43 protein-coding genes, 1 tRNA gene and 1 pseudogene (1 of these 45 only partly in view) are annotated in these 57,671 nt (G+C 72.8%); 17 read left to right on the top strand and 28 right to left on the bottom strand.

Annotated features, from left to right (window positions below):
* The 4 genes from ACH4D3_RS38325 to hasP form a co-directional block, all read left to right on the top strand.
* Positions 1-7,383: part of an amino acid adenylation domain-containing protein coding region (locus ACH4D3_RS38325; RefSeq protein WP_398332386.1), annotated on the top strand (this coding region is incomplete at its 5' end). 855 nt of the annotated region lie to the left of the window's left edge; the window shows 7,383 of its 8,238 annotated nt.
* The gene (locus tag ACH4D3_RS38320; protein WP_398332384.1) at positions 7,383-14,711 is read left to right on the top strand and encodes an amino acid adenylation domain-containing protein; all 7,329 of its coding nucleotides are present in this window, start codon (positions 7,383-7,385) and stop codon (positions 14,709-14,711) included. The genes ACH4D3_RS38325 and ACH4D3_RS38320, both read left to right, overlap by 1 nt.
* Positions 14,712-14,715: 4 nt before the next feature.
* Complete coding sequence (locus ACH4D3_RS38315; RefSeq protein ID WP_398332382.1) at positions 14,716-15,534, top strand: alpha/beta fold hydrolase; 819 nt, start codon at positions 14,716-14,718, stop codon at positions 15,532-15,534.
* An 11-nt stretch (positions 15,535-15,545) separates the two neighbouring features.
* On the top strand, positions 15,546-16,448 hold the full coding sequence (hasP, locus tag ACH4D3_RS38310) for a 3-hydroxyasparagine phosphotransferase (protein ID WP_398332380.1): 903 nt from the start codon (positions 15,546-15,548) through the stop codon (positions 16,446-16,448).
* Positions 16,449-16,538: 90 nt separating this feature from the next.
* Here the strand turns inward: hasP and ACH4D3_RS38305 are convergent, their stop codons facing one another.
* The 15 genes from ACH4D3_RS38305 to ACH4D3_RS38235 are packed head-to-tail and all read right to left on the bottom strand — an operon-like array spanning position 16,539 to position 32,992.
* Positions 16,539-18,386 carry an ABC transporter ATP-binding protein gene (locus ACH4D3_RS38305; protein WP_398332378.1) on the bottom strand — a complete coding sequence of 616 codons (1,848 nt, stop codon included), beginning with the start codon at positions 18,384-18,386 and terminating at the stop codon, positions 16,539-16,541.
* Positions 18,387-18,425: 39 nt separating this feature from the next.
* On the bottom strand, positions 18,426-19,427 hold the full coding sequence (gene asnO / locus ACH4D3_RS38300) for an L-asparagine oxygenase (protein WP_398332376.1): 1,002 nt from the start codon (positions 19,425-19,427) through the stop codon (positions 18,426-18,428).
* A gap of 44 nt (positions 19,428-19,471) precedes the next feature.
* Positions 19,472-20,899 (bottom strand): alkaline phosphatase family protein, encoded by a 1,428-nt coding sequence (locus tag ACH4D3_RS38295; protein ID WP_398332374.1) that lies wholly within the window; start codon positions 20,897-20,899, stop codon positions 19,472-19,474.
* On the bottom strand, positions 20,896-22,056 hold the full coding sequence (gene eboE / locus ACH4D3_RS38290) for a metabolite traffic protein EboE (RefSeq protein WP_398332372.1): 1,161 nt from the start codon (positions 22,054-22,056) through the stop codon (positions 20,896-20,898). The genes ACH4D3_RS38295 and eboE overlap by 4 nt, the downstream gene beginning before the upstream one ends.
* Positions 22,057-22,062: 6 nt before the next feature.
* A complete protein-coding gene (locus ACH4D3_RS38285; RefSeq protein ID WP_398332370.1) occupies positions 22,063-22,941 on the bottom strand; it encodes a TatD family hydrolase in 879 nt (292 codons plus the stop codon).
* Positions 22,938-23,684 (bottom strand): EboA domain-containing protein, encoded by a 747-nt coding sequence (locus tag ACH4D3_RS38280; RefSeq protein WP_398332368.1) that lies wholly within the window; start codon positions 23,682-23,684, stop codon positions 22,938-22,940. Before ACH4D3_RS38280 ends, ACH4D3_RS38285 begins: the two co-directional genes overlap by 4 nt.
* Positions 23,681-24,553 (bottom strand): sugar phosphate isomerase/epimerase family protein, encoded by an 873-nt coding sequence (locus ACH4D3_RS38275; RefSeq protein ID WP_398332366.1) that lies wholly within the window; start codon positions 24,551-24,553, stop codon positions 23,681-23,683. The genes ACH4D3_RS38280 and ACH4D3_RS38275 overlap by 4 nt, the downstream gene beginning before the upstream one ends.
* Positions 24,550-25,425 (bottom strand): SCO3242 family prenyltransferase, encoded by an 876-nt coding sequence (locus ACH4D3_RS38270; protein WP_398332364.1) that lies wholly within the window; start codon positions 25,423-25,425, stop codon positions 24,550-24,552. Before ACH4D3_RS38270 ends, ACH4D3_RS38275 begins: the two co-directional genes overlap by 4 nt.
* Positions 25,422-26,588: an inositol-3-phosphate synthase gene (locus ACH4D3_RS38265; RefSeq protein ID WP_398332362.1), complete on the bottom strand. Its 1,167-nt coding sequence runs from the start codon at positions 26,586-26,588 to the stop codon at positions 25,422-25,424. Before ACH4D3_RS38265 ends, ACH4D3_RS38270 begins: the two co-directional genes overlap by 4 nt.
* 49 nt (positions 26,589-26,637) lie before the next feature.
* On the bottom strand, positions 26,638-27,435 hold the full coding sequence (locus tag ACH4D3_RS38260; protein WP_398332361.1) for a hypothetical protein: 798 nt from the start codon (positions 27,433-27,435) through the stop codon (positions 26,638-26,640).
* A 44-nt stretch (positions 27,436-27,479) separates the two neighbouring features.
* Complete coding sequence (locus ACH4D3_RS38255; protein WP_398332359.1) at positions 27,480-28,712, bottom strand: FAD-dependent monooxygenase; 1,233 nt, start codon at positions 28,710-28,712, stop codon at positions 27,480-27,482.
* A 43-nt stretch (positions 28,713-28,755) separates the two neighbouring features.
* Positions 28,756-29,748, bottom strand: coding sequence for a beta-ketoacyl-ACP synthase III (locus ACH4D3_RS38250; RefSeq protein ID WP_398332357.1), 993 nt, complete (start codon positions 29,746-29,748; stop codon positions 28,756-28,758).
* On the bottom strand, positions 29,745-31,472 hold the full coding sequence (locus ACH4D3_RS38245; protein ID WP_398332356.1) for an acyl-CoA dehydrogenase family protein: 1,728 nt from the start codon (positions 31,470-31,472) through the stop codon (positions 29,745-29,747). The genes ACH4D3_RS38250 and ACH4D3_RS38245 overlap by 4 nt, the downstream gene beginning before the upstream one ends.
* A 57-nt stretch (positions 31,473-31,529) precedes the next feature.
* Positions 31,530-32,750, bottom strand: coding sequence for a beta-ketoacyl-[acyl-carrier-protein] synthase family protein (locus tag ACH4D3_RS38240; protein WP_398332355.1), 1,221 nt, complete (start codon positions 32,748-32,750; stop codon positions 31,530-31,532).
* On the bottom strand, positions 32,747-32,992 hold the full coding sequence (locus ACH4D3_RS38235) for an acyl carrier protein (RefSeq protein WP_398332353.1): 246 nt from the start codon (positions 32,990-32,992) through the stop codon (positions 32,747-32,749). The genes ACH4D3_RS38240 and ACH4D3_RS38235 overlap by 4 nt, the downstream gene beginning before the upstream one ends.
* Before the next feature lie 406 nt (positions 32,993-33,398).
* Here ACH4D3_RS38235 and ACH4D3_RS38230 point away from each other — a divergent pair.
* Positions 33,399-33,471, top strand: a tRNA-Arg gene (locus ACH4D3_RS38230).
* Positions 33,472-33,561: 90 nt separating this feature from the next.
* Here the strand turns inward: ACH4D3_RS38230 and ACH4D3_RS38225 are convergent.
* The 4 genes from ACH4D3_RS38225 to ACH4D3_RS38210 form a co-directional block, all read right to left on the bottom strand.
* The gene (locus ACH4D3_RS38225) at positions 33,562-34,398 is read right to left on the bottom strand and encodes a tyrosine-type recombinase/integrase (protein WP_398332351.1); all 837 of its coding nucleotides are present in this window, start codon (positions 34,396-34,398) and stop codon (positions 33,562-33,564) included.
* A gap of 1,294 nt (positions 34,399-35,692) precedes the next feature.
* Positions 35,693-36,016, bottom strand: a complete 324-nt coding sequence (locus ACH4D3_RS38220) for a helix-turn-helix domain-containing protein (protein WP_398332350.1) — start codon at positions 36,014-36,016, stop codon at positions 35,693-35,695.
* Positions 36,016-36,384 carry a type II toxin-antitoxin system RelE/ParE family toxin gene (locus ACH4D3_RS38215; protein ID WP_398332348.1) on the bottom strand — a complete coding sequence of 123 codons (369 nt, stop codon included), beginning with the start codon at positions 36,382-36,384 and terminating at the stop codon, positions 36,016-36,018. Before ACH4D3_RS38215 ends, ACH4D3_RS38220 begins: the two co-directional genes overlap by 1 nt.
* A gap of 116 nt (positions 36,385-36,500) precedes the next feature.
* On the bottom strand, positions 36,501-37,034 hold the full coding sequence (locus ACH4D3_RS38210; protein WP_398332346.1) for a CbrC family protein: 534 nt from the start codon (positions 37,032-37,034) through the stop codon (positions 36,501-36,503).
* Between the two features lie 384 nt (positions 37,035-37,418).
* Between ACH4D3_RS38210 and ACH4D3_RS38205 the strand changes: the two genes are divergently transcribed.
* A complete protein-coding gene (locus ACH4D3_RS38205; RefSeq protein WP_398332344.1) occupies positions 37,419-38,174 on the top strand; it encodes a GntR family transcriptional regulator in 756 nt (251 codons plus the stop codon).
* Positions 38,175-39,539: 1,365 nt separating this feature from the next.
* A complete protein-coding gene (locus tag ACH4D3_RS38200; protein ID WP_398332342.1) occupies positions 39,540-40,529 on the top strand; it encodes a hypothetical protein in 990 nt (329 codons plus the stop codon).
* Between the two features lie 134 nt (positions 40,530-40,663).
* Here the strand turns inward: ACH4D3_RS38200 and ACH4D3_RS38195 are convergent, their stop codons facing one another.
* From ACH4D3_RS38195 to ACH4D3_RS38185, 3 genes and pseudogenes are all read right to left on the bottom strand, one after another.
* Entirely contained in the window at positions 40,664-41,095 is a 432-nt protein-coding gene (locus ACH4D3_RS38195) for a type II toxin-antitoxin system VapC family toxin (protein ID WP_398332340.1), read from the bottom strand.
* The gene (locus ACH4D3_RS38190; protein WP_398332338.1) at positions 41,092-41,367 is read right to left on the bottom strand and encodes a hypothetical protein; all 276 of its coding nucleotides are present in this window, start codon (positions 41,365-41,367) and stop codon (positions 41,092-41,094) included. Before ACH4D3_RS38190 ends, ACH4D3_RS38195 begins: the two co-directional genes overlap by 4 nt.
* Positions 41,368-41,786: 419 nt before the next feature.
* A pseudogene (locus ACH4D3_RS38185) lies at positions 41,787-42,065 on the bottom strand (type II toxin-antitoxin system RelE/ParE family toxin); the annotation flags it as partial.
* Positions 42,066-42,124: 59 nt separating this feature from the next.
* Between ACH4D3_RS38185 and ACH4D3_RS38180 the strand changes: the two are divergent.
* Together ACH4D3_RS38180 and ACH4D3_RS38175 are read left to right on the top strand one after the other, a co-directional pair.
* Complete coding sequence (locus tag ACH4D3_RS38180; protein ID WP_398332336.1) at positions 42,125-42,391, top strand: hypothetical protein; 267 nt, start codon at positions 42,125-42,127, stop codon at positions 42,389-42,391.
* Entirely contained in the window at positions 42,388-42,834 is a 447-nt protein-coding gene (locus tag ACH4D3_RS38175; protein ID WP_398332334.1) for a hypothetical protein, read from the top strand. The genes ACH4D3_RS38180 and ACH4D3_RS38175 overlap by 4 nt, the downstream gene beginning before the upstream one ends.
* Before the next feature lie 32 nt (positions 42,835-42,866).
* Here the strand turns inward: ACH4D3_RS38175 and ACH4D3_RS38170 are convergent, their stop codons facing one another.
* Entirely contained in the window at positions 42,867-43,283 is a 417-nt protein-coding gene (locus ACH4D3_RS38170) for a MerR family transcriptional regulator (protein WP_398332392.1), read from the bottom strand.
* Between the two features lie 421 nt (positions 43,284-43,704).
* Between ACH4D3_RS38170 and ACH4D3_RS38165 the strand changes: the two genes are divergently transcribed.
* Positions 43,705-45,204, top strand: coding sequence for a SulP family inorganic anion transporter (locus tag ACH4D3_RS38165; RefSeq protein WP_398332332.1), 1,500 nt, complete (start codon positions 43,705-43,707; stop codon positions 45,202-45,204).
* 92 nt (positions 45,205-45,296) lie between these two features.
* Here the strand turns inward: ACH4D3_RS38165 and ACH4D3_RS38160 are convergent, their stop codons facing one another.
* Positions 45,297-47,900 (bottom strand): ATP-binding protein, encoded by a 2,604-nt coding sequence (locus ACH4D3_RS38160; protein ID WP_398332330.1) that lies wholly within the window; start codon positions 47,898-47,900, stop codon positions 45,297-45,299.
* Positions 47,901-48,106: 206 nt separating this feature from the next.
* Here ACH4D3_RS38160 and ACH4D3_RS38155 point away from each other — a divergent pair, with 206 nt between their 5' ends.
* Both ACH4D3_RS38155 and ACH4D3_RS38150 read left to right on the top strand, forming a co-directional pair.
* Complete coding sequence (locus ACH4D3_RS38155; protein ID WP_398332328.1) at positions 48,107-49,360, top strand: hypothetical protein; 1,254 nt, start codon at positions 48,107-48,109, stop codon at positions 49,358-49,360.
* Positions 49,357-49,899, top strand: coding sequence for a hypothetical protein (locus ACH4D3_RS38150; RefSeq protein ID WP_398332326.1), 543 nt, complete (start codon positions 49,357-49,359; stop codon positions 49,897-49,899). Before ACH4D3_RS38155 ends, ACH4D3_RS38150 begins: the two co-directional genes overlap by 4 nt.
* A 34-nt stretch (positions 49,900-49,933) precedes the next feature.
* Here the strand turns inward: ACH4D3_RS38150 and ACH4D3_RS38145 are convergent, their stop codons facing one another.
* On the bottom strand, positions 49,934-50,860 hold the full coding sequence (locus tag ACH4D3_RS38145) for a phosphotransferase (RefSeq protein WP_398332324.1): 927 nt from the start codon (positions 50,858-50,860) through the stop codon (positions 49,934-49,936).
* Between the two features lie 228 nt (positions 50,861-51,088).
* Between ACH4D3_RS38145 and ACH4D3_RS38140 the strand changes: the two genes are divergently transcribed.
* Positions 51,089-52,300 (top strand): cation:proton antiporter, encoded by a 1,212-nt coding sequence (locus tag ACH4D3_RS38140; RefSeq protein ID WP_398332322.1) that lies wholly within the window; start codon positions 51,089-51,091, stop codon positions 52,298-52,300.
* Positions 52,301-52,381: 81 nt separating this feature from the next.
* Positions 52,382-52,906 (top strand): DUF4396 domain-containing protein, encoded by a 525-nt coding sequence (locus tag ACH4D3_RS38135; protein WP_398332390.1) that lies wholly within the window; start codon positions 52,382-52,384, stop codon positions 52,904-52,906.
* A gap of 36 nt (positions 52,907-52,942) precedes the next feature.
* Here ACH4D3_RS38135 and ACH4D3_RS38130 read toward each other — a convergent pair whose 3' ends face one another.
* Entirely contained in the window at positions 52,943-53,353 is a 411-nt protein-coding gene (locus ACH4D3_RS38130) for a four-helix bundle copper-binding protein (protein WP_398332320.1), read from the bottom strand.
* 122 nt (positions 53,354-53,475) lie between these two features.
* Positions 53,476-53,823, bottom strand: a complete 348-nt coding sequence (locus tag ACH4D3_RS38125; protein ID WP_398332318.1) for a DUF6223 family protein — start codon at positions 53,821-53,823, stop codon at positions 53,476-53,478.
* Between the two features lie 348 nt (positions 53,824-54,171).
* On the opposite strand from ACH4D3_RS38125, the gene ACH4D3_RS38120 reads away from it, so the two are divergent.
* From ACH4D3_RS38120 to ACH4D3_RS38110, 3 genes are all read left to right on the top strand, one after another.
* On the top strand, positions 54,172-55,323 hold the full coding sequence (locus tag ACH4D3_RS38120; protein WP_398332388.1) for a sensor histidine kinase: 1,152 nt from the start codon (positions 54,172-54,174) through the stop codon (positions 55,321-55,323).
* Entirely contained in the window at positions 55,320-55,982 is a 663-nt protein-coding gene (locus ACH4D3_RS38115; RefSeq protein WP_398332316.1) for a response regulator, read from the top strand. The genes ACH4D3_RS38120 and ACH4D3_RS38115 overlap by 4 nt, the downstream gene beginning before the upstream one ends.
* Before the next feature lie 80 nt (positions 55,983-56,062).
* Positions 56,063-56,737 (top strand): precorrin-8X methylmutase, encoded by a 675-nt coding sequence (locus ACH4D3_RS38110; protein WP_398332314.1) that lies wholly within the window; start codon positions 56,063-56,065, stop codon positions 56,735-56,737.
* A 27-nt stretch (positions 56,738-56,764) separates the two neighbouring features.
* Here the strand turns inward: ACH4D3_RS38110 and ACH4D3_RS38105 are convergent, their stop codons facing one another.
* The gene (locus ACH4D3_RS38105; RefSeq protein ID WP_398332312.1) at positions 56,765-57,559 is read right to left on the bottom strand and encodes a cobalt-precorrin-6A reductase; all 795 of its coding nucleotides are present in this window, start codon (positions 57,557-57,559) and stop codon (positions 56,765-56,767) included.
* Between the last annotated feature and the right edge of the window lie 112 nt (positions 57,560-57,671).

Raw genomic sequence — 57,671 nt, 5'->3', positions numbered from 1 at the left:
CTCGGCGACGACACCGACCCCGACACCCTCGCCGGCAAGCAACTCGGCTACTGGAAACAGCAGCTCGCCCACCTGCCCGAACAGCTCGACCTCCCCACCGACCGCCCCCGGCCCGCCACCGCCGACCACACCGGCGACCGCGTCACCTTCACGGTCCCCGCCGACCTCCACACCCGCGTGACCGAACTCGCCCGGGAGACCAACACCACGGCGTTCATGGTGCTCCAGGCCGCCCTCGCGACCCTGCTCACCCGGCACGGCGCCGGTGAGGACATCCCCATCGGCACCCCCGTCGCCGGACGCACCGACGACGCCACCGACCACCTCATCGGCTTCTTCGTCAACACCCTCGTCCTACGCACCGACACCAGCGGCAACCCCACCTTCCGCGAACTCCTCACCCGAGTCCGCGACACCGACCTCACCGCCTACACCCACCAGGACCTCCCCTTCGAACGCCTCGTAGAAGCCCTCAACCCCACCCGCTCCCTCACCCACCACCCCCTCTTCCAGACGATGCTCACCCTGCACAACACACAGGGCACGAAGACGGACCGGTTCGCCGGGCTGGCGGCCGAGGTGGTGGCGTCGGAGTCGGTCTCGGCGCGCTTCGACCTGTCGTTCGCGCTGGCCGAGCACTTCGGCGCCGACCACTCCTGCGAGGGCATGAGCGGCGGCGTCACGTACAGCACGGCGCTCTTCGACCGTGCCACGGTGCGGGACCTCGCCGACCGGCTGGTGCGGCTGCTGGCGGCGGCGGTGGCGCATCCGGGGCGGCCCGTGGGGCAGTTGGAGATCATGGACGCGGCCGAGCGGCGGCTAGTCCTCCAGGAGTGGAACGACACGGCGGCCGAGCCGCCCGCCGCACCGGTGACCGGGCTCTTCGAGCGGCAGGCACGGCGGTCGCCGGACGCGACGGCCGTGGAGTTCGGCGAGGTGCGGCTGACCTACGCGGAGCTGAACGCGCGCGCCAACCGGCTCGCCCGGCACCTCGTCGCGAGCGGAGCCGTGCCGGGCCGGTTCGTCGCCGTGGCGCTGCCCCGCTCGGCGGAGCTGGTCGTGACGCTGCTGGCGGTCCTCAAGTCGGGGGCCGCGTACCTGCCGATCGACCCGCACTACCCGGCCGAGCGGGTGGAGTACATGCTCGCCGACGCGGGACCCGCGCTGACGGTGAGCGAACCGGTGGCGGAGGCCGGGCTGTCGGGGTACGGGGACGGGGACCTCGGGGCGGACGAGGTGCGGGGTCCGGTCCACGGGGCGCATCCGGCGTACACGATCTACACCTCGGGTTCCACGGGGCGGCCCAAGGGCGTGGTGGTGCCGCGCGGGGCGCTGGACAACTTCCTGGCCGACATGGGCCGGCGGTTCACGCCGGGGGCCGGTGACCGGCTGCTCGCCGTGACCACGGTGGGCTTCGACATCGCGGGCCTGGAGATCTTCCTCCCGCTGCTGCACGGCGCGGCGCTGGTGCTCGCCGACGAGGAGACCGCCCGCGACCCGCACGCGCTGCTGCACCGGGTGTCGGCGTCGGGGATCACCATGGTCCAGGCGACGCCGAGCCTGTGGCAGGGGGTCGCGGCCGTGGCCGGGGACGAGCTGGCCGGGGTGCGGGTGCTGGTGGGCGGGGAGGCGTTGCCGTCCGAGCTGGCGCGGGCGCTGACGGACCGCGCCCGCGGCGTGACGAACCTGTACGGTCCGACGGAGGCGACGATCTGGGCGACGGCCGCCGACGTCACCGAGTCCGGGCCGGTCATCGGCCGGCCGCTCGCCAACACCTCGGCGTACGTGCTGGACTCGGCGCTGCGGCCGGTCCCGGTCGGCGTGCCCGGCGAGTTGTACCTGGCCGGGGAGCAGCTCGCGCAGGGCTATCACCTGCGTCCCTCGCTGACCTCGGAGCGGTTCACCGCCGACCCGTACGGCCCGGCCGGTACCCGGATGTACCGCACGGGCGACCTGGTGTGCCGCCGCCGGGACGGTGCGCTGCGCTATCTGAGCCGTGTTGACCAGCAGGTCAAGCTGCGGGGCTTCCGTATCGAACTCGGCGAGATCGAGGCGGAGCTGTCCCGGCACCCGGCGGTCGCCGAGGCCGCGGTGACGGTGCGCGAGGACCGGCCGGGCGACCGGCGACTGGTCGGGTACGTCGTCCCGAAGGGACCGGCGCCGAGCGCCCCGGAGCTGCGGGAGCGGCTGCGCGGACGGCTGCCGGAGTTCATGGTGCCGACGGCGTTCGTGGTGCTCGACGCGCTGCCGCTGACGCCGAACCGGAAGCTGGACCGCAAGGCGCTGCCCGCTCCGGAGTACGACGGCGAGCCGGCGGGCCGGGGGCCGCGGGATCCGCGCGAGGAGATCCTGTGCGCGCTGTTCGCCGAGGTGCTGGGCGTCGCCCGGGTCGGCATCGACGACGGCTTCTTCGACCTGGGCGGGCACTCGCTGCTCGCGACCCGGCTGGTCAGCCGCATCAGGACGGCGCTGGGCGTCGAGCTGTCCGTGCGCCAGTTCTTCGAGACGCCGACGATCGCCGGGCTCTCCGGCGCGCTGGACCGGGCGGCGGGCGCGCGGGCGCCGCTGGCGGCCCGGCCGCGTCCGGGGCGGGTCCCGTTGTCGCCGGCGCAGCAGCGCCTGTGGTTCCTGCACCAGTTCGAGGGGCCGTCGGCGACGTACAACATGCCGACGGCGCTCCGGCTGTCCGGTCCGGTGGACCGGGCGGCGCTGGAGCGGGCGATCGGTGACGTGCTGGTCCGGCACGAGAGCCTGCGGACCGTGTTCGCGGCGGACGACGGGGGTTCGTGGCAGGTCGTGCTGCCCGCCGACCGGGCCGCCCGCCGCCTGGACGTGGTCGAGGTGGCCGCCGGGGAGGTGGCGGAGCGGGTCGGCGAGGCGGCCCGGCACGCCTTCGACCTGACGGCCGACATCCCGTTCCTGGCCCGGCTGTTCCGCGTCTCGGACACCGATCACGTCCTGCTGCTGCTCATCCACCACATCGCGGGCGACGGCTGGTCGATGGCGCCGCTGGCCCGTGACCTCACGGCCGCGTACGCGGCGCGCTGCGCGGGCGCGGCACCGGACTGGGAGCCGCTGCCGGTGCAGTACGCCGACTACGCGCTGTGGCAGCGGGAGGTCCTCGGCGACGAGTCCGACCCCGACAGCGTGGCGGCGCGGCAGCTGGCGTACTGGAAGGACGCCCTGGCGGGGCTGCCCGAGCAGTTGGAGCTGCCCACCGACCGGCCCCGCCCGGCGACCGCCGGATACACCGGCGACCGCATCGCGTTCACGGTGCCGACGGCGCTGCACGCGCGGCTGACGGAGCTGGCGCGGTCCACGCACTCCAGCCTGTTCATGGTGGTCCAGGCGGCGTTCGCGACGCTGCTGACGCGGCTGGGGGCGGGCGAGGACATTCCCGTCGGCACGGCGGTCGCGGGGCGCAACGACGCCGCCACCGAGGATCTCGTCGGGTTCTTCGTGAACACGCTGGTGCTGCGCACCGACACCGGCGGCAACCCGACCTTCCGTGAGCTGCTGGGCCGGGTGCGCGAGCGCGACCTGGCCGCGTACGCGCACCAGGACGTGCCGTTCGAGCGGCTGGTGGAGGCGCTGAACCCGGCGCGCAGTCTGGCCCACCACCCGCTGTACCAGGTGATGATCACCTTCAACAACACGGCCGGTGCGGGCGACCGCACCGGCCCGGACACCCCGGACACCCCCGACGCCCCGACCACCCCGGACGCGTCCGCGGAGGCGGGCGCGCTCCTGAACGCGACCCGGATGGCGGCCGGTACCGGGGTGGCCAAGTTCGACCTGGCGCTGACCTTCGGGGAGCGGCACGACCCGTCGGGCGGCCCTGCGGGCATGCGCGGTTCGCTGGAGTACCGCACGGAGCTGTTCGACCGGGAGACGGCGGAGTCGGTGATCTCGCGGCTGCTCGGGGTGCTGGGCTCGGTCACCGCCGACCCGGACCGGCCGATCGGCGGGATCGGCCTGCTGGACCCGGCCGAGCGGCGGCAGGTGCTGCGGGAGTGGAACGACACCGCGCGCCCGCAGCGCGAAGGGACCCTGCCGGAGCTGTTCGAGGAGCAGGTCGCCAGGACTCCGCGCCGCCCGGCGTTCTCGGCCGGCGGGACGACGCTCACGTACGCCGAGCTGAACTCCCGCGCCAACCGGCTCGCCCACCTCCTCGCGGAGTCCGGGGCGGGACCGGAGCAGGTGGTGGCGATCTCGTTGCCGCCGTCGGTGGAGACCGGCGTGGCGGTGCTCGCGGTGCTGAAGACGGGGGCCGCGTACCTGCCGGTCGACCCGGGCGCTCCGCGCGAGCGGATCGCCACTATGGCCGAGGACGCGGCGCCGGTGTGCGCGCTGACGACGTCGGCGGTCCCGGCCGGGGTGTTCCCGGCGGAGCTGCCCCGGCTGCTGCTCGACGACCCGGACGTCACCGCCCGGCTGGCCGCGCAGCCCGCGCACGACCTGACGGACGAGGACCGCACGCAGCCGCTGTCGCCGTGGAACGCGGCGTACATCATCTACACGTCGGGCTCCACGGGCCGTCCCAAGGGCGTGCTCGTCGAGCACCAGCCGGTGCTGAACTACCTGGCGGTGTCGGCGGAGCTGTACCCGGGAGTGGCGGGCAACGCGCTGCTGCACTCGCCGCTCTCCTTCGACCTGACGGTGACGGGCCTGTTCGCGCCGCTGCTGAACGGCGGCCGCGTGCACCTCGCGGACCTGGAGGAGCTGCACGAGCGCGCGCTGGACGGCGAGGTGCCCGACCTGCCGCAGACGACGTTCCTGAAGGCGACGCCGAGCCATCTGCCGCTGATCACCGGGCTGCCCGGGGTGTGCGTGCCGGACGGGGAGCTGGTCCTGGGCGGCGAGTCGCTGACCGGCCGCGCGGTGCGGACGCTGCTCGCGGCGCATCCGGGGGCGCGGGTCCTCAACGAGTACGGTCCGACCGAGACGATCGTGGGCTGCACGACCTGGCGGGTCGAGGCGCCGGACGATCTCGCGGACGGCGTGCTGACCATCGGCCGCCCGTTCCCCAACACGCGCATGCTGGTCCTCGACCCGTATCTGCAGCCCGTGCCGGCCGGGGTGCCGGGCGAGTTGTACGTGTCCGGGGTGCAGTTGGCGCGCGGCTATCTGAACCGGCCCGGGCAGAGCGCGTCCCGGTTCGTCGCCAACCCCTTCGAGGGGCCGGGCGAGCGGATGTACCGCACCGGCGACATCGTGCGCTGGAACCGGCGGGGCGACCTGGAGTTCATCAGCCGGGTCGACGACCAGGTGAAGATCCGCGGTTTCCGGGTGGAGCTGGGCGAGGTCGAGTCGGCCCTGTCGCGGCACCCGGGGGTGCCGGAGGCGGTGGCGGTGGTGCGCGAGGACCGGCCGGGCGACCGGCGGCTGGTGGCGTACCTGGTGACCGGGGCCGGGCCGGTGCCGGTGCCGTCGGACGAGGAGTTGCGGGAGCGGCTGCGCGAGACGCTGCCCGACTACATGGTGCCGTCGGCGTTCGTGCGGCTGGCGGAGCTGCCGCTGACCGGGAACGGCAAGCTGGACCGGGGGCGGCTGCCCGCGCCGGACTACGCGGCCGCCGGCACGGGCCGGGCCCCGGCCACGGCGCGCGAGGATCTGCTGTGCGCGCTGTTCGCCGAGGCGCTGGGCCTGGAGTCGGTCGGTGTCGACGACGGCTTCTTCGACCTGGGCGGCGACAGCATCCTGTCCATCCAGCTGGTCAGCCGGGCCCGTGCGAAGGGCCTCGCGCTCTCCGTGCGGGACGTCTTCGAGCACCAGAGCGTCGCCCGTGTCGCCGAGGCGCTCGATCTCGCCGAGGCGCAGGCCGCCGACGGCGCGGCGGGGGCGTCGGCGGGAGCCGGCCCGGAAGGGCGGGACGGGCCGGACGAGAAGGAAGCGGCGAGCGGGCCGGTTCCCGCGACGCCGATCATGGGGTGGTTCGCCGCGCTGGGCGGGCCGGTCGCGCCGTTCAACCAGTCGGTGGCGGTGTCCGTGCCCGCGGACCTGGACGCGGAGCGGCTGGTGGCCGCCCTCGGGGCGCTGCTTGACCGGCACGACTCGCTGCGGCTGCGGGTCGCCGCCGACTGGTCCATGTCCGTGCCCGAGCCCGAGCCCGGCGGCACGGACGCCGCCGGTCTCCTCACGCGCCGCGCGGCCGGGGACGTCGACGACGCCGGGCTGCACGCGGTGGTGGCCGAGGCGGCCGCCGCCGAGCGCGACCGGCTGTCCCCGGCGGACGGGCGGATGCTGCGGGCCTGCCACGTCGACCGGGGTCCGGACCGGCCGGGGCTGCTGGTCCTGGTCGCCCACCACCTGGCCGTGGACGCGGTCAGCTGGCGGCTGCTCGTGCCGGACCTGGCCGCCGCCTACGAGGGCCGCCCGCTCAGCCCGGCGGGCACCGGCTGGCGCCGGTGGGCCTCGGCGCTGCGGGACCTGGCCGGCTCCCCCGCCACCGAGGCCGAGACGGACCACTGGCTGGAAGCGGCCCGCCCGGCGGCCGAACCGGCGGACCCGGTACTGGATCCGGCGCGCGACACCCACGCCCGCTCCGGGCAGGTCGTCCTCGACCTCGACCCGGACACCACCGACGCCCTGCTCACCTGGGTGCCCGGGGTGTTCCGGGCGGAGATCAACGACCTGCTGCTCACCGCGTTCGGGCTGGCCGTCGCCGACTGGCGGCGCGACCGGGGCGCCCGGGGTACGGCGCCCGTCACGGTGGACCTGGAGAGCCACGGCCGCCACGAGCACCTGGTGCCGGGCGCCGACCTCACCCGCACCACCGGATGGTTCACCTCGATGCACCCGGTGCCGCTGCACCCCGAGGTCGACGACCCGGACTGGGCCGAGGTGTGGGACGGCGGGGCCGCGGCCGGGCGGGCCCTGAAGCGGGTCAAGGAGCAACTGCGCGCCGTCCCGCGCGACGGCGTGGGACACGGCCTGCTCCGTCACCTCAACCCGCGCACCCGGGACCGTTTCGCCGCCCTGCCCGCACCGGCGTACGGCTTCAACTACCTGGGCCGCCACACCGGCGGCCGGGGCGGCGGCGCACCGGGCGGCGGCGCCGGGCCCGAGCCGTGGAGCGTGCTCGGGCGGGGGGTGGCGGGCCAGCACCCCGACACCCCGCTGGCGCACCCGGTGGAACTGGTCGCGGGCGCCCACGACACCGCCGAGGGGCCCAGGCTGCACAGCGTGTGGACGTACGCGGACGCCGTGCTGTCCGAGGCCGAGGTGCGGCGCCTGGGCGAGGGCTGGTTCAGGGCCCTGAAGGCGCTGGTCGAGCACGCCGGCCGGCCCGGGGCGAGCGGTCTGACCCCCTCGGACGTCTCCCTCACCTCGCTCAGCGAGGACGACATCTCCCGACTCGAGAGCGAATGGGGTTCCCTCTGATGGCCAAGTCCGGCTTGGAAGACATCCTGCCGCTGTCCCCGCTCCAGGAGGGGATGCTGTTCCACAACCTCTTCGACGACGAGGAACTGGACGCCTACAACGTCCAGGTCTTCATCGACCTGGAGGGCGGCACGGACCCGGAGCGGCTGCGCCGGGCCGGGCAGGCGCTGCTGGAGCGGCACGCCAACCTGCGGGCCGCGTTCCGGCACGAGGGGCTCAAGCGCCCGGTGCAGCTCATCCCCCGCCGGGTCGTACTGCCCTGGGGCGAGGAGGACCTGGCGGGCCTCGCCGAACAGGAGCGGGAGGCGGCGGCGGAGCGGGTCGCCGAGCGGGACCACTGGACGCGCTTCGACCTGTCCCGGCCGCCGCTGATCCGCTTCACCCTGGTCCGGCTCGGCCCGGCCCGCCACCGGCTGCTGCTGACGCTCCACCACATCCTCGCGGACGGCTGGTCCATGCCGATCCTGCTGCGCGAGCTGATGACCCTGTACACGGTCCACGGCGACGGCACGGCGCTGCCCCGGGTGCGCCCCTACCGGGACTACCTGGGCTGGCTCGGCGGCCGGGACCGGGACGCCGCCAGGCAGGCGTGGACGGAGGCGTTCGCCGGGCTCGACACCCCGAGCATCGTCGCCCCCGGCCGGGGCGCGCTCACCGCGGCGCCCGAGCGGATCGACTTCGCCGAGGACGAGGCGGCGAGCGCCGCGCTGACCCGGTTCGCCCGGTCCAACGGGCTGACGGTGAACACCGTGATCCAGGGCTGCTGGGGACTGGTCCTGTCCCACCTCACCGGCCGGGACGACGTGGTGTTCGGCGTGACCGTCAGCGGCCGCCCGCCGGAGCTGCCCGGCGTCGACACCATGGTCGGCCTGTTCATGAACACCCTGCCGCTGCGGGTGCGGCTGCGGCCCGCCGAGACGCTGACCGGGTTCCTGCGCCGGCTCCAGGGCGAGCAGGCGCGGCTCATCGACCACCAGTGGGTGGGCCTCGCGGAGATCCAGCGCTGGGCGGGCTCCGGCGAACTCTTCGACACCGCCATGGTGTTCGAGAACTATCCGCTCAACTCCAGCCGCGGCCGCCCCCCGGGTGCCGCGCCGGACGCGGACCTCCCGACCGTCCTCGGGGTCCGTTCCAAGGACCAGATGCACTACCCGCTGGGTCTGCTGGCCCTGCCCCGCGAGACCCTGCGGTTCTCGCTGGGCTATCTGCCGCAGGTCTTCGACCCGGCGCGGGTCGAGGCGGTGATCGCCGCGTTCCGCCGGGCGCTGCGCACCGTCCTGGACGCCCCGGACACCCGGGTGGGCGCGGTCGCGCTGCTCGACCCGGAGGTACGGGCCACCGTCCTGGAGAAGTGGAGCGGCTCGGACGACGTACGGCCCGCCGAGCGGTTCACCGACCTGTTCGAGGAGCAGGTGGCCCGCACCCCCGGCAAGACGGCGCTGATCGCCCCCGACGGGCGGCTGACCTACGCCGAACTCGACGCCGCCGCCAACCGGCTGGCCCGGCGCCTGGTCGAGCTGGGCGTCGGCCCGGAACGGCACGTGGCGGTCGCGGTGGGGCGCCGCACCGAACTGGTGGTCGGCATGCTGGCGGTGCTCAAGGCGGGCGGCGCCTACGTGCCGGTCGACCCGGAGTACCCGCCGGACCGCATCCGCCACATGATCCAGGACGCGGACCCCGCGCTGGTCCTCACCACCTCCGACGTGAACGACCGGATCGGCGAGGAGTGCTGCGGGCCGCTGACGTTCGTCATGGACGACCCCGGCACCGGAACGTCGCTGAGCAGGCACTCCGGGACCGTCCTCACCGACGCCGACCGCGCGGCGCCGCTGCTGCCGGGCCATCCGGCGTACGTCATCTACACCTCGGGCACGACGGGCCGCCCCAAGGGCGTCGTCGTCGAGCACCGGGCCCTGTCGGCGTTCGTACGGCACTGCCGGTCCTCCCAGGCACCGGACATCTCGGGGCTGTCCGTGATGCAGGCGTCCGCGTCCTTCGACCAGAGCGTCGGCTCGCTGCACGCCCCGCTGATCAGCGGCGGCTGCGTCCGGCTGACGGATCTGCGCGCCCTCGCCGAGACCGCCGGGTCCGAACCCGGCTTCCACCGTGCCACCTTCATGAAGGGCACCCCGTCCCACCTGGCGCTGCTGGCCACCATGCCGCCGGAGGTCGCGCCCTCGGGCACCCTGACCCTGGGCGGCGAGGAGCTGCGCGGGGAGATCCTGGCCCCCTGGCGCGAGACCGCGCCGGACGTGACGGTGGTGAACGTCTACGGGCCCACCGAGGCCACCGGCCACTGCCTGGAGCACTGGATCGCCCCGGACCGCTTGGTGGAGCCGGGCCCGGTGCCGATCGGCACCCCGCACGAGGGGGTGCGGGTGTACGTCCTGGACTCCGCGCTGCGCCCGGTCGCACCGGGTCTGGACGGCGAGGTGTACCTGGCGGGCGGGCAGCTGGCCCGCGGCTACCTGGGCCGCGGCGGGCTGACCGCCGTGCGGTTCACGGCCGACCCGTTCGGCGCGCCGGGCAGCCGCATGTACCGCACGGGCGACGTCGCGCACTGGAACGCAGCGGGGGAGCTGGTCTTCGCCGGGCGCGCGGACCGGCAGGTCAAGCTGCGCGGGTACCGCATCGAGCTGGGCGAGATCGAGGCCGCCGTCGCGGGCGGGCCGGGGGTGCGCCAGGCCGCGGTCGTCCTGCGCGAGGACCAGCCGGGCGACCAGCGCCTGGTGGCCTACGTCGTCCCGGACCCCGGCCACTGGGACGAGGCCGCCGCCCGCGCCCGGCTGGCCCTGTCCCTGCCGGACTTCATGATGCCCTCGGCCTTCGTCGCCCTGGACGCCCTGCCGCTCAGCCCGAACGGCAAGCTGGACCGGGCGGCGCTGCCCGCCCCGACGTACACCGGCCGGACCGCGGGCCGGGCGCCGCGCACCCCCGCCGAGGAGATCCTCTGCGACCTGTACGCGGAGGTCCTGTCGCTGCCGGGCGTCACCGTCGACGACGACTTCTTCGACCTCGGCGGGCACTCCCTGCTCGCCACCCGGCTCGTCAGCCGGGTCCGCACCACGCTGGGGGCCGAGCTGTCCATCCGGCAGTTCTTCGAGGCGCCGACCCCGGCCGCGCTCGCCGTGGTGCTCGCCGGGGCGGGCCGGGCGCGGGCCGCGCTCACCGCACGGCTCCGTCCCGAACGGCTCCCGCTCTCCTACGCGCAACAGCGCCTGTGGTTCCTCCACCTGCTCGAAGGGCCGAGTCCCACCTACAACATCCCGACCGTGCTCCGGCTGAGCGGACCGCTGCGCCCGGACGCGCTGCGCGCGGCGCTGCTGGACGTGGTCGGGCGGCACGAGAGCCTGCGGACGACGTTCACCGAGGACGGGCTGGGGGCCCGCCAGGTGGTGCACCCCGCCGACGGGGTCCGGCCGGTCTTCGAGACGGCCGAGTCCACGGAGGCCGACTACGAGGCCGACCTCGCCCGGGCCGCCCGGCACCCCTTCGACCTGGGCGCGGAGATCCCGGTACGGGCGCGGCTGCTGCGGCTGTCGGAGCGGGAGCACGTGCTGCTGCTGCTCGTGCACCACATTGCCAGCGACGCCTGGTCCCGCGCCCCTCTCGCCCAGGACCTCACCACCGCCTACACCGCCCGCTGCGCCGGCGACGCACCCACCTGGCAACCCCTCCCCGTCCAGTACGCCGACTACGCCCTGTGGCAACAGGAGATCCTCGGCGACGACACCGACCCCGACACCCTCGCCGGCAAGCAACTCGACTACTGGAAGCAGCAGCTCGCCGACCTGCCCGAACGGCTCGACCTCCCCACCGACCGGCCCCGGCCCGCCACCGCCGACCACACCGGCGACCGCGTCGAATTCACCCTCCCCGCCGACCTCCACACCCGCCTGGCCGAACTCGCCCGGGCCACGGACACGACCCTGTACATGGTGCTCCAGGCCGCCCTCGCGACCCTGCTCACCCGGCACGGCGCCGGTGAGGACATCCCCATCGGCACCCCCGTCGCCGGACGCACCGACGACGCCACCGACCACCTCATCGGCTTCTTCGTCAACACCCTCGTCCTACGCACCGACACCAGCGGCAACCCCACCTTCCGCGAACTCCTCACCCGAGTCCGCGACACCGACCTCACCGCCTACACCCACCAAGACCTCCCCTTCGAACGCCTCGTAGAAGCCCTCAACCCCACCCGCTCCCTCACCCACCACCCCCTCTTCCAGGTGGTGCTGTCGCTGCGCAGCACCGCCCCGCGGCGGGCGGACGGGCAGGGCGCTCCGGCGCTGCCGGGCGGGCTGACGGTGAGCGGCACGGGCGGTGCGGCGGCGACGGCGGCCAAGGTCGACCTCGGGTTCTCGGTGACCGAGCGCCGGGCCGCCGACCACACCCCCGACGGGGTGGCGGGCGTCCTCGACTTCCGCACCGACCTCTTCGACCGGGGCACCGCGCAGGGCCTGGTGGACCGGCTGGTGCGGGTGCTCGCCGACGCGGCCGACCACCCCGACCGGCGGCTGAACCGCATCGACGTGCTCGGACCGCGGGAGCGGCACCGGGTCGTCGAGGAGTGGAACGCGACGGCTAAGGGGCTCGCCCCGGCCACCCTGCCCGAGCTGTTCGAGCGGCACGTGCGGGAGCGCCCCGACGCCGAGGCGGTGGTCGTCGGCGACACGTCGCTGAGCTACGCGGAGCTGAACGCGCGCGCCAACCGGCTGGCCCGGCTGCTGGTGGCGCGGGGGGCGGGTCCCGAGCGGCTGGTGGCGCTGGCGCTGCCCCGCTCGGCCGAACTGCCCGTCGCCGTCCTCGCGGTGGCCAAGGCGGGCGCCGCCTACCTGCCGCTGGACCCGGCCCACCCGGCGGAGCGGATCGCGGGCACCCTCGACGACGCGGCGCCGGTCGCGCTGCTGACCACGGCCGCGGTGGCGGCAGGTCTCCCGGACACGGACGTGCCCAGGCTGCTGCTGGACGAGGCGGACGCAGAAGACTCGGACGGCGTGCACGCCGGTGCCCCGGAGGGCACCGCCCGCGCCGGAGCCGACCTCAGCAGCGCCGACCTCACCGACGCCGACCGGCTCGCGCCGCTGCTGCCGGGGCATCCCGCGTACGTCATCTACACCTCCGGCACCACCGGCCGCCCCAAGGGCGTCACCGTGACGCACTCGGGCCTGCCCGCGCTGCTGGACATCTTCACCTCGCAGCTGGACGTCCTACCCGGCAGCCGAGTCCTGCACCACCTCTCCCCCGCCTTCGACGGCGGGTTCTGGGAGCTGGCGATGGGGCTGCTGACCGGTGCGACCCTCGTCGTCGTGGAGCCCGGCACCGTGCCGGGGCCCGCCCTGGCCGCGCTGGCGGTCCGCCACCGGGTCACCCACGCGGCGATCACCCCCGCGGTGCTCCAGCTGATCCCCGAGGGCGCGCTGCCCGCCGCCACGACGCTGGTCGTCGCCGCCGAGACCTGCCCGCCCGAACTGGTCGCCCGCTGGTCCGCGGGACGCCTGATGCGCAATTCCTACGGGCCGACCGAGACCACGGTCTGCGCCACCATGAGCGCCCCGCTGGCGGGCGCGGCCGTCCCGCCGATCGGCGCGCCGATCGCCGACACCGCCGGGTACGTCCTGGACGACGCCCTCCAGCCGGTGCCGCCGGGCGTGCCCGGGGAGCTGTACGTGCGCGGGCCCGGACTCGCCCGCGGCTACCTGGGCCGCCCGTCGCTGACCGCGGGCCGCTTCGTGGCGTGCCCGTTCGGCCCCGCGGGCGGCGTGATGTACCGCACCGGCGACCTGGTCCGCCACCGCGCGGACGGCGACCTGGAGTACCTGGGCCGCACCGACACCCAGGTCAAGCTGCGCGGCATGCGGGTCGAACCGGCCGAGATCGAGGCGGTGACGGCGGGCCTGCCCGGCGTGGCGCAGGCGGCCGTGCTGGTCCGCGAGGATGCGCCCGGCGACCGCCGCCTGGTCGGCTACGTCGTGCCGGACGCCGGAGCGGTGGTGGACCCCGGCGCGTTGCGGCAGGCGCTGCGCGGCTCGCTGCCCGAGTACATGGTGCCCGCCGCCCTCGTGGTCCTGGACGCGCTGCCGCTCACCACCAACGGCAAGCTGGACCACCGCGCGCTGCCCGCGCCCGAGTACCGCACCGTCGAGGGCCGCTCGCCGCGTACCCCGCGCGAGGAGGCCCTGTGCCGGCTCTTCGCCGAGGTCCTCGGTCTGGAGCTGGTCGGTCTCGACGACGGCTTCTTCGACCTGGGCGGCCACTCGCTGCTGGCGATCCGGCTGGTGGAGCGGGTCCGTGCCGAGCTGGGCGAGGAACTGGGCGTGCGCGACCTGTTCGCCGCTCCCACGGTCGCCGACCTGGCGGTGCGGCTCGCGGCGCGCGGCGGCCGGGAGCCGATGGAGCGGCTGCTCCCGCTGCGCGCCGCCGGTGCCGCCCGGCCGGTGTTCTGCGTCCACCCCGGTTCCGGCATGAGCTGGTGCTACTCCGGCCTGGTGCGCCACCTGCCACCGGGCATCCCGGTGTACGGCGTCCAGGCCGCCGGACTCGACGGCGACGGGCCGCTGCCCGCGACGCTTCAGGAGATGGCCGCCGAGTACGCGGACCTGGTGCAGGAGACGCAGCCCGAGGGCCCGTACCGGCTGCTGGGCTGGTCGCTCGGCGGCAACGTGGCCTTCGCCATGGCCCGCGAGCTGCGCGCCCGCGGGCAGGAGGTGGAGCTGCTGGCCTTCCTGGACGCCTATCCGCGGCAGGCGAGTGCGGGCCCGGAGGCCCCGCTGGCCGAGGTGTTCGCGCACAACCTGCGCGACGCCGGGTTCGACGTCGCCGAGGAGGAACTCACCGGCGGCCGCTTCCCCACGGCCCGCTACCGCGCGTTCCTGAACGCCGCCGGGGACCCGATGGGCCGCCTGGACGAGGCCGAACTGGCCGCCGTCCTGAAGGTGTTCATGAACAACGCGGCCCTGATGCGCGGCCACACCCCCGGCACCTACGACGGCGACGTGCTGGTGCTGGCGGCCGAGCGGGCGGACGGCGACAAGCTGGCCCGCCGCGGCGCCGAGTCGTGGCGCCCGCACGTGAGCGGCCGGATCGAACGGGTCGGTGTCGACGCCGACCACCTCGGGCTCGTGCAGTCCGACGCCGCCCTCGCCGTCATCGGCCGCGCGCTGGCCGACCGCCTGGACCCGGCGACGGGCCCCGCGGCTTCCGCAGCAGTCCCCGAGACCGAAGGAGTCACCGCCATGAACCCCTCGCCCGAGCCGGTCCCGTCGCCCGCGGCGCCCCCGTCGCCCGATTCGGCCGCGTCGCCCGATTCGACCGAGGTGGCCTGACGCCATGCCCGTCCGCACCGTCAACGGCATCAGGATCAACTACTACGACGACGCGCCCCCGGCGGGTGCGCAGGCCGCGCCCGCCGTGCTGCTCGTCATGGGCTCGGGCGGCAGCGGCCGGGCCTGGCACCTGCACCAGGTGCCCGCGCTGGTCGCCGCCGGATTCCGGGTGATCAGCTTCGACAACCGGGGCATCGCGCCGAGCGAGGAGTGCCCCGGGGGCTTCGGCATCGACGACCTGGTCGCCGACACGGCGGCCCTGGTGGAGGAACTGCGGCTGGGGCCCTGCCGGGTGGCCGGCATCTCGATGGGCGCGCACATCGCCCAGGAGCTGGCCCTGTCCCGGCCCGACCTGGTGGACCGCATGGTCCTGATGGCGACCCGGGCCCGCCCGGACGCGCTGCGCGAGGCGCTGTGCCGAGCGGAGATGGAGCTGTACGACCAGGAGATCCGGCTGCCCGCCGCCTACGAGGCGGTCGTCCAGGCCATGCAGAACCTCTCGCCGCGCACCCTCGACAACGACGCGCAGGCCCGCGACTGGCTGGACGTGCTGGAACTGACCCGGCGCTCCGGTGCGGGCCACCGGGCCCAGCTCGGGGTGCGGGTGGACGGCGACCGGCGGGAGGCCTACCGCGGCATCCGGGCCGCCACCCGCGTCGTCGCCTTCCAGGACGACCTGATCGCCCCGCCCCACCTGGGCCGGGAGGTGGCCGACGCGATCCCCGGCGCCGAGTACGAGCTGGTGCCCGACTGCGGGCACTACGGCTACCTGGAGTCGCCGGACGCGGTGAACAAGAGCCTCGTCGAATTCCTGCGCCGGTGAAGGAGAACCCGTTGAAGACCGAGCCCGATGTCCAGACCGGTGCGCCGACGCCCGCCGACGGCCCGCTGATCGCGCTGGCCCGTGAGGTGTGCCCCGGCTTCACCCCCGGGGAGGTCGTCTACCGCAGCCGCACCTCGCTGGTGGTGGGCGGCTCGCTGGACGGCGTCGAGGCGCTGGCCAAGGTGCGCACGCCCGACTGGCGGCGCCAGTGCCTGCGCGAGATCGACACCTACGACCTGTTCGACGCGGTGCCCCCGCCGGTGTTGGTGCCGCGCCGGTTCGCCTCCGACCGGGAGCGGGCCGTGCTGGTCATGGAGCGGCTCACCGGGGAGGTGCTCGCGCCGGACCGGTTCCCGGTCACTCCGGTGTCCCGGGAGGACCTGGCCGGGGTGCTGGAGGCCGTGGAGCGGCTGCGGCACTGGCGGCCCGCGGCGGCCGACGGGTGGGCGGTGGACTACCGGGGGATGCTGGAGGGGGTGCACGCCCAGGGCGTCTTCGACGACGCGCACTGGGCGGACCTGCTCAGGCTCCTCGAACTGTCCGGCCCGCCGCGCGAGTTCGGTCACGGCGACCTGGTGCTGGCCAACGTGGTCCGCAGCCGGGGCCGGCAGGTCCTGATCGACTGGGCGAGCAGCGCCCTGTACCTGCCCGGACTCGACCTGGCCCAGCTCTGGATGCTGCTCGGCGACGTCCCCGGGGCCCGGGCCCGGGTCGAGGTGGAGGTGGCCGAACGCGCCGACGAGCGGGACGGGATGATGCCGTTCCTGGTCAACCTGACGCTGCTGCTGTACCGCGAGCGCCGCGCCCACCGCCGGTTCACCGACGACGCCTCGCGGGCCCGGGCGGTGGGTCTCGACGCCGCCTGGGAGCTGACCCGGCACCGGGTCCGGCAGACCCTGGCGACGGCCGGCTGACCGGCCCGGAGCGCACGAAGGGGCCTCCCGGCGAAGTGCGCCGGGAGGCCCCTTCGTATGGGGCCCCTTCGTGTGGGGGGGGAAGGCGGTCTACTGGATGAGCAGTTGGTGGCTGGCCAGCTCCCGGTAGAGGGGGCTGGTGCCGGTCAGCTCCTCGTGCCGGCCCGCGGCGACGACCCGGCCGTGCTCCAGGACGACGATCTGGTCGCTGTCCACGACGGTGGACAGCCGGTGGGCGACCACGAGCAGCGTCCGGTCCGAGGTGACGGTGCCGATGGCCTCCCGCATCAGGGCCTCGTTGCGGGCGTCCAGGTTGCTGGTCGCCTCGTCGAGCAGCATGATCGGCGGCGCGGCCAGGAAGGTGCGGGCCAGCGCCAGGCGCTGCCGTTCGCCGCCGGACAGCAGGACGCCGCCCTCGCCGACCTCGGTGTCCAGGCCCTGCGGCGCCCGCTCGATCACGCCCATCAGGTTGACCGAACGCAGCACCTCCCGCATGTCGTCGTCGGTGGCGTCGGGCGCGGCGAGGGAGAGGTTGTCGCGGACGGTCCCGGCGAGGACCGGCGCCGACTGCTCGACGTAGCCGAGGCGTCCGCGCAGCTCGCGGCGCGGCAGGTCGCGTACGTCGGCGCCGCCGACCCGGACGGTGCCGGAGGTGACGTCGTAGAACCGTTCCACCAGCGACAGCAGCGTGGACTTGCCCGCTCCGGAGGGGCCGACCAGCGCGGTGCGGGTGCCGCGGGGGACGGTGAGGGACACGTCCCGCAGGACCGTCTCACCGTCGGCGTAGCCGAAGCTGACGTTCTCGAACTCGATCGCGGGCGGCCGTCGTTCGGCGTCGGCGGGCTCGGTCCCGGGCCGGGTGCGCTCGCGCACCGTGAGCGGTCCCGTTCCGGCGTCGGTCTCCTGCGGCAGGTCCACCATCTCCTCGATGCGCTGGAGGGCGCCGAGCCCGGACTGGAGCCGGGAGTAGGCGGTCAGCGCACGGCCGAGCGGGAACCACAGCATGAACAGGAAGAGCACGAAGGCGACCATGTCGCCGACCTGGATGGCGCCGCTGGCCACCCGGGCGCCGCCGAGGCCGAGGACGACGAGGAACGCCACCTGGATGGTGGTCGAGGTGATCGGGTTGATCATCGCCTGGAGCCGGGCGATGCGCATCCCGGCGTGGTAGGCCTGCTGCGCGTACCCGTCGACGGCCTTGCCCTCGCGTTCCTCGGCGCCGCTGGCGCGGATGGTGCGCACCGCGGAGATGGCGCGCTCGACGGCGGACGTCATCTCGCCGATCCGGTCCTGGGCGTCGCGGGAGGCGCCCCGCACCCGCCGGGAGAGCCCGACGACCGCGAGGACGCCGAGTCCGAGACCGAGGGCGGTGGCCGCGAACAGGGTGGGGTCGATCAGGCACATCATGAGCGCGGAGCCGCCGACCATGACGACGTTGGTCACGGTGTCGAAGAGGCCGGAGGTGACCACCGCGCGCAGCATGGTGGTGTCGGCGCCGACCCGGGAGAGCATGTCGCCGGTACGGCGCTGGTCGTACTCGGTGATGGGCAGCCGCAGCAGCCGGGCCACCAGTCGGCGGCGGGCGGTCAGCACGAGCCCTTCGGCGGCCCGCTGGAGCAGGTAGTCGCGGACCCCGCCGAGTACGGCCACCACCACGAGGACGCCGATGAGCAGGGCCACCAGCCGTCCGACCGGCCTGTCCGCCTCGATGTCGGCCAGGACGTCCCGGGTCAGCACCGGCTGGCTGAGCGTCAGCAGGGTGACGACCAGGGAGAGCACCGCGACGATCCCCAGCGTCGGCCAGTAGCCCTGGAGATACGGGAACAGGGAGCGCAGCCCGACCTTGCGGACCGGCGGGGCGGGCGGTCCGGGCTCCGGCGCGCTCTTCGCGCCGGTCTCCCGGGCGGGCGGTCGCTCCCTGGTCTGCGTGCTCGTCATCGCACTCCTACTCCTGTCTCACTGCGGGGGCTTGGCCGGTCAGGCGGGCTGCGGGGCCGCTCCGAGCACGTAGCCGTCGGCCGGCCGCAGCGCGCGCGAGCGGCGCAGGTCGCTGAGCACGAAGGTGCGCTGCAGCCAGCGGTCGGTGCCGTCGTAGCGGGGGGTGAACTCGGTGCGGCCGTGCACGGTGACGCGGTTGTCGACGATCGCCAGCTCCCCGGGCAGGAGGCGGTGGGTGACGGCGGTGGCGTCGAAGCGGGCCTGGAGTTCGCGCAGGGCCTCGGCGGCCCGCTCGGTCACCGGCTCGGTGGCCGCCAGGTCCACCCGGAGGTCGGGGTCCGAGGGGTCGCCGAGGAGTACCGGTCCGGGTGCCTCCTGGGGGCCGCTCAGCTGGAAGGAGGGCGGCGGCGCGGTGCGGAACTCCGGTGCCCACAGTGCGTCCACGGTGCGCTCGGACAGCAGCGGCAGCACCCGCCGCACGCACGCGGTGCGCAGGCCCGCCCGGCCGGTGGGGTCGGCGCGCAGGCACAGCAGCATCACGAAGTCGGGGCGGTGCTCGTGGAAGGCGTTCTCGTTGTGGAACGTCAGCAGGGTCGAACCGGCGTTGCCCTGGAACTCCTCCATGCCCGGCACGGGGACGACGTCCTGCACGAGGGCGCCGTTCTTCTCCGGCCGGAACGCGCCGGGGTCGCCCAGCCCGCAGGCGGTCATCAGCAGCACGGCGGCGCCCAGCGAGGCCTCGCGCTGCACGGAGCCGTTGACCCGCGGGGTCGGCGGCAGCCCCATGGAGTCGACGGGCAGGCCGCGCAGTACCATCGCGCCGTCCGGTCCCGAGTCCCGGCGGAATCCGGCGAGGTCCCGGCGCAGGGTCGCCGGCCAGGCGTGCCAGGCGTTCCTGGCCGCCTCGACCCACTCGGCGTCGTCGGGCCGCCCGGTCGCCTGCGTGGCGAGTTTCCAGGCGATCTCCTCGACGAGTTCCGCGTCCGACTGATCCAGCGTCACGTCGTAGCGCGACGCCGGTCCCGCGGCATTCGCAGCCATGGTCAGAGCCTCCGTCCACCGTCGTTTTGTGTGTACTCGGGACGCTATGGGCCGTCGTTATCGGCCGCGTATCGAGTGAGCATGGGGGCAGGTCCCGGAGAGATCCCGGCCAGGGAGAGCAGCAGGTCCTTGACCTCCGTCGCGGCGACGGACTCCCCCAGCGGCGCGTCCGGGTCGGAGACCAGGAGCACCGGCGCGTCCTCGGGGCGGCCGGGCAGGCGTCCGTGGCTGCCGCGGACCCGGGAGCCGTCCAGGGGGACGACGTTCATGGTGTAGCGCAGACCGAGCTTCTTGCGGGCCAGCGCCGCCGCCGCGCGGAGCCGGGCCGCCACCGGGGCGTGGTGGTCGAAGCCCAGCTCGGCCGGGTCGTAGCCGGGCTTGCGGTGGATCTCGACGGTGCGGGCGAAGTCCGGGGCGCGGGCGTCGTCCAGCCAGTAGTAGTAGGTGAACCAGGCCTCGGGCCGGGCGACGGCGACGAGTTCACCGGCCCGCTCGTGGTCGAGGCCGTGTTCCTTCTTCCCGGCCTCGCCGAGCACCTCGGCGACACCGTCCAGGCCGTGCAGCAGCTCCTCCACACGCGGCAGGTCGGCGGCGTCGCGCACGTAGACGTGGGCGACCTGGTGGTCGGCGACGGCGAAGGCCCTCGACGTCCAGGGGTCCAGGTACTCCATGCCGTCCTGGGTGTGCACGGCCAGCAGCCCGGCCCGGCGCAGCGCCCGGTTGATGTCGACGGGCCTGCTGACCGGGGTGATGCCGTACTCGCTCAGCACCACGACGGTGACGCCGTCGCGGCGGGCCTCGTCGAGCAGCGGCGCCAGGGTGCGGTCCAGTTCGGCGGCGGCCCGGCGGGCCCGGCGGCTGCCGGGGCCGAAGCGCTGGAGGTCGTAGTCGAGGTGCGGGACGTAGACGAGGTTCAGGTCGGGCCGGTGGGTGCGGTGCAGATGGCGGGCCGCGTCGACGATCCAGCGGGAGGAGGCGAGGTCCGCGGTGGGCCCCCAGTAGTGGAAGAGCGGGAAGGGCCCGAGGCGGCCGGTCAGCTCGTCGTGGAGGGAGACGGGGTGGGTGTAGCAGTCGGGCTCCTTGCGGCCGTCGGCGTAGTAGACCGGCCGGGGTGTCACCGTCCAGTCGACGTCGGCGCCCATGGCGTACCACCAGCAGACGTTGGCGACGGTGTAGCCGGGGCGCTGCGTGCGGGCCGCCTGCCACACCTTCTCGCCGCCGACGAGCCGGTTGTGCTGCCGCCACAGCAGCACCTCGCCCAGGTCGCGGAAGTACCAGCCGTTGCCGACGACGCCGTGCTCCGCGGGCGGCCGGCCGGTCAGCAGCGTGGACTGCACCGAGCAGGTGACGGCGGGCAGCACGGTGTCCAGGCGGGCGCCGGTCCCGGCGTCGCGGAGCGCCGACAGGCGGGGCATGTGGGCCAGCAGGCGCGGGGTGAGCCCCACGACGTCCAGCACGAGCAGGCGCTTCACGGGGTGCTCTCCTCCGTCAGGCCGAGGGCGGTCAGGGTGGAGCGGGTCCAGGCGAGTTCACCGGCGATGCCGTCGACCAGGCCGCCGCCGTCGGGTGCGCCGGGCAGCACCGGCCAGGTGTAGGTCTCGACCTCCACGTGGTCGGTGAGCGCGGCCGGCCCGCCGAGCAGCGTGGTCAGCGCGGCCACCAGTTCGGGGCGGGTACTGCGCAGGGGCGGCGGCAGGTCGCGCTGGACGGGCACGTGGTAGTGGACCCGCCAGGCCGCGTCGCCGGACAGCGCGCCCTGGAGCGCCTCGGGCAGGTCGTCGGCGGCCAGCGGCCCGCCCGGCGCGGCCTGCCGCGTCTGGTGCAGGAACCGCCGCTCGGCGAAGGCGGCCAGCGCGGCGCGGGCCGCCGGATCGGCCGGCCGGTCGGCGTGCACCGCGCAGGACGCCTGGGTCTTGACGACGGGCAGCGTGGCGGCCAGCCGGGTCAGCGCGGGTCCCGGCTCCTCGAAGGCGACGGCGAGGTGGCAGGTGTCGACGCAGACGCCGAGCCGTTCACGGTCCGCGTCGGCGAGCCGTGCCGCCGCCTGGCCGGTCGTCTCGATCAGGCACCCGGGCTCGGGTTCGAACCCGACGCGCACGCTGCGCCCGGTGTCCGCGGCGAGCGCCGCCAGCCCCTGGGAGAGCAGGTCGAGGTGGCGCCGGGCGAGGTCGTCCCGGCGCGGGGTCCAGGGGGTGCGCCAGGCCAGCGGCAGCGTGGAGACCGACCCGCGGGCGGCGTCGGGCGGCAGCAGTTCGGCCAGCACGCGGGCGCAGGCCAGGGTGTGGTCGAGGCGGGGCCGCTCGGTCCAGTCGGGCCGGTAGACGGCCTTCTTGACGGTCGGGGCGTGGAAGCCCGCGTAGGGGAAGGCGTTGAGGGTGACGACCTCGATGCCGCGCAGGTCCAGTTCCCTGCGGAGCAGGCCGAGCGCGGACCGGTCGGCGGCCAGGGCCGTCACGACCGGTGCCGCCAGCCACAGTCCGAGGCCGATCCGGTCGGCGCCGAGCCGTTCGCGCACCGGCTCCCCGTAGCGGGCCAGCTGGGCGAGGACGCCGTCGAGGTCCTCGGCCGCGTGGACGTTGGTGCAGTAGGCGAGGTGGACGGTGGTGCCGTCGCGGTGCCGCAGGCGCACGGCCCGTCACCTCTCCCCGCGGCGGATCGAGCTGCCCTCGAACTCCTCGCGGGCGCCGGGGGATTCGGCGCCCTCGCGGCCGTCGGGGCCGTCGAGTTCGAGGCGCCCGCTCTGCCCGAAGAAGGCGACCGGATTGCGCCACAGCACCTGGTCGACGTCGTCCTCGCCGAAGCCGGCGGCGCGCATGGCGTCGGCGGTGCTGCGGGTCTTCAGCGGGTCGCTGCGGCCCCAGTCGGCGGCGGAGTTGACGAGGATCCGCGCGGTGCCGTACTCGCGCAGCAGCGCGACCATGCGGTCCTCGCTCATCTTGGTGTCGGGGTAGATCGAGAAGCCCATCCAGCAGCCGCTGTCCGCGACGTCGCGCACGGTCACCTCGTTGAGGTGGTCGACGACGACCAGGCCCGGGTCGATGCCGGACTCGCGGACCACCTCCAGGGTGCGGCGGGTGCCGTTGGCCTTGTCGCGGTGCGGGGTGTGCACCAGGACGGGCAGGGCGTGCCGCACGGCGAGTTCCAGCTGCGCGGTGAACGCCTTGTCCTCCTGCGGCGTCATCGCGTCGTAGCCGACCTCGCCGACCGCCACCACCCGGTCCCGGACCAGGTAGTCGGGCAGGACGTCGAGCACCCCGGCCAGCCGGGGGTCGTTGGCCTCCTTGGGGTTCAGGGCGAGCGCGCAGTGGTGGCGGATGCCGAACTGCTCGGCCCGGTAGGGCTCCCAGCCGAGCAGCGCGTCGAAGTAGTCGGTGAACGAACTGACGCCGGTGCGCGGCTGGCCCAGCCAGAAGGCGGGTTCGACCAGCGCCCGGACCCCGGCGGCGGCCATCGCCTCGTAGTCGTCGGTGGTGCGGGACGTCATGTGGATGTGCGGGTCGAAGATGCGCGTCACGCCGTGGCCTCCGTGGATACGCGGTGGGTGTGCAGGTAGGCGGCGACGTCGGGCGGGACCGCCCGTCCCGCGGCGCGCCGCTCGGCGGCGAAGTCGGCCATCATCCGGTCCAGTTCCGCGTCGGCGCGCTCGTCCAGCGCGGTCACCAGGTCCAGCGGGACACCGACGAACACGCACTTGAGGACGGCCTGCCGGAAGGCGTGCGCACCGAGCCCGCGGGCGCCGTACGGGCCGACGGCGGCGGCGATCAGCCTCGGGTCGTTGCACCGCAGCGCGTCCTCGACCAGCGGCAGCCCCAGGTCACCGAGGTCGCCCACGGCCTCCAGCACCGCCAGCGACCGCAGGACGGCCCGCCGTTCGGGCCCGCCCCCGATCCGGTACAGCCGGGAGACGACGTCCGCCAGCGCGGCACCGCGCACCGGAAGCGCGGCGAGCAGCAGCACGCGTACGGCGTCGTCGACGCTCCACCCCGTGCCCAGCCCCGTGCCCGTACCCGTACCCGTACCCACGCCCGCGCCCGTGCCGGTACCCATGCCCGTGCCCGCCTCCGCGCCGACGTCGAGCGCGCCCCGACCGCACCGACGGGCGGCGGCCGCGAACTTCCCGTCGACCTCGCCCGCCTCGCGCCGCACCGCCGCGCACGCCTGCTCCAGCCAGGCGGCGGCGTCCGGGGCGAGCGCGCGGTCCAGGGCGCCGGAGAGGGCGCCCGGCAGGAACGGGGTCCCGTCGCCGCCGGGGATCACGCGGCCGCTCCCCGGGTCGCGGCGCGGGCGTCGGTCTCGGCCGCGCGCAGGAAGTCCAGGGACCGGCGGGCCACTTCGGGGGCGGCGTGGCTGTGGCGCGGCAGCTCCACCGAGACCAGGCCGCGGTAGCCGGTGGCGGCCAGCGCGGACAGCACGGGCGGGAAGTCGATCTCCCCACTGCCGAACTCCAGGTGCTCGTGGGTGCCCCGGCGCATGTCCTCGATCTGCACGTTGACCAGCCGGCCGGCGACCCGCCGTACGCAGTCGGCCACCGGCTGCGGCTCCAGGCAGCGGCAGTGCCCGACGTCCAGGGTCAGCCCGAGGGGGTGCGGGCCGCCGAGCCTGCGGCACAGTTCGTCGTAGGCGTCCAGGGTGTCCACGAACATGCCGGGCTCCGGTTCGAAGCCCAGTACGACCCCGGCCCGCGCGGCGGCCTCGACGACCGTGCCGCAGCCGGTCAGCAGCCGGTCCCAGACCACCTGCCGGGGCGTGTCGGCGGGGGCCGCGCCGCTCCAGAAGGACACGGCCTGCGCGCCGAGGTCGGCGGCGATCCGCACGGCCCGCAGCAGCAGGTCGACCCGGCGTTCGGCGCCCTCGGCGGACATCAGCACCGGCTGGTGCTTGCGCCAGGGGTCGAGCACGTACCGCCCGCCGGTCTCTACGACGACGGCCAGCCCGAGCCGGTCCAGCCGCGCCGCGAGCCGCCCCAGCCGGTGCGGCAGGTCGTCGGCGAACGGGTCGAGGTGCCGCGGGTCCAGGGTGAGTCCGACGCCCTCATAGCCCAGATCCGCGAGGACGGCCAGGGCGTCCTCCAGCGGGTGGTCGCCGAAGCCGTTCGTGCCGTACCCGAATCTCGTGCCGGCGCTCATGTGGGGGACACCTTTCTGCCGAGTCGTCGGGCCCACGGGAGGGCGCAGGCCAGCGCGGCGCCGGCGGCGCCGCGTCCGGCGGTCGCGGTCAGCGCCGCCTGGAGCGGGATCAGCGCGTGGATGCCGGCCGCCACCGCCCGCCGTACCTGCGGCGCGGCCGGACTCCGGGCGGCCGCGAGCTGCGCCGCCGCACCCCCGTACGCGTACACGGCCGTCAGGCCCGCGGCCAGGACCCGGTCCCGGGCCGGCCGGCCGCGGCCGCGCAGCAGTACGGCCGCCCCGACCGCCCCGCCGACGGCGAGCGACTGCCGGGGCACCGCGCGGGGCGCCCCGCTCACCTCGTACCGGCTCAGCCGGGTGACCATGCCGGTGTGCAGGGCGACGGTGGCCGCCGCGGGCAGCGCCCGGCGCAGTCCGCCGGGTCCCGCGCCGCCCAGGACGTTCAGCGCGCGGGCCGCGGCCATCGCGGCGGCACCGGCCGGAGTGGGCTTGAGCACGAGGTCGTACGCCCAGACGACACCGGCCAGGGGCAGCGCCGTGGCCAGGCCCCGGCGGCCGCGGGCCAGCGCCGCGAGGCCGAGCCCGGCCGCGGTGAGCCCGCAGCCGACCGCGCGGGCCGCGGCCGGGCTCACCGCCCCGGAGGGCACCGGGCGTTCGGGCCGCTCCACGGCGTCCAGGTCGCGGTCCGCGTAGTCGTTGAGCGCCATCCCCGCCCAGTACAGGCAGACCGAGGACGCCGTCATGCCGAGCAGCTCGGGGCCGAGCGGCCGCCGGGCGGCCGCCGCGCCGGCCAGGACGTCCCCGGGCACCGACAGCGCGGCCGGGGCCCGGACCAGGCGGGCCAGGTCGTGCGCCCGCGGCAGCGCACTCACGCGGGCGCCCCCACCGAGCGCGCCCAGCCGACCAGGCTCGCGTACTGCGCGGCCAGGTCGTGCTCGGCGGAGCCCACCGGGTCCTTGAAGAAGAAGCCCAGCTCCGGCACCGGCCCGGCGACGCCCCCGCGGTGCGCGAGGGCCATGAACCGGGCCAGGTCCAGCACGAGCGGCGCGGCCAGCGAGGAGTCGCAGCCCTGCCAGGTGAACTGCAGGGTCATCCGGGCCCCGAGGAAACCCTCGAACGTCACGTGGTCCCAGGCGGTCTTCCACTCTCCGAGGTCGGGAACGTGGTGGATGTGCACGCCGCCCTCGACGCCGTGGCCCAGTTCCGCCTCCAGCACCAGCCCCTTGGAGGCGTTCTTGCTGACCACCCGCTCCGGGTCGGCGAGGGTGGCCCCGTCGCCGCCGCCCAGCAGATTGGTGCCGGACCAGGAGCGCACCCGCAGCGCCCGGCGGGCGAACATCGGCGCGAGTACCGACTTGACCAGGGTCTCGCCGGTCTTGCCGTCGCTGCCGGCGTAGGGCAGGCCCTGTTCCCGGGCGAGTTCGTCCAGTGCGGGCAGGCGCGCCCCCGTCGACGGGGTGAAGTCGACGAAGGCGCACCCGGCCCGCAGCGCGGCGTAGGCGTACAGGGAGCTGACGGGCAGCGGCCGTTCGCCCCGCGCCAGCGCCTCGCGCAGCGCGGCCGCCGAGGCGTGCGCCGGCTGCGGCACGGCGGGCGGCTGGGTGGAGGAGACGTTCACGACGACGACCCGGTCCAGGCCGAGGCGCTCGCGGAATCCGGTGAGGTCGGCGACGATCGCCTCGGCGGCCGACGCCTGGTCCGGGGTGCCCGCGCCGCCCTCCTCCGTGCCCGGCGGCGCGGGCCTGATCTCGGCGTCGGCCGCGTCGAGTTCCGCGGTCAGCACACCCGGCAGGCCGCGGGGCACGACGCCCGCCTCGGCGAGCTGCTCGGCCCGTTTGACCAGGCCGGTGCCGACGACGTCGTGGCCGCCGAAGACCAGTTCGTCGAAGCCTGGCAGCGGCACGCCGTCGAAGGCTTCCAGCGTGCTCACACAGCCGGTGGCCGGCACCAGCCCGGCGCGCAGCGCGGCGGCACCGACGACGGTCGTGGTGGCCACCGAGCCGCGGGCACCCACCAGCCAGATTCCGGTACGCATGATGTCTCCTCCTGTCCTTCGCGTTGTCCTCGCCGCGGCGCCGGGTCCGTCAGCTCATGCCTTCGGGCAGCGGGTAGGACAGGAAGTCGCGGTCGAGCCGGTGCACGCTGCGCGGCAGCCACTTGGCGGCCTCCCGGGCCACGACCCGGCGCGGCAGCGGCTCCTTGACCTCGAACTGGGAGGGCTTGGCGATGGTCTGGATCGCCCATGCCATGGCGTTGACCGGGGCCATCCGCTCCCAGCGGTGCCGGCTGATGTCCAGCAGCATCATCGCCCGCATGAAGATGAACCAGATGTGGTAGCCGGGCGGCGGGTTGCCGTTCATGGTGTGCACCGGGCGCTCGCGGCGGGGGTCGTTGAGCACGCCCTGGGCGAAGTCCGCGAAGGCGCCGACGATGCCGTGGCCGTTCGGCCGGTAGTAGGTGTCGAAGACGCCGAGCTGGGCCTTGGAGAGCACCCGGAGCGGACCCTTGACGGGGGTGACGTACTCGATGAAGTTGTTCGGGTAGTCGCTGGTGGCGGCCATGGCCATCCAGGCGTCGAAGATGGCCCGCTCCCAGCCGTCGCCGAGCGCGGTCTCGATGTCGGTGAACGCCTGCTCCAGCTCCGGGCCCACGTTGTAGAGCGTGGTCTCGTCGAACATGTACCAGAGTTCGTTGGCGCGGCGGTCGCCGAGCATGCCGGGTACGTCGGGGAAGTCGTCGTGGCCGCGGTGCGGGGTGACGGGGCGCTCGGCGGCACCGGCCGGAGCGGCGCCGAGCAGGCCGCCGCCTGCACCGAGACCGACGGCCGCGGCGCCGCCGAGGGCGGTGGTCATCAGGCGCCGCCGGTCGAGGTGGTTCGACATGGGTTCTCCTTGGTTCTCTCGCGCGGGCAGGGTCGGGTGTGCGTTCAGGTCGTCGCCGGAAGCGGCGGCAGCGGTGGGAGGTGGGCCTCGGCGTCGTGGCGCTGGATCCAGGACACGTCCTCGACGAGGGACGACATCGTGCCCGTGGACTCGGCCCCGTCCTCGTCGGGCCGCAGCCGCTGGGAGCCGCCGCCCCGCGAACCGAGCTGGACCTGGGTGGTGTGCGGCCTGCGGACGCCTTCGTAGGCGTCCAGCGCGGCGGCGATCGCCCGCCGGGTGGCGGGAGCGGAGGGGGCTGCGGGGCCGGTGCCCGTCGGGGCGTCCAGGCAGTGGGCGAGGACCGCCGCGTCCTCGACGGCCTGGCTGACGCCCTGGCCGTGGTGGGGCAGCATCGGGTGGGCCGCGTCGCCGAGCAGGGTGACGGCGCCCTCGCTCCAGCGGGCCAGCGGCTCACGGTCGTACAGCGCCCAGCGCCGGGACTCGCGCACCGCGGCCACCAGGGACTTGACGTCGGTGTTCCAGCCGTCGAAGCGGGCGGCCAGGTCGTCCAGGTCGCCGGGGGCGCTCCAGGACTCCAGGCGCCACCGCGGGTCGGGCACGACGGCGACGAAGGTGAGGAACCGCCCGCCGCGCACCGGGTAGACCAGCATGCGGGCGTCCGGTCCCGCCCACACCAGGAGCGTGTCACCGGGCAGGCCGGGGACCTGGTCGCGGGCGACGACGCCGCGGAAGGCGCTCTGGCCGGAGAAGACGGCGGTGTCGGGCCCGGCGAGCGTGCGGCGCACCACGGAGTGCGCCCCGTCCGCGCCGATCAGGACGTCCGCGCCGGCGGTGGAGCCGTCGGCGAACTCCAGCCGGACCCCGCCCTCGGTCTCGGTGAACCGTTCGAGCCGGCGCCCGGCCCGCACCGTGCCGCCGGGCAGCGACTCGGCGAGCATGGTGTGCAGGTCGGCCCGGTGGATCGTGTAGTAGGGCGCCCCGAACTCGGCGAGCCACTCCTCGCCCATCGGCTGCCGCACCAGGGTGCCCCCGTGCGACCAGTCCCGCACCTCCATGCCCGCGGGCCGTACGCCGAGGGCGCGCAGCCGCTCGCCGAGGCCCCAGCGTTCCAGGAGGCGGCTGCCGTTGGGGCCCAGGTGCATGCCCACGCCCGCTTCCCTGAGTACCGGCGCCTGCTCGTAGACGCGTACCTCGTGGCCCTTCCGGGTCAGGGCGAGGGCGGCGGCGAGTCCGCCGATGCCCCCGCCGACGACCGCGATCCGCAGCTTCGGCACCACGTTGTCCCTTCCTCTCGTGCGGCCGGTTCGTCGCTCGGTCCGGTCAGCTCCGCCGGTCCTGGACGGGTTCCGCGCCCGACCAGACGACGGCGGCGGAGCCCCAGGTCAGCCCGCCGCCGAAGGCGGTCAGGAGCAGCCGGTCCCCGGAGCCGATACGTCCCCGCGCGGCCGCGTCGGCGAGCGCGAGGGGGATGGAGGCGGCGGCGGTGTTGGCCACGTCCGCGATGTTCGACACCACCCGTTCCCGGGGCAGGCGCAGCCGCTTCGCCACCGAGGTGAGGATGCGGAGGTTCGCCTGGTGCCCGACGAAGGCGTCCACGTCCGCCAGGTCCCAGCCCGCGTGGGCGGCGGCGGAGCGCGCCGACTCCGTCATGGTGGTCACGGCACGGGCGTAGACGTCGCTGCCGCGCATGGTGAGGTACGCGCCGTCCGGCGGGATGGTGATCAGCTCGTCGCCGGTGCCGTCGCTGCCGAGTTCGGTGTGCAGCACGGCGCCCGGGTCGCCGGTGCTGCCGCGCTCCAGGAGCACGGCGCCCGCGCCGTCGCCGAACACGACGGCGGTGCCGCGGTCGTCGGGGTCGACGATCGAGGAGTAGACGTCCGCGCCGATGACCAGGGCCCGGTCGCAGGTGCCCGCGGTGATCATCGCGTCGGCCACGGACAGCCCGTACACGAAGCCGGAGCACACGGCGGACAGGTCGAACGCGGCGGCGGCCCGCAGCCCGAGCCGGGACGCCACCCGGGGCGCGGTGGCGGGGCAGCGCCGGTCCGGTGTGGTGGTGGCGAGGAGGACGAGGTCGCAGTCGTCGCGTCCGGCGGACTTCAGCGCGGCGGCCCCGGCGGTGACGGCGAGGTCCCCCGTGGTGGTCCCGGGGGACACCCGGTGCCGGCGCTCGATGCCGGTACGGCTGTGGATCCAGGCGTGGTCGGTGTCCAGGTGCCGCGACACCTCGTCGTTGTCGACCACGGTCTCCGGCAGACAGGTGCCCAGCCCGGTGACGACGGACCCGGCCCGGCCGTCCCCCGCCGCGCTCACGGGCGTACTCCGGCCTGCACGGCGCCGGGGGCCGGGACGGTGCCGGCGTGGGCCGCGGCGGCGTGCCGGTCCGCGAAGTCCGGGTGGGCGATCGGGGCGCTGATCAGGCCCTCGGGCACGGCCAGTTCGCGTAGCAGCGCGTCGGCGTCGAGGGCGGCGCCCGCCGCCTCGTGCCGGGCCGCCTCGAACCCCAGGAGGGCGTCCTGGCCGAGGATCCCGGCCCGCAGGGCGGCCAGCGCGTGTTCCAGGACGCAGACCGCCGCGTACTGCGCGAGCAGCCGCTCGGACAGCGGGGTCGATGCCTGCCGGGCCCAGTGGCCGATCGCCAGCGTCTGGTGGACGGCGCGGCTCCACTGCGCACTGGCCTCACCGGCGCCGTCCCGCTTCACCCGGTCGAGCAGGACGGCGCACACGGCCCGCAGCACCCGGACGGCGTCCAGCCGTTCGGCCCCGGCGACCGCCTCGTCCAGCACCCGGTCGAAGTCCTCGCGGTGGCGCAGGGCGAACCGGGTCGCCTGGTAGCCGAGGACGGTGTTGTCACCGCCGAAGGTGACGGCGATCTCGTAGTCGTGCAGCAGCGGCGCGATCTGGTTGGCGTCGTGGTAGCCGAGCCCGCCGCACAGCTCCCGGGTCTCGGCCAGCGTGTGCCGGGCGTCGCCGGTGCAGCCGGACTTGCCGCAGGAGATCAGGGCGTGCAGCACCTGGTCCCGGGCCGGTGCTCCCTCGGCGCTGCGGGCCACCGCCACCTCGGACAGCGCCGCCATGGCGTGCCGGGCGGCCAGCGAGCGCCCCACGGCCGCCGACAGCCGCATGCGGTAGTGCTCGTGGCCGAGCAGCGGCCTGCCGAAGGTCTCCTTGACGGCCGCGAACCGCGTGGTGATCGCGCAGGCGAGCAGTTGCGCGTACGCCGCTCCCACCGACGGGAAGAGCCGCTCGTGGGTGAAGGTGGCCAGGCACTCCTCGAACCGCCGGTGGCGCGGCAGCGGGGACCGGTAGGTGCCCTCCTCGTCGATCGACGCCCAGCGGTTCATCAGCGCGGACAGCGGCAGCCGGTGGTCCGTGAAGGTCAGTACGCCGGTCTGGTTGGCAGTGACGCCGCCCTTCGGCTCGGCCCGGCCGATGCGCACGCCGGGCAGTACGGCCCCGTCCTCGCGCAGCGGTACCCGCAGCCAGTGGTGGCCCTCGTCGCGCCCGCCGACCTCCAGCCGGGCCAGCACCATGGCCACGTCGCCGGTGTGCAGGCTGTTGCCGGTCCACACCTTGCTGTCGGCGGGCCGGGGCGTGTTCAGCACCAGGCTCCGGTCGTGCGGGTCGTAGACCGCGGTGGTCCGCACCCGCTTCAGGTCCGAACCGGCGAGCAGTTCGGAACCGGCGAAGCAGTACATCCGCTCCATCGCGTCGATCTCCCCCGCCCAGGCGTCCAGTTGCTCCGGACCGCCGTGGCTGAGCAGCGCGTCGCCCGCGATCTGGTGCGAGACAAGGACGTTGAGCAGGGACAGGTCGTACGCGCCGATCCAGCCCATGGTGCGCAGGAACTCCGGGAAGCGGGCGCCGTCGCCCCGGCCCAGCCAGAGCGAGTTCGCCGCGAAACCGGCGCCGTTGAGGAGCCGCGCCCGGCGCAGCGTCAGCAGGCTGTAGTCGAGGACGCTCAGGTCGTCCGGTCGGATGGTGGCGAACTCGGGCCCGGAGAGGACACGGGCCAACTCTTCTTCGCGTTGCGTCATGGACTCTCCAGGAAGGGAAGCTCGGATCCGTGGACGCCGTGGACGCCGTGGCGTCGTTCAGCCGGCGTCCAGCACCAGCGCGCAGTTGCTGCCGCCGAACCCGAAGGAGGTGCTCACGGCGACGTTCCCGTCGTGCCGACGCACCCCGCCGAGAACCAGGTCGAGCTCGGGCAGGCCGGGGTCGGCCCGCTCGGTGTGCGCGATCGGCGGCAGCACGCCGGTGCGCAGGCTGCGCAGGGTCAGTACGGCCTCGATGGCGCCCGCCGCGCCGAGCGTGTGGCCCAGCAGGCCCTTGTTCGCGGTGACGGACGGGCCGTGCGGGAAGAGGCGGGCGATGAGCCGCGCCTCCGTCAGGTCGTTCTGCGGGGTCGAGGTGCCGTGCGCGTTGACGGTGGTCACGTCCCGCACCGACATGCGCGCCGCCGCCAGCGCCTGCTCGACGGCGGCCGCGGCGCCCGCACCGTCCGGACGGGGGGCCGTCGGGTGATGGGCGTCGGAGGTGTCGGCATGGCCGAGCAGCCGCCCCAGCACCTCCGCGCCCCGCGCCCGCGCCTTGGCCGGCTTCTCCATGACGACGGCGGCGGCACCCTCGGAGATCACGAATCCGTCGCGCTCGGCGCCGAACGGCCGCGACGCGTCGGTCGCCTTCTGCTCGGACAGCGCGCCCATCCGGGCGAACCCGGAGACGACGAGGGGGGTGACGGCCGCGTCCGTGCCGCAGACGACGACCGTGTCGCAGACACCGGCGTCCAGCAGCGTCTTGCCGAGCCCGAGCGCCGAGGCCCCCGAGGCGCAGGCGGCGGCCACGGTGTGACCGGGCCCGGTGATCCCGTACCGGGCGCCGATGGTCCCGGCCGCCATGTTGATCAGCGCCCGGGGGTGCAGGTACGGCGACACCATGGCCGCCCCCTGCCGCTCCAGCCGCCGGTGCTGCTCGTCGTGCGTGGTCACACCCCCGAAGGCGCTGCCCACGACGACCCCGACCCGGCTGCCGTCCCAGCCGTCCGGGTCGAGCCCCGACTGCGCCAGCGCCTCCGCCACCGCCACCAGCGCGAACCGGATGAACGGATCGGTACGGGCGGTCCCGCGCCCGGTCAGCTGCCCCGGCCGCAGCTCGGGCACCCGCAGGCTGTGCCACGCCCCGGTACCGGCCAGCGGCTCGGGGTCACCGCCCTCCAGGGACCGGGCGGCGCACATCGCCTCCCAGGTCGAGTCGGCGTCGGTACCGGCCGGCGTCACCAGCCCGACACCGGTGATGGCGGCGGGCCCCTCGGTCACGCCGCTTCCAGACCCGAGCCGGCCAGCAGGACCACTTCCCCGACGGTGAGATCCGCGATCCGCGTCTCCTCACCGCCGAGGTCCACGCCGGTCTCCTCCTTGATCCGCACGATCAGCTCGGCCACGGCCAGCGAGTCCAGGTCCAGGTTCCGCAGTGAGGCACCGTCCGTGATCTCCGCGGGGTCCACTTCCAGATCCTCGGCCAGGATCCCGTGCACAACCGACTTGGGGTCCGTACTCATCGCGTTCACCTCTGGGGCTCAGGGTTGATTCGACACCTCGAAACGAGATCGGGCTCCACTGTGCTGGCGACGGATATGCGGGACCTATCGCGCCGTTATCGGGGAGCAGAGCGGCTGAAGCGAAAGACGGTCGACCACTCTCCGGCCACCCACGGGAGCTGTCGCCGCACCGCTACCGCCCCTCACCGCCCGGCGTGCGGGTCCACGATGTCCCGGACGACTTGGTCGGCGCGGCGCACCGACGTGGCCCGACCGGGTCAGCCGCGCTACGAGGATGCGCTGGTGGATCGGGTGGAGCGGGCTCCCGACAAGGCCACGCCCCTCCGTGTTCGACGCCCCCGCCCCTCACCCACCGCACCCCGGCGACCGCCAGGGCCCACCCGCTACACTGTCGCCAGTCACCTTTGCCTCCGTAGCTCAGGGGATAGAGCACCGCTCTCCTAAAGCGGGTGTCGCAGGTTCGAATCCTGCCGGGGGCACAGCACTAAGGGCCAGTTCAGGGGCTTGATCCCCTCGAACTGGCCCTTTGCCGTGATCGCGGCCGTGCCACGCACATGCCACAAGGTCCGCTAGGAGTCCCCCTCACCCCGTTCCTTGCGGATCATCGAACCAAGCCGATCGGCGATCTCACGGTCACGGCCGTTGACCATGTGCTGATAGATCAGGGCCGCACGGGGCGTGTTGTGGCCCATCCTGGTCATCAGCTCACGCAGGCTCGCACCGGACGCGGCGAGGGTGTTCCCGGTGTGCCGAAGATCGTGGAAGTGCACGTCTGCGGTGACGCCCGCCTTCTTCCGCGCGTTGATCCAGTCGTCGCGGAAGTTGCTCCGGCGGAGTCGGCCGCCCTGGGGGCCGAGGAAGACATGCCCGTCACGGCCGGCCCCGGCGTAGTTGTCGAGGTGGCGCTTCACGTCCGGCAGGAGTTCGGTAGGGAAGGCCACGGGGCGAACGCCGGCGTTGGACTTGGGCGCCTTGTCGAAAAGCGCACCAGTCTGCATCTCGGCTTGCGAGCGCTGGACCATGAGCGCGGCGCTATCGGTGTCGACGTCCCGCCGGCGGAGCGAGGCCAGCTCTCCGAACCGAAGTCCGGCGAAGGCAGCAAGGAGGACAAGCAGCCGGTAGCGCGGTGCGATCGAGTCGGCCACGGCGTACACCTCGGATACGGCGAGAACGGGCCGTTCCGGCACGTCGTAGCGGTCGGCTCCCTTGATCCGGCACGGGTTGCGACGGATCAGTTCATCGTCAACAGCCGTGTTCAGGACCGCGCGCAAGATCTGGTAGGCCTTGACCACGGTCGGCTCACCGGTCCGCTCCAAACACTTCGTGCGCCAGGCCCGGACCTGTGCCGTCGTGATCGACGACAGCGGTCGCTCACCGAAGGTAGGCAGGAGATGCAGCCGGATCACCGACTCGTGCCGTCCACCGTCGACCCAGGCAAAGCCGAGCAGACGCGGCCCAGGGCGTCCAGGTCGTTCGTACAGTGGCGCGCTCCACCTGGACGCCCTGAACCACGCCCGCTCCACGGTGTGTGGGTCGACGGCGGACGGGATGGGAGCTGGGGTGAGTGGTGGGTGAGGCAGTTCGGTAGCGCTGGTTTGATCAAATACCCAACAACAGCTTCGTTCACCGGGCAGGCTGATGGTCATGGACGCAGGACTCGCTGCCGTACTAGGAGCAACTGTCGGGGCGTTAGGTACTGGGGGCGCTGGCATCATTGCAGCTCTATTGGCCCGCTCTCAGGCGCGTTCCGGGCTGAGCGCTGAGTATGCGCGCTTCATCAGGGAACCGAGGAAGGCGGCCTACACTGGGTACGCCGAAGGAGTTCACCGAGAGTATTTGCAGCTGAAAGATGCCAAGATTGCTCTTGAGTTGGCAAGTGAGAGCGGTCGACCCGAAGACGAACGCACGCAACATCTAGCCACCGCTCAAACGAACTACACGTCCGTGCAAAGCGGCTGGGTCGATCTTGAGCATCGATATGCTCAAGTATCCGTCGAAGGCCCTGACAGCATTACTAGGGCGGCTGTGCACATCGAAGAGGCGTTGGGTCGCTATGAAAGCACTGTGCTTGAATGCCTCAGCGAACTTCGACAGGATTTGAGTCGTACGCCGTCGGGCCTGGAGCAGCTTTCTGACTGCCAAACTGCAACATACTCAGCCTACCTGGCATACCTCAAACTCGCCTCGCGGATACTAGGCGCCGACGGCATACGACGGCTTCCCGAGTAACACCGCGAGGGGATGTCAATGGCTATGTTTCGAAGCGTCAGCGGTCGGGGGTACAGCAGTGAAGTTCAGCAACCCCACCAATCCGCCCCGACCGTCTGTGTACTCCTGCAGCCATCGCGAGGCCGGTAAGACCGTCGCGGACCGATCCACTTAGAGCTACGGATCAGAAGGTGTACTCTGCCGAGTGGTGAGGTCGTCCGCACGGTAAAGGCCGCGACCCGGGGTGCGACAAGGGTCGGCTGCCTCACCACTACCGCAGGACCGTGCCACTCTCCTGCCAGAACGTGCGGGGAACCACGAGGAGTCAGCGGAAACGGCGGGGAACACGCCGGATCTTGCCGCACTGCGGATACATGCAGGCCACAGCGACAGTCGCCCAACCTCGCTCCTAAAGCGGGTGTCGCAGGTTCGAATCCTGCCGGGGGCACCGGAAAGGGCACCTACAGTCATTCGTAGGTGCCCTTCGTCGGTTCAGGCGGCGTGCGGGGTGAAGGTGACGTGCGAGTCGCCTTCGTCAATGGTCAGGTTCAGTGTGCCGTCCAAGGCCTTGGCCAGGCGCCGCAGCAGCGGGAGCGTCGGCACAGTGTCGCCCCCCTCCATCCGGGAGACCTGGGGCTGGGTCATCCCGGCCCGCTCTGCCAGCTCCGTCTGGGACAGCCCCAGCTCGATCCGCCGGTCGTACACCGCCTGCCCGAGGTCGCCGGCCAAGCGGGCGTCGACGTACTCTTGGTCGTACTCCACCGCCTCGCCCTCGAGTCGACGCGTCCGACGCGTCCTCCATGTGCTGTGGTTCATCAGCTCTCCTTGCGCCGCTCGTAGATGTGCTGGGCGTGGCCGTGTTCGGCCTCGCAGACCTTCTGAGCCTGGTGCGCGCGCTCAACTTCTGCTGCCTCGCGCATTCTCGTCTTCCGGAAGACCGTCAGCAGCACGATCCGTTGTCGGGGCGCGAGCCAGTACGGGATGCGTACCGCCTCGCCGTCCAACTCGAAGCGGAGCTCTCGCACCTTGCCGCCCAGGTGGCGCGAGTACGGCTCTCCGAGGGTCGTCGGCTCGTCCAGCAGTCGGTCCGTCTTGTCCTCGACCCGCCGGTACAGGCGGAACGGAAGCAGCTCCAGCCAATCCCGCACTTCGGGCTCGATCTCGACCTGCCATCGCTCCGTCATGCAATCAACGGTATATACCTCGAAATGCATGACGCAAGCCGCCGCAGACCAGGGTGCCGCACGCCTCGAGCTCGTGCAGCCACTGGTCCAGCCGGCACGGGTACGGCAGACGATCTTCAGGATGCGTCGGTGTAGGCGAGGTGGGCGCCGCAGACGGTGCACCGGAAGAGCATGGCGGTCATCCCCCCGCCCAGGCGGGTCAAGAGGCGCTCAAGCCGGCTTTCGTCGTGGTGGCCGTCGATGCGCAGGTCGGCTCGCAGCTGGTCGAGGGCTTCGGGGTGCTCCGCCAACTCGGTGTACCCGACTTCGCCCACGAAGGCACCCGCGTCGTGACAGTGGACGAGCCAGTGCGGATCCTGCCAAGCGTGGAAGCCCGGTGTGCGGCGGGTGACCTCGCGCAGTACGTCGTCGCTCACGCCGTCGAGACCGTAGGATTCGGTGAATTCACCCGCGAAGCGTTCGGCCGCGCTCCCGTCTGCGATGCACCAGGGGCAGAAGCGTCCGCTGACCTCTTGCGCGGAGTAGAAGGTTGCCGTGTAGATCCAGCCCGTGCTGCGGCCGCAGCAGGCACACGACTCGGCGGACGCGCGGATGGACCCGCTTGCCAGGGGATCCGGGTGATACCGGAAGAAGGGCAGGTCGGCGCTCATCGCAGCATCTTGATCTGCGCGTCGGTGGCCATGCCTACTGATCCCATGGAGGGCAGTCTGTCCGCAAGGAAGTTTGCGATCAAGTGGCGTCATCGAACTGCTGCTGGCCCGCCAGAAGGCCAGCCCCAGACCAATGACGGTCCAGGGCCCCCTTCCAGGACCTCCCGCCATGACTCCGCGGAGAGCGATTCCGGCACCTCCGCCTCGACCGACGTGCACCGGTCGTGCTCTTCCACGCGTGTGGTGAGCCCGACCGCCGATAACCGAGCGGCGATGGCCTCCGCGCTCACTCGCGAAGCGGGCACAGGAAAGCCTCCGTCACTCGGCGATCACTTTGAGTGAAGCTAGTTAACTAGATTAGAGCTAGTGGACTAGATTTTCCATATGCCTGAGCAGCCGCCCTATCTCCGCATCGCCGACGAGCTACGGCAGCGGATCGCGGAGCACGTGTGGGAACCGGGGGACCGGCTTCCCTCCCGCGCGCAGATCGGCCAGGAGTGCGGCGTAGGCGAGAACGTCGTCCGCAGGGCGCAAGAGCTGCTGATCTCCCAAGGCGTGCTGGAGGGCCGAGCCGGTTCGGGCACCTACGTCGCCCAGCCCCGGCAACGCGTGCGCGTCGTGCGCTCATCAGCGCGCGAGCAACCCGAAGGGTCGCCGTTCCGGGCGGACATGAAGGCCGTCGGCAGGCAGGGCGACTGGGAGAGCAGGACCGACGCCAAGGTGCCGGCCCCGGCGGAGATCGCCGCCCGGCTCGGCATCGCCGAGGGCGAGTTGTGTGTCCGAACCGCGTACGAGTTCCTGGCCGACGGCAGGCCCGTGCAGCTCTCGACCAGTTGGGAGCCGTACGACCTCACCGCCGGCACTCTCGTCGTCCTCCCCGAAGGAGGACCGCACGCCGGTGCAGGCGTCGTGAACCGGATGGCCGCCATCGGGATCACCGTCAGCCATGCCGTGGAGCAGCCGGAGCCCAGGCAGGCGACCGCCGAGGAGGCGTCGCTACTCGGCATCCAGAAAGCCGGACTCGTCACCCACATCCGGCGGACGTACTACAGCGACGACGGTCGGCCCGTGGAAACAGCGGACATCGTGGTCCCCGCGGCTCACTGCGAGATCGTCTACGAGATCCCGATCAGCCGATAGGGGCCCCTGGCATACCCCTGCTCGTTGCGCCTCATTCACACCTCACTGACTGCCGAGCATGGTTAGGATGCCAACGGAGCTGCGCTCAGCTCGGCACTGCCGAGTCTCGCGCTGTCCCTCTCCGCAGCCGTCATCTGCAAGGTCCTGGCATCGAAGTTGAACGACGACGACCAAGACTCGAAGGCGAACGACGAGGAGAACCGTATGGCTGGTGCATCGAAGTTGAGCAGCATGAAGCAGTGGTCCAGCACCATTTGTGACGTACTGGGAGACCTTGCAGTCGGCTTCGCGGGTGGGGCAGTGTCGAGCTGATCGCAGCTCTTTGCGCATAAGAGGGGGCTCCGTGGGAGCAGACGAGACGGCGATCCGCGACCTGGCCCGGCTCGCCGGCTTCGTGCACTGGGTACGAGATTGGCCCGAGAAGCCATCGTGGCGCGACCGCCTCCGCCGATGGGTTAACCCCGAGTCGTACGACTACAAGTCATCCATAGCACCGCCACCCAGACCCTGGGTCGACAGACCGGCTGGACACTACGAACGGCAAGGCTGGCGGATACGCGCAGCCTACTTCGGTACCGAACTGGCCTTCGAGGTCGAGTACGTGGTCTGCAAGGCTTGCGACATGGGCTGGGTGGAATCCCCTTACGCCTATGAAGGGTTCAAGCGCTGCGGCCTCGCCTCAGCAGCCCTTTGCGCTCTTCGCGACGCCTACCCGGGCCCTGAGTGGCATACAGGCGGCGGGCATTTCCGGGACGCAGAGCCCTTCTGGGGTGCAGTCAGTGCAGGCGTCCAGGGTGGATATACCCAGAGAGCTAGATGTCACCATGTCGAACCGTGGCGAGCGCGGCAAGGCACGTAATAGGCGGAGAGGCCTCATCCTGTCCCGAGTGCAGCCAACCTCTGAGGTCGCTCGGGCTGATCCTCGCCGAGCGGGAAGACGACGGGCGGCGGACTTGCCGGGCAGTGTGGCGGTGCTCGCCGTATCGCCGAGGCGGCGCGAGAACGCTGCGCAACGACTCGACACACTCATAGGCGCACAACGGGACGCGTGACTCGACGTATACGGACACACGGTTTTGGCCGCGTGATGCAACGAAATCCGTCACCTGACCAATCGCAGCACGATTAGTAGAGGAGTTCGCCGTCACGGTATCCAGCAGCAGAAGTGCCAGGCAGACACACTGTCGCATGGGGTGCGTTGTTGCGGCCGTCTGGCAGACCCCGAATGTGTGCCGACGGCTGCGCCTTGTTTCAGCCCTTGGAGACAGCCTTTGAGCCAGGCCGTTCCATGCTGCGCGTCAACCCCCTCCCACCTGGCGAGACTACGCAATGAGTCTGACTGATCACACTCTCAGAGGGGGACTTGTGACTCGTCGCAACGACTTGATGACCGCGCTTTTGGACACTCGCCGTGCCCTGGAGGCACAGACCACCGCCTTGGGGGAGCGAGTCGACGCCTCGCGCCGGGAGATCACCGATGCGGTGGCCACCCAGGTCTCCGATCTGCACGCTGACAACCGGGAGACACGCAATCGCGTCAACAATGCCGCCGCTTCGCTCTCGGAGATCAACAAGTCACTGCCCAGCCTGCGGCAGGACATCTCCGACCTCGCGGAAACCGTCGACACCCTGCGCACTGCCGTCAGCGAGCTGTTCGCCCACCTGACTGACTCCTCCATCGCCGCACCAGTGCCAGCCTCCAGCGACGGCCAGGCACCGTCACAGTCCCCGCACGAAGCCGGCGATGCTGACACCGGGCCGGACGGGGCCACCGATGCCATTCGCACTGTCGTGACAGCATCCGACCCGGCTGCTGCCGAAGCGTGCGCGCCCGAGGACGCCGAGCAACGGAAGACGGCCGCCGAGGAAGTCGCTGCCACGCTTGCAGAAGCCGGCGGCGACCCCACGGACGCGGCTCCCGAACCGACCTCCTCGGCCTCGGAACGCGACAGCAACAGCGTCGGCGACTCACTCGCGCGACATGACAACGTGCTGGGCAGCGCCGCCACCGTGGGCACCGTCCACCTGGTCTGCCACCGCGATCTGTGGGACTTCATCCAGGAACACGCGGCCGACATCTCCCACTTCCGCGCTCCGGCCTCTCCCTGCGAGGAAGGACAGGACCGCCTCCGCATCGTCCTCTCCGGCCGTTCCGTCATCGGCGTGCTGATCGCGATGCGCGAAACCCAGACCAAGAACGCGAAGTACGGCGAGGACGACGGCACCTGGGCCCTGTCTGGCGCCGTATACAGCCGGCTGGCCCACGACCTGACCACCACCAGCCGCAACGACACCGAGCCATTGACGGTCGTCTTCGACGACGGAATCAATGCAGGAACCGAACTCCCGAGCTGACCGAACAACCATGCCTCGCCCTTGCGGCCCACCCTGACTGGTGCTCTCGCCCCAATTGCCTCCTGAGCCCTCCTCAGGCTCGATGACCGGCGTCGAGGGGACTGGCGAGACGCGGGATCCGGATCGGGGATCCGCTAGCGCGCTCGCTGCTCCCACGGGTTGATCACCAGAGCCCCGGTCCTGGCCATGTGCTTGATGTTGCGGGTGGCCACCGTCCAGCCGTTGGCCAGGGCGGTGGCGGCGATCAGCGCGTCCGGCGGGTCAATGCTGGTGCCGGAGGCCTTGAGCGTCTTGTGGATGGTGAGGTAGGCGGCCGCTTCCCGCTCTCCGATCGGTGCGATGCGGTCACCGTATTCGTGCCGTACAGCGTCGAGTGCACGGGCGTAGCGGGCCTGCCGTACGGGATCGGAAGCAACGGCGACCCCGGCTTCGATCTCGGCCACGGTGATCACGCTCAGGAAGCGGTTGGGACGAGCCGTGGAGTGAAACCAGGCCACGACGCGGGGTTCGGGCTTGGCCCGGGTCGTGAGTTCGGCGACGACGTTGGTGTCGAGCAGGTGGATCACTCGGCATCCGCTTGCTCGTCGTAGGAACGGGCTCCGAACTCCAGACCCTCGAAGGGCCGGGAAAGCAGGAACTGCTCGAATCCGTCGTTGCTGAGCCTCACCCAACGGTGCAGCATCTCCGGCAGCGCCTCGAGCTCCGTATCGGCGAGCTCCGCGTCGAAGTGCCGCCGCTGGTCCTCCGGCAAGGAGTCCCGGATGTCACGGATGGTCCGCAGCGGATGCGACGCCGAAGACGGCGACGAGTGCGGCACACCACTCGGGGCTGTGGTCATCGGCATCCCTCCGCTCGATCAGGCTGTGTTCCGCTGCTGATCCCAGGCTACGGCTTCCCACCTGCCCGCTCACACCCTTTGGCATGAGAGTGGAATGTCTGTCCCAGTTCAGGACTCCCCCTGTACCCACCGCCGGCCGGAACAGATTCAGCACACATGAGGTCGGGAACAACTGCGAACCCAGGCGAACCATGGAGGAGCTTTTCCACAGGTCACAGCCCCACCTCGGGAAAACTCCCGTCAGTGTCGCCCCATCCGTCCGGGAGACCTGGGGCTGGGTCATCCCGGCCCGCTCCGCCGGTCGTACACCGCATGCCCGAGGTCGCCGGCCAGGCGGGCGTCGACCTACTCCTGGTCGTACTCCACCGCCTCGCCCGCGAGCCCGCGAGCCCATTGCGTCCTCCATGTGCTGTGGTTCATCAGCTCTCCTTGCGACGCTCGTAGCTGTGCCGGGCGTGGCCGTGCTCGGTCTCGCAGACCTTTTGGACTCGGTGCGCGCGCTCAACTTCTGCTGCCTCGCGCATTCTCGTCTTCCGGGAGACCGTCAGCAGTGCGGTCCGCTGTCCGGGCGCGAGCCAGTACGGGGCGCGCACCGCCTCGCCGTCCAACTCGAAGCGGAGCTCTCGCACCTTGCCGCCAAGGTGGCGCGAGTACGGCTCTCCCAGGGGCGTCGGCTCGTCCAGCAGTCGGTCCGTCCTCGAAATGCATGACGCACGCTGCCGCACCCGGGGTCGGGCGAACGTGGCATACTTGAAGTATGGCAACCCGGAAGATCACCATCACCGTGCCGGAAGAGCTGGTGGAATCGATCAAGGAGCGCGTCGACACACGCGGAGTGTCGGGATACATCGCGGCCGCCGCCGCTCATCAGGACGCCATGGACCGACTGCGGGAGCTGGCCGGGCGCCTCGAGGAAGAGCACGGCGCCGTGACGGACGACGAGCAGCAGGCAGCGCTGGACCGCATCGCCGCCATCGACGGTTGGCACGACGAGCAGCGCCCGCATTCGGACGAGGCCGCGTGAGCCGCACCGCCCGGGCGAGGCTGCATCGGCCGCGACAGCGCGTCTTCGTGTTCGACTCCGAGGCTCTCTCCAAGGCCGTTCAGGGCGATCGGGAGATGGCTGCGCTGATCAAGACAGCTCCGCGGCTCGACATCCCGATCGTCACCTCGGCGCTCACGACTTTGGAGGCGTGGGACCCGCGCGAGGCGTCGAGGCAGTCGCTGTGGAACTGGACGCTGTCCCGGATTCGCGTCGTACACACGGACGACCGGGTAATCGCCATGGCGCGCGACATGCTAAGAACAGCCGGCCTGCATGGGCACAAGTACGCCATCGACGCGATTCTGGCGGCTGTGGCCGGGCAGGAGGCCGCGCAGGGAGCTGAGGCAACCGTCTTCACCTCCGACACCGACGACATGAGTCAGCTCCTCGCCGGACACTCCGTGCGAGTCGAGAAGATCTGACTGGAGGCCGTCTCGGCGACGAGGGCCGCCGGTCAGGCCGTTCGGTTCAGGCGGGCGGTCAGGGTGGTGGCGAAGTCCTCGGCGCGGGACAGTTGGGTTCGGAGTTTCTCGACCTGTTCGGCGGCTGCCTGCTGGTACGTGCGGACGCGTTCCAGCAGGGCTTCGCGCTCGGCCGTGTCGAGGGCGGCGTCGCCGTCCAGGCGGTCGGTGGCGTCGAGCAGGTCGCGCATCTGCTCGAGGGTGAAGCCGAGCGGCTTCATCCGGCGGATGACCATGAGCCTGGCGACGTCGGTCTCGGTGTAGAGGCGGAAGCCGCCCTGGGACCGGGCGGAGGGGATGACCAGGCCGGTCTCCTCGTAGTGTCGGATGGTGCGCAGGGACAGCTCCGTCCGCGCGGCGACCTCACCGATCTGCATGTGCCTGTGGGCCACTTTGTCCAGGCCGTTCATGCCGTTCACGCCGTTCTCCTGGCTCTTCGCGTCGGTCCGTCGGTCCGTCCGCCCGCCGGTCTCTACTCTAACGTTAGGGTAGAGTTGGAGACGGTGCGGGCGGCCCCGGTTGCCCTGCTCTGCCGTTCCGGGGCCGATGGCGCCCCCGGCGAAGATCCGATTCCCGCGGGAGAGAGCGTGCGCGAGCCCCTGAAGCCGATCGCCGCCGTGTGCCCGCCGTGACCCTTCGCCTCTGGACGTGAGCAGCCCGGCCGGTTTGTGTCGGCCCTGCCCCGCGTCCCTCGCCCCCTAGACTTCCGGCCCGCTCCGCGGGTCGCCCGCGGGGTGCCGGCCCGGCCCCCTGCGCGCCCTTGCGCACGCCCGGCCTGCCCGTGGGTGTGCCCGAGCACGACAGGTACGCATCTCCTTGTCTTCCGCTGCTGTGACTCCCACGACTCCCGGCGCGCGGCTGCGCGCCCTCAAGCCGGACTGGCTGAACGATCCGAAGGTCTGGCGCACCGAGGTCCTGGCCGGTCTCGTCGTCGCCCTGGCGCTGATCCCGGAGGCCATCTCCTTCTCGATCATCGCCGGTGTCGACCCGGCGATCGGCCTGTTCGCCTCCTTCACCATGGCCGTGACGATCTCCGTCGTCGGCGGCCGTCGCGCGATGATCTCCGCCGCCACCGGCGCGGTCGCGCTCGTCATCGCGCCGATGAACCGGGAACACGGCCTGGGCTACCTGGTCGCGACCGTCATCCTGGCCGGCGTCTTCCAGATCGTCCTGGGCGCGGTGGGCGTGGCCAAGCTCATGCGGTTCGTGCCCCGCTCGGTGATGACCGGCTTCGTGAACGCCCTCGCCGTCATGATCTTCATGGCGCAGGTGCCGGAGATGCACGACGTGCCCTGGCCGGTCTACCCGCTGATCATCGGCGGCCTGGCGCTGATGGTGTTCTTCCCGAAGGTCACCAGGGTGGTCCCGGCCCCGCTGGTGTCCATCGTCATCCTCACCGTGATCACCGTCGCCGCCGGGATCGCGGTGCCCACCGTCGGCGACAAGGGCGAGCTGCCGTCCTCGCTGCCGGTGCCGGGCCTGCCCGACGTGCCCTTCACCCTGGACACCCTGACCACCGTCGCGCCCTACGCCCTCGCGATGGCGCTGGTCGGCCTGATGGAATCGCTGATGACCGCCAGGCTCGTCGACGACATCACCGACACCCACTCCTCCAAGACCCGCGAGTCCATCGGCCAGGGCGTCGCCAACATCGTCACCGGCTTCTTCGGCGGCATGGGCGGCTGCGCCATGATCGGCCAGACCATGATCAACGTGAAGGTGTCCGGCGCCCGTACCCGCGTCTCCACCTTCCTCGCCGGTTCGTTCCTGATGGTGCTGTGCATCGTCTTCGGCCCGGTCGTCTCCGACATCCCGATGGCCGCTCTGGTCGCCGTCATGGTCATGGTCGCCTTCGGCACCTTCGACTGGCACTCCGTCGCGCCCAAGACCCTGAAGCGGATGCCCGCCGGGGAGATCGTCGTCATGGTCATCACCGTGATCGTCGTGGTCGCCACCGACAACCTCGCCATCGGCGTCGTCGTCGGCACCATCACCGCCATGGTCGTCTTCGCCAGGCGCGTCGCCCACCTCGCCCAGGTCACCGCCGTCACGGACCCCGACGGCAGCACGGTCGTCTACCGGGTCACCGGAGAGCTGTTCTTCGCCTCCTCCAACGACCTCGTCGGCCAGTTCGACTACGCGGGCGACCCGGACCGCGTCGTCATCGACCTCTCCGCCGCCCACATCTGGGACGCCTCCTCCGTGGCCGCCCTGGACGCGATCGAGACGAAGTACGAGCAGCGCGGCAAGACCGTCGAGATCACCGGCCTGAACACCCCGAGCGCCGACCTCCACGGCAAGCTCACCGGCGAACTCACCGGCAGCCACTGACCCTTCGCGCCGGATCCGACAGCACCGGATCCGACAGCAGTGGAGCCCGGCCCGGCACGCCGGGGTTCGCCGGTCACCACCGGTGCCGTGCCCTACCCCGGCGAGGGACCGATTCGGGCGCCCTCCGCCTCTGCCTGCCCGTTGTCGCGAAACGCCCTCTCCAGCGCGTGGCGCAGACCGAGGCTCTGGCCCTCCTGGTACGCACGTGCGTACTCGATGTCACCGAGGGACGTACGGGCGTTGCGGATGCAGCGTTCGCGGTGGGAGGTCAGAAGCGCGAAGCCGAAGAGTCGGGGAGCGCCGGACGGGTGCCACACCCGGTCCACGGCTCCCAGTACGACTGCCGCCGAGCGTACGTCGCCGTAGGAGGAGGACACCCAGGCCAGGGTCTCGCCGAGGACCGCCTCGCCCAGGTGCTCGTCGATCTCGCCGGTGTGCTGGAGCGCACGTTGGAGGAGTCGCAGGGCGATCTCCGGTCGCTCGGCCTCGCCGTGATCCACGGCGAGGGCCCACAGCAGGTAGCACCGGTGCCAGGTGTCCCCTCGGGCCTCGGACATCGCGAGGGCCTGTTCGAGCAAGGCGGTGGAGCGGGCGCGGTCGCCCTGGATGACGGCGGTGAAGCCGAGTTGCGCGATGCACTGTGCGTGCGTCAACAGGGAGTCGGACCACTGTCCGACGGCCAGGGAGGACCTCGCGTATGCCGCCGAGGCCTCCGTGTCGCCCAAGATCAGTGCCCTCAGACCGCGTAACTGAAGGAATGCGGCGGAGAGTTCGGCCCTGCTCACCCGGTGCGTGGCGAGGACGGCGAAGCCGGACGTGGAACCGGAGGTGGAGCCGGCCGCGGCGGGCATGCCGGCGAGGGCTCGTTCGCCCCGGCCGATCATCTCCCCGGCCCTGCCGTGATCCCCGTGCAGGAGCAGCAGGAAGCCGGCCACCCAGACTGCTTGGCACCAGATGCCGGTGGCCTCGGGAGACGGAGGCCGAGGGTTCCGTTCGAGGGTGCTCCGCATCCAACGTGCGCCCTCTCCCACGTTGGCCGACGTCAGACAGTGCAGCCAGAAGCCGAGGGAGGCGTGCAGCACGGTCTCCGCGGGCTCGTCGACCGGGGGCGGTGCGGTGACGATCTGCCGCAGGTTGGGGTGCTCGGCGCGCAGGCGACGCAGCCAGCCGGCCTCTTCGCGGGAGCCGTAGGCGTTTCCCGCCTGTGCGGCCAGGCCGAGATACCACGCGCGGTGGCGTCGTAGGGCGTGCTGTGCCCGGCCGCTTTCCGCGAGGCGTTCCTGCCCGTAGGCGCGAACGGTTTCGAGCATGTGCAGGCGGGTCCGGCCGCCGGTTCCCTCGCTGGTGAGCAGTGACTTGTCCACGAGACCGGCCACGGCTTCGAAGGCGTCGTCGGCTGCGTCGTGGACGGGGACGGGAACGGGGACGGGGACGGGAACGTCATGTTCGCCGGTGCTCCCGCAGAGTTGTTCGGCGTCCGCCAGCAGCGCCCCGCCGGAACACAGCGACAGCTGCTGCCAGGCCCTTCGCTCGGCCTCCGTGCACAGCTCGTAGCTCCAGTCGAAGAGCGCACGCAGTGCCTGGTGGCGGGGGTGAACCGTGCGGTCGCGGCCGCCCGGGCCGAGCAGGCGGAACCGGTGGTCGAGTCGTTCCAGAAGTTCCTCCGGGGTCACCGTACGCAGGCGTCGCGCGGCGATCTCCAGGGCGAAGGGAAGGCCGTCCAGCCGACGGCACACGCGAGCGACGGTGTGCCGGTTCTCCTCGGTGACCCGGAAGCCGGGCGAGGCCGCCTCGGCCCGGTCGGCGAAGAGGGTCACGGCCGGGGAGGCCATGGGGTCCGCGTTCCCGGCGGGACCGTGGAGCGGATGGCCAAGCTCCACGGCCGGCAGGTCCAGTGGCCGCACCCGCAGCACGTGCTCGGCGCCGACATCGAGTGGCTGCCGGCTGGTGGCGAGCACGCGGAGGTCCGGCAGGAGCGTGAGCAGGTCGCGGACGGCGTGGGCGCAACCGTCCAGCACGTGCTCGCAGTTGTCGAGCAGGAGGAGGACCCTGCGTCCGCGCAGCGCCCCGGCAAGGGCGTGCAAGGGGTCCTGCCCCGCCGCGACCTGTACGCCGACGGCTGAGGTGACCGCCTCGACGATCGCGTCGCCGCTGCCCAGGTCGGCCAGCTCGGCACAGTACGTACCGTCCTCGAACCGCTCGGCCACCTCACGGAGGATGCGCCGGGCCAGCCGGGTCTTCCCCACCCCGCCCGTCCCGACCAGCGTGACCAGCCGACACCGCCGCAGCAGCCCACTGCCGGCGGCCAGTTCGGACTCGCGGCCCACGAAGCTCGTGGCCTCCGCCCGGTCGGGGCCGCGCTGGATGGCACGGGAGCCCGTCTCCCGCTTCTCGGCCCCGTGGACCTCACGTCGTACGGACTCCCAGCGCTCTTCCCATCGCTGCGGGTCCCCACCGCAGGCGCGCACGTAGGCGCGAAGTACCTCTCGGGTGGGGAGCCGCTGCCCGGCGGCGGCCTGGGACAGGGTGCTGCTGGAGTACCGGGCCGCCTCAGCCATCTCCGTGTAGGTGAGCCCGGCCCCCTGGCGCAGGACCCGCAGCCCCTGCGCGAAGTGTTCGAGCGGACCCTTTCGTGGATCAAGCGGCTGTTCCCGACGCCCCGGCCTGCCCGCCAACTCGGACCACCTCCCGGGCATTCGGATTGATTCATTGATTATGGCCTGTCCCGCCAGGTGGCGAACAAATCTCGCCATCCCCGACACTCAAGATCAATCACCCGTCGGCAGCGGACGCCGGGGACAATGCAGCGCTCTGTTCGAACCGGAGCGCCGTCAGCGGAGGAAGAATGACACTGGATCTGCGACGTCGAGGGTCGGTCGAAGAGGACATGGTCTTTTTCGCCATGCCCTATGACGAAAAGGAACTGCCGGACGGCCGTGTGGAGAACTTCGACGATCTGTACGAGGGTCACTTCGAGGACTGGATCAGGAACTGGGAACTGCGTCCCGAGCGGGCCGACAAGGCTCCGGGCACCACCGAGAGCGCGATGGACGTCGCCTGGTCCGGGATCGACCGGGCCGGGTTCGTGGTCGTCGATCTGTCCGTTCCCTCGACGTCCGTCGCCATGGAGCTGGCCTGGGCGCTGTGCCTGAGGAAACGGCTCGTGGTGATCGCACACGAGGACGCCGTGGTGCCCACCAACGCCCGGGGGCACTTCCGCGTGGTGCGGTACGAGTGGAGCACCAGGGGCCTGCCCAAGCTGCGCAGCAGTCTGCACGCGGAGATCGAAGCGATGCGTCAGCAACGGCGTGAGCCCGAGATGGATCTGCGCCCCTACATCCCTGAGGACCGGTTGCGCGCCAAGGCCAGAGTCGAGGAGGTCAGCGAGGACTACATCCGGGTGCGCGACCTCGGCAATCCGCGCCGCATCGCCGAGATGCACAAGCAAGACGTGAGCTACCAAACGACCGTCCCGGACCACATGTCCCAGAGGTTTTTCGTCGGCAAGGAATTCTCCGGCTATTTCGTCAATCGGGAGAACACCCTCATCTTCACGCAGCAGGAAGGCGAAGATCCGTGGGAGGAGTGGGAACAGACCTATCGGGGGGGTTCGGCATTCACCGCACGGGTGTACGACGTGAACAAGGCGGGTGTCTGGGTCGAGTTGCCCGGGGGTGGCCGCTCCCGGGTGCGGGATCATGAGGCGGCGGGGCTGAAGGAGCAGGACGAGGTACCCGTCGTCATCAGATGGATCGACCGGGCGCGCCAGCGCATCGAGATCGCGCTCGCCGACCAGCCGACCGGGGTGCCGGCTCCCACCGCTCCGCCGCCGGCCCCGTCGCTGGACGCGTACCCCCAGGTCGGGGAGCGACAAGGTGCCACCGTAAGCGTCCCGAACGCGGGATTCGTGCTGGTGAAGCTGGACGGATACCCGGAACTGCCCACGCTCGCCCTCTTGCACGCGCGCAGGATGTCGCAGTCGCTGCGGGAGGAACTGGAGGCCAACCGGGTCGAAGAGGGCAGGCGGGTGTGGGTCGCCGTCACGGAGGTCGCCCGTTCCCGCAACAAGCCGGGGAGGATCGACATCAAGGTGCGCGAGGTCGAGGGAGAACTGCCGCCACCGGAGGCCGGGGACGCCGAGGAAGTACCCGCGTGAGTGCTGACGAGACGGACTCCGACACCCTCACCGAGTTGGGCGGCCGATTGTGGAACAGCCGCCTGAACGACCGGCATTACACCGCGGACAGGGAGAAGTACCAGGCGGCAGTCATGGAGCAGTACAGGCTCTGTGTGGAGATGGCCGACCGGATCAGCGCCCGCAGGAGCCTGACCAACACCTTCTTCCTGACGGTCAACGCCGCCCTGCTCACCGCCGCCGGCGCGGCCGGCGGCACCGTACTGCGGGGCACGCCGGCCTGGGGGCTGATGGTGGCCGGACTCGTCGCGGTGGGCCAATGCGGAGCCTGGTTCCTGCTCATCGCCTCCTACCGGCGGCTCAACCGGGCGAAATACAAGGTCATCTGCGCCCTTGAGCAGCGGCTGCCCGCCCGCTCGTACGACGCCGAGTGGGCGGAGCTGGGCGACGGAAGGACGCTCACGCGGTATGTCCCGCTCACGCTGGTGGAGTTGTGGATCCCGGCCTTGTTCATCGTGTTCTACGTCGTGGCAGGCGTCGCAGCCCTGAAGTCGGCCTGACGGCCGGGCCGTACCTGGAAGCACCTGGCGTGCGTCACCTCGTCGTGCCGAACCACGCCTCCGCGAGCGACGGGAGTGTTTCCGCGGCGGGTACGGGCAGTTCGCGCAGGTACCAGGGGAGGTCGCTGTACACGTGCAGCAGCGTGTACGCGAGCAGTACCGACGGGTCGAAGGTGTGGCCGTACGCCTTGGACAGCAGGGCCAGCAGGTCCGGGTCGCCGCCGGTGACGAACAGGCCGACGCCCACGAAGTCGTAGGCGCGGTCACCGATCATGGCGGGTTCGAAGTCGAAGAGCCCGGTCAGCCGCCACCCGTCGGGGTCGACCACGAGGTGCTGCCGCATCACCTCGGTGTGCAGCAGGCAGCGGTCCGGGTCGCGCGGCAGCGGGACCGAGGCCAGGAAGTCGGGGATCTGCTCCAGCCGGCCGGCCGGCAGTCCGTGGGCACGCTGCCGTGCCACGGCGCCGGCTCGCTGACGGTCCAGGAAGGCGCCCCAGTCTCCGGGGCCGAGCACGTCCCCGAGGGGACCGGGGTCCAGGGAGTGCAGTACCGCGAGGGTTTCCCCGACCTCGGTGACGAGCCGTTCGCGGTGGTCGCGCGGCACGCGGTCCCAGGCGCGGGCCAGGTTCTCGCCGTGGAGGCGGGACATCAGGACGTACTGCCAGCCGTTCTCGCAGGGGCCGAAGTCACGGACCCGGGGTGTCGGGGTCGGCAGCCGTCCCTGAAGGTGGGTGAGGACGCGGCCCTCCGCGACACCGTCTCGCGCGGCCGCCGACGGGAACAGCTTGAGCACGTGCTCGTCTCCCACCGCGTAGACCGGCTGCGACCCGTCCGTGAAACGGGTCAGCGGTGCCCCGCCCAGACCCAGGCGTGCACAGAGGTCCGCTGCGCCCGGGCGCATCACCGTCTCGTCGGGGACGACCGCGTCCCACTCCTCGTCCGTGTTCACCGCAGGCAGCATGATCGGACCGTAGGTCACCGGATGCCGGGCGGCAACGGAGATATGCCGCTCCTCCGTCCGGAGTACGCCGGGTAGTCCCGGCCCGCTCCGCGGGTGACATTGGCGGCGGAGGCCGGGTGCCGTCGCCGTCGGCCTCCGGGACGCCGTTCGCGAGGGAGGGCCGATGGCACGGAACGCCGGGCTCCGACACGTGCGGCGGTCCGTGGCCGGGCGGCCCGGCGGCGCCTCGTGAGTCACCCCGGGACCCTCGTCCTCATCCTGGCCGCCGCGGTCCTGGCGCCGCTCCTCGTCCACGCCACGGGGCGGCGGGTCCGAGTCCCCCTGGTCATCTTCGAGATCGCGCTCGGCATCGTGATGGGGCCGGACGTACTCGGCTGGGCCCGTCCCGACGACGTCGTCGACACGCTGGCCGACCTCGGTCTGTCCATGCTCATCTTCCTGGCCGGCTACGAGATCGACTTCGCCGCCGTCCGGGGCGACACCCTGCGCCGTTCCCTGTGGTCCTGGCCGATCGCCCTCGTCGCCGGGATCGCGCTGGCCCTGCTGGTCAGCGGCGGGGACGTCTTCGAGGCGTTCGTCATCGGCACCGCGCTCACCAGCACCACGCTCGGCACCGTACTGCCGATGCTGCGGGACAGCGGCGAGCTGCGCGGCCGGTTCGGGACGGTGATCTCGGCGTTCGGCGCGGTCGGCGAGTTCGGGCCGGTGATCGCCGTGGCGCTGCTGCTCAGCGGACGGCGGCCGGCCGAGTCGGCGGCGCTGCTGGCCGCGTTCGGGGCGATCACGGCCGCCGCCGTGTTCTGGGCGCTGCGTCCGAGACCGCCCTGGTTCGCCCGGCTGACCGAGCTGACCCTGCACAGCAGCGGCCAGTTCGCGGTCCGGTTCGTGATGCTGCTGCTCGCCTGCATGCTGGGCCTCGCCGAGGTCTTCGGGCTCGACGTCCTGCTGGGCGCGTTCGCGGCCGGCGTCCTGACCCGGCTCGTACTGCTCCGGGCCGCGCCCGCGAGCAGCGGGGAGGTCCTCGGCAAGGTGGAGGCCATGGGCTTCGGCTTCCTCGTACCCCTCTTCTACGTGGTCACCGGCATCGAGTTCGATCTGGACGCACTGCTGCACGACCCGGGCGCACTGCTGCTGGTGCCGGGGTTCCTGCTGCTCTTCCTGCTGGTGCACGGTGGCCCGGTGTACCTCCTGGCGCCCAGGGATCTCGACCGCGGGGACCGGGCGGCGCTGGCGCTGTTCACCTCGACGTGCCTGCCGCTGGTCGTCGCCATCACGACCATCGGCGTCGACCAGAAGCTGATCGCGACGGACCGGGCGGCTTCGCTGGTCGGTGCCGCGATGGTCTCCGTACTCGTGTTCCCGCTGCTCGCGGCCCGGGTGCGGGCGACGGTCCGGACGGCGCCCGCGACGGACGGGGCCGAGGACTCGGAGGCCTGGTGACCGATCGTCCGCGGTCCTCCGCTTCCACACCCCTGGACGCATACCCCCTGGGGGTATATCGTTGCCGTCATGGACCACAACATGGACCACAGCACGCACCACTCCCCCGCTCCTGCGGACGACGGGCACGGCCACCACGGCGACCACGGCGACCTCCACGGGCACGGGCACGGCACCACCTGGGCGACCGCCATGCAGGCGACGCTGCACTGCCTCACCGGGTGCGCCATCGGCGAGATCCTCGGCATGGTCATCGGCACCGCGCTGATGTGGGGAAACGTGCCGACCATGGTGCTGGCCATCGCCCTGGCCTTCGTCTTCGGCTACTCCTTCACCCTCTTCGCGGTCGTGCGCGCCGGGGTGTCCATGAAGGCCGCGATCAAGGTGGCGCTGGCCGCCGACACCGTCTCCATCGCGGTGATGGAGCTGGTCGACAACGGAATCATCGCCCTGGTCCCCGGCGCCATGGACGCGCACCTGTCGGACGGACTGTTCTGGTACGCCCTGCTCGGCGGCTTCGCCGTGGCCTTCGTGATCACCACGCCGGTCAACAAGTGGATGATCGGCCGCGGCAAGGGCCACGCCGTCGTCCACGCCTACCACTGACCGGCCGGACCGGTCCCGGGGAACTGCTCGCCCGCCTCAGCCCAGGCCGGCGAGCAGTTCCCCGCACGCCTGCTCACAGCTGCGGCACGCCTCGGCGCAGACCCGGCAGTGCTCGTGCATGTCGGCGTGCCGGGCACACTCGTCGCCGCACGCCGCGCAGACGGTCGCGCAGGCCTGGAGCACGGCCCGGGTGACGTTGGCGTCGTATCCCGTGTGCCGGGACAGGACCGCGGCCGTGGCGGTGCAGACGTCGGCGCAGTCCATGTCGGTACGGATGCACTTGGTCAGATCGGCGACCGTGGGCTCCGACAGACAGGCGTCGGCGCACGCGGTGCACGCCTGGGCGCACCTGAGGCACTCCTCGATGCACCTGGCCATGGCCTCCCGGTCCACGCCGCCCAGGTCGGCCGGGTAGGTACGGAGCAGGTCGTTGACGGTGGTGGGCATGGTGGCCGCTTCCCTTCCGTTCACGCGTACGTCCGGTGGTGCCTGCCGGGTTTCACCGTGCGGCGCACCGCAAACCGTGCCCCGCCGCCCACTCGGGCTGCCCCCGTACCCCCAAGGGGTACCTATCCGACCCGGGTACGAGCCAGTGCGCGGCCTCCGAGGGCGGCGGCGACCAGGCCCACGAGCAGGGCCACGTAGGCCCCGCCGAGGCCGTTGCCCGTGCCTAGGCCGCCGTCCGCGGTGACCGCCACCAGCCCGCCGAGGGCCAGCGCGACCAGCCCGGCCGTCAGCGCCGTCACCGCTCCCAGCCGGCCGGTGCCGGTGCCGAGACGGCCGGTGGGGCGGGCCAGCGCCAGCCATCCCGCGGCCACGCCGCACAGGGCGAGCACCGCGGCCGCCGAGGCCCCCAGCCGCCCGGCGCTCATGTCGTAGGCGTCGACGGCGAGTGTCCAGGCCGTGGGTGTGAGCATGTCCGTCTCCCTCTCTCCCGTTTCGCGTCTCCTCGTGCGCCGCACGCCCGGTACCGGTGCGCGGGGCACGCTTCCGCTGCCAGTGAGGGTGCCTACCGGGACCGTCCCGGTCGTCCCGCCGCGGCAGGCACTTCGGGCTGCCGCCGACGCCGTACGGGCCTACCGCGGACGCGGCAGCCGGCGGCCCGCGTACCGCGGTCGCGGTAGTGCCGGCTCGTGCGCGGGCGGGACTCGCCCCGCCCGGCGGGTGGCTAGGGTGCGGGCATGGGCAAACGACGGTTCGGTGTCCCGGCCCTGGTCCCGGCCCGCATCCCGGCCTCCATCCCGATACCGGTCCCGGCCCCGGTCGTGGACTGGACGATCGCCGTCGGCGTGGCGGTGGCGCTGCTGCTCGCCGGCCGGTCCGGAGGGAACTTCGGTACGGCACCCGGTCCGCTGCTGGGCCTCGCGCTGCTCGCCGCGGGCGGCCTGGCGCTGGCCGCCCGCCGCCGGGCCCCCGTGCTCGTCCTGGCGGTGACCGCGCTGTGCGCCGTGGGCCACCAGGCGGCCGGGGTGGACGTGCCGGCCGTCGCGTTCCTGTTCGCGGTGTACGCGGCCGTCCGGGCCGGACACCGCACCGTCACGGTGATCGCCTCCGTGGCCATGGTGGCCGCCCTGCCGCTCGCCGCCCTGGTCTCGCTGCACGACCCGGGGGAGGCGTACGCGCGGGCCCGGGGCGCCCTGGAGATCGCGTGGCTGATCGCGGCGGCCGCCGCCGGAGAGGCGCTGCGGCAGGCCGAGCGGCGCGCGGACGAGGCCGAACGCAGCCGGGAGGAGACCGCACGGCGCCGCGCCGACGAGGAACGGCTGCACATCGCCCGGGAGTTGCACGACTCCCTCACGCACCAGATCTCGATCGTCAAGGTGCAGTCCGAGGTCGCCGTCCACGTCGCCCGTCGGCGGGGCGAGCCGGTGCCGGAGGCGCTCCTGGCGATCCAGGCGGCCGGCCGGGAGGCGACCCGGGAACTGCGCGCCACCCTGCGGGCCCTGCGCGACGACGACACCACCCCGCCGCGCGGACTCGACCACATACCGGAGCTGGTGGCACGGGCCGGAAAGAGCGGCCTGGTGGCGGAGCTGGTGGTCGACGGGCCGGCCGACGGAGAGCGGCCCGACGTGCCGGCCGCGGTGGGCCGGACCGCCTACCGGATCGTGCAGGAGTCGCTGACCAACGTCGCCCGGCACGCCCGCGCCGGCACCGCGTCGGTCCGCATCGACTACCGCCCCGGCGTCCTCGCGATCCGGGTCGACGACGACGGGACGGCCGCCTCGGACACCGGCCTGGACACGGCCCTGGACACCGCGCCGCCGGACACCGTCGCGGGCCCCGGCCTGGGGCTGCTCGGGATGCGGGAACGCGTCGACGCCCTCGGCGGCCGGCTGCGCGCCGGACCGCGCCGCGGGCGCGGCTTCACCGTCCAGGCCGAACTCCCGCTGGAGCACCTGGAGCGCACCCCGTGATCCGCGTCCTGCTCGTCGACGACCAGCCGCTCGTACGCAGCGGCTTCCGCGCCCTGCTCGACCTCGAGGACGACATCGAGGTGGTGGCCGAGGCCGGAGACGGCATGGAGGGCCTGGCCCTCGCCATGGAACTGCGGCCCGACATCGCGCTCGTCGACGTGCAGATGCCGGTCCTGGACGGCATCGGGACCACCCGGCGCATCGCCGCCGACCCGGCGCTGGCGGGCGTGCACGTCGTCGTCCTGACCAACTACGGCATGGACGAGTACGTCTTCGAGGCGCTGCGCGCCGGCGCCGCCGGTTTCCTCGTCAAGGACATCCTCCCGGACGACCTCGTGCACGCCGTGCGGGTCGCGGCCCGCGGTGAGGCGCTGCTGGCTCCGTCGATCACCCGCAGGCTGATCGACCACTACGTCAGCCGTCCGCTCCACCGGGACACCGGTATCCGGCTGGCGGAGCTGACCGGACGCGAGCGCGAGGCCGTCGCGCTGGTCGCGCAGGGGCTGTCCAACGACGAGATCGCGGCCCGCCTGGTGATCAGCCCGCTGACCGCGAAGACCCACGTCAACCGCGCCATGGCCAAGCTGCACGTCCGCGACCGGGCGCAACTCGTCGTCCTCGCCTACGAGTCGGGCCTGGTCGCTCCCCGCCCCCGCTGACCTCTCCCGGCGCCCGTTCGGGTGATCGGTATGCTCCCCGCCGTGGCCGTCCGCCGACCGAGAACAGCGAGAAGAGCACCGTGACCCCGTACGACTCCAAGAACGAGTACGAGTCCGCGTACGAGCACGCGTACGAGTACGAGAAGGACGGCGCGGCCATCTACCGCCAGTCCTTCGCCACCATCCGCGCGGAGGCCGACCTGTCCGGGCTGCCCGCCGACGTCGGCCGGGTCGCGGTCCGGATGATCCACGCCTGCGGCATGGTCGACCTGGTCCGCGACCTGTCCTGGTCCCCCGGCGTCGTCTCCCGCGCCCGCGAGGCCCTGCGGGCCGGTGCGCCCGTGCTGTGCGACGTGCGGATGGTGGCGAGCGGTGTGACGCGGGCCCGGCTGCCCGCGGACAACGACGTCGTGTGCACCCTGTCCGACCCCGCCGTCCCCGAGCTGGCGGCCCGGCTCGGCACCACGCGCAGCGCCGCCGCGCTGGAGCTGTGGCGCGACCGGCTGGACGGCGCCGTGGTCGCCGTCGGCAACGCGCCCACCGCGCTCTTCCGGCTGCTGGAGATGATCGACGCGGGGGCTCCGCGCCCGGCCGCGGTCATCGGCGTACCCGTCGGCTTCGTCGGTGCCGCCGAGTCCAAGGAGGCGCTGGCCGCCCACCCGTCCGGGGTGGAGCACCTCGTCGTACGGGGGCGTCGCGGGGGCAGTGCGCTCGCCGCCGCCGCGATCAACGCGATGGCCCGCGAGGAGGAGTGAGCGTCGGGACGGCGGCCCGCACCTGACCTACGGCCTCGTCGTGCACCTCGCGCGGGCCGCAGCGACCCACCGTGCCGCCTGCCCGGGTTCGGCCACGACCGGCACCCCCTCGGGCACCGGGGGCCTGCGCACCACGAGCACGGGCAGCCCGGCCTCGCGGGCGGCCGTCAGTTTCGGCGCGGTGGCCGCTCCCCCGCTGTCCTTGGTGACCAGGACGTCGATCCGGTGCCGGCGCAGCAGCTCGCGCTCCCCGTCGAGGGTGAAGGGGCCGCGGTCCAGCAGGACCTCCGTGCGGGGCGGGAGGGGCCCCTCGGGCGCGTCGACGGACCGGACGAGGAACCACGGGTCGGCCAGCGGGGCGAAGACGGCCAGGTCCGTGCGGCCGGTGGTCAGGAAGACCCGCCGGCCGAGCGCGGGCAGCAGCGCGGCGGCCTCCGCCAGGGAGCCTGCCTCGTGCCAGACGTCCCCCTCGACCGGCCGCCAGCCGGGGCGGCGCAGCGCGAGCAGCGGGACCCGGGCGGTGGCGGCGGCGTGTGCCGCGTTGCGGGTGATGGTGCCGGCGAAGGGGTGGGTGGCGTCGACCAGCAGGTCGACGGCGTGCTCGTGGAGCCAGGCGGCCAGTCCTTCGGCGCCGCCGAAGCCACCGACGCGTACCTCGCCCGGTGGCATCCTGGGCGCGGAGACCCGTCCTGCCAGGGAGGTCGTGACGCGTGGCCCCGCAGGGTGCCCGGCCGCCGGCTGCCCTGTCGCCGGCTGCCCAGGTGCCAGCAGTTCGGCCAGGCGGCGGGCCTCCGTGGTGCCGCCGAGGATCAGCACATGCACGGCAGTCCGTCTCCCTTCCCCGGTTCCCGCATACCCCGGCTCCCGCTTCCCCCGGTTCGAGCTTCCTCCGGTTCCCGCTGCCGGTCGCGTCGAGCCAAGCACATCCTCCGGC

This window comes from Streptomyces sp. NPDC018026 (assembly GCF_044327745.1).
Taxonomy (GTDB): domain Bacteria; phylum Actinomycetota; class Actinomycetes; order Streptomycetales; family Streptomycetaceae; genus Streptomyces; species Streptomyces rubrogriseus.
Note: the sequence above shows the minus strand (reverse complement) of the source record. Positions and strands in the feature narration are given on the sequence as shown.

Coding starts and splice junctions, on each gene's coding strand:
- ACH4D3_RS38125 (WP_398332318.1), bottom strand. CDS start 53,823: ATGCTCACACCCACGGCCTGGACACTCGCCGTCGACGCCTACGACATG.
- ACH4D3_RS38260 (WP_398332361.1), bottom strand. CDS start 27,435: ATGTCGAACCACCTCGACCGGCGGCGCCTGATGACCACCGCCCTCGGC.
- ACH4D3_RS38265 (WP_398332362.1), bottom strand. CDS start 26,588: ATGCGTACCGGAATCTGGCTGGTGGGTGCCCGCGGCTCGGTGGCCACC.
- ACH4D3_RS38210 (WP_398332346.1), bottom strand. CDS start 37,034: ATGAGCGCCGACCTGCCCTTCTTCCGGTATCACCCGGATCCCCTGGCA.
- ACH4D3_RS38220 (WP_398332350.1), bottom strand. CDS start 36,016: ATGAACCACAGCACATGGAGGACGCGTCGGACGCGTCGACTCGAGGGC.
- asnO (WP_398332376.1), bottom strand. CDS start 19,427: ATGGCTGCGAATGCCGCGGGACCGGCGTCGCGCTACGACGTGACGCTG.
- ACH4D3_RS38180 (WP_398332336.1), top strand. CDS start 42,125: ATGGCAACCCGGAAGATCACCATCACCGTGCCGGAAGAGCTGGTGGAA.
- ACH4D3_RS38170 (WP_398332392.1), bottom strand. CDS start 43,283: ATGAACGGCCTGGACAAAGTGGCCCACAGGCACATGCAGATCGGTGAG.
- ACH4D3_RS38205 (WP_398332344.1), top strand. CDS start 37,419: ATGCCTGAGCAGCCGCCCTATCTCCGCATCGCCGACGAGCTACGGCAG.
- ACH4D3_RS38145 (WP_398332324.1), bottom strand. CDS start 50,860: ATGCTGCCTGCGGTGAACACGGACGAGGAGTGGGACGCGGTCGTCCCC.
- ACH4D3_RS38130 (WP_398332320.1), bottom strand. CDS start 53,353: ATGCCCACCACCGTCAACGACCTGCTCCGTACCTACCCGGCCGACCTG.
- ACH4D3_RS38190 (WP_398332338.1), bottom strand. CDS start 41,367: ATGACCACAGCCCCGAGTGGTGTGCCGCACTCGTCGCCGTCTTCGGCG.
- ACH4D3_RS38215 (WP_398332348.1), bottom strand. CDS start 36,384: ATGACGGAGCGATGGCAGGTCGAGATCGAGCCCGAAGTGCGGGATTGG.
- ACH4D3_RS38315 (WP_398332382.1), top strand. CDS start 14,716: ATGCCCGTCCGCACCGTCAACGGCATCAGGATCAACTACTACGACGAC.
- ACH4D3_RS38235 (WP_398332353.1), bottom strand. CDS start 32,992: ATGAGTACGGACCCCAAGTCGGTTGTGCACGGGATCCTGGCCGAGGAT.
- ACH4D3_RS38160 (WP_398332330.1), bottom strand. CDS start 47,900: ATGCCCGGGAGGTGGTCCGAGTTGGCGGGCAGGCCGGGGCGTCGGGAA.
- ACH4D3_RS38245 (WP_398332356.1), bottom strand. CDS start 31,472: ATGACGCAACGCGAAGAAGAGTTGGCCCGTGTCCTCTCCGGGCCCGAG.
- ACH4D3_RS38305 (WP_398332378.1), bottom strand. CDS start 18,386: ATGACGAGCACGCAGACCAGGGAGCGACCGCCCGCCCGGGAGACCGGC.
- ACH4D3_RS38155 (WP_398332328.1), top strand. CDS start 48,107: ATGCCCTATGACGAAAAGGAACTGCCGGACGGCCGTGTGGAGAACTTC.
- ACH4D3_RS38275 (WP_398332366.1), bottom strand. CDS start 24,553: ATGAGCGCCGGCACGAGATTCGGGTACGGCACGAACGGCTTCGGCGAC.
- ACH4D3_RS38320 (WP_398332384.1), top strand. CDS start 7,383: ATGGCCAAGTCCGGCTTGGAAGACATCCTGCCGCTGTCCCCGCTCCAG.
- ACH4D3_RS38135 (WP_398332390.1), top strand. CDS start 52,382: ATGGACCACAGCACGCACCACTCCCCCGCTCCTGCGGACGACGGGCAC.